Genomic DNA, 57671 nt, shown 5'->3' with positions numbered 1-57671 from the left:
CCCAACAAATTTTATTAGATAATTCTGATAATACTCTGAAATTCCTTTTATAACAAAAGTTACAGTAAGCACTATAGGCATTATTATAAGCATTTTCTTATCATGCGTTAAAAAAACCTTATCAATAATAGGTCTAGCCGCATGTACGATCACTGCCGTACAAAGTGCTGCAACAACCATACAAAATATCGAAAAATATATTTTATTTGCGTAAGGTTTAACATGATCTTTTATCAGCCTTTTTATAACATCTGCGGCTGTGTATTTATCATTTAAATTATTGTTATTCATTCTCATTAAAAATATTAAATTGATGATGTGATTGATTCGGTACAGGCATTTTCAAATGCTCAAAAGCGGCAATCGTGATTACCCTACCTCTAGGAGTTCTTTGTAGTAAACCTATCTGTATAAGATAAGGCTCTATGGTTTCTTCAAGTGCGTCACGTTGTTCAGACAAAGCAGCTGCAATCGTTTCAATTCCGACAGGACCACCGTTATAATTATCCGCTATGAATTTTAGATAACGATAATCATTGCTATCAAGTCCTATGCGATCAACTTCCAAACGATTTAACCCAAAATCAGAGATGTCCTTATCTACTCTTGATTTACCGTCAACTGCTGCAAAATCTCTTATACGACGAAGCAATCTTAATGCAATTCTTGGCGTTCCTCTACTTCTTTTAGCTATTTCTTCAGAACCTGAATCGGTCAAATCAATATCAAGTAGTTTACTTGCTCTATTTAGAACTTTCCTCAATTCCTCGGTATTATAAAAATTTAGCCGCATAGGAATACCGAACCTATCACGCAAAGGATTACTAAGCAGCCCGAGGCGTGTGGTAGCACCGATTAAGGTAAATTTTGGCAAGGTTATTTTCACTGACCTTGCGGCAGATCCTTCACCGATAATTATATCCAGCTCAAAATCTTCCATAGCAGGATATAAAACCTCTTCAACCGCAGTATTTAAGCGGTGGATTTCATCAATAAATAATACATCATTCTTTTCAAGATTGGTAAGAATAGCAGCAAGATCAGCTACCTTAAGTATAGCAGGACCGGAGGTGGATTTAAAATTACCGCCGATTTCATTAGAGATAATTTTAGCAAGCGTAGTTTTACCAAGCCCGGGCGGACCGTAAAATAAAGTATGATCAAGATGCTCATTTCGAGATTTTGCAGCCTTAATAAATACCGAAAGATTTTCTTTAATCTGCTGTTGACCGACAAATTCTTGCAAATATGACGGCCTTATCGGCAATTCTTGATCATTTTCACTTTTTTCAGGTGATAATATATTAGTCATTATTTTAAATCGAATATAATGACTAATAATAGCTAAAAAATAGTTTTATGCTATAAATTATTTTAGACTTTTATATTATCTCTCTTTACAGAAACTAGTTACCCCTTCTCTAAGTTTATCTACGGTTTCAAAAAATTTTTCTGTATCAGTGACACCTAAGTTTTGTAATTCTTCTTTAAGGTAATTTTTATTTAATCCTTTATATAACTTGAAATAATAACCAAATATCTCATTTGATAATATTATATTAGGATTTTCATAATAATTTTTCAAAACTTCTGCTACATCTTTTATAGTAAGGTTATTTTCATCAGTTATTTCTGTAATTTGTGCGTCCAATTCTTGTCTATCTTGAGATTTCATTCCTATCTTATAACCTAAAATATTACATCCAATTAAGCTTTTATTCTCTTTTATAGCATCCGATAAGGCTTTCTTTGATTCCTCGCTTACTTCTGTACTTAATGAAAAATTCAATCCGGCAAGTTTAGTATTTTTAACAAATAAGGATCAGGCAGGAACATTATTATTATCAAAAAATATCCCACTTATATCTAAATCGCTTATTTTTGTTTCGTTTATATCTTCGAGTAATTTTATTAAATTTTCTTGTACTATAGGATTTGATGAAATATCAAGAGCTTCAATATTAGATTCTTTAAGAAATTTAATAAAATTATTTATTATTCCATTGTCTAATCTTATATTTGTATTTTGCACTTCTAAAGTTTTTATAGATTTCTTAAATAAATTATTTATTAATCTATCTAATCCCTTATCTCTTAAATAATTATGAGCTAGTTTAATATTTTCTATAGTTCCATTTACTCTTAAGGTATCTAAAAGAACATCTATCTTATTAACATTATTCAAAGCATTTATAAAACTAATGTCGGTAATTCGGCATAGCGGATCTTTAAAAAATTCAGCAAATAACTTTATTGATTTTAAACTCCACGAAAAACTATCAGTGCTTAAGTACTTTATAGTAGCGTCTCCTTGTAAAGCATTAAATAACCCATTTAAAGCATCTTCAGGAATTTTAGAGTATCCAGCAGCTACAAATACCGGTGATTGTGGTACAAAATTAACCTCGGTAATACTTAAAGTAGCAGGGTCTTTCTCTAGCTCTTTTAATATTTCTTCAGCCTATATTGTTTTTAAATATTCTATTAACTTGGACATATATTTTACCTATTAATTTTAGTAATTAATAGGTAAAATAACTTCTAATCTATCAACTAAAGATAGAATTTCGATTTTTCAGGGCTGTTTTGATTAATTCATCAATAGAGATTTCGGGATTTTGGGTAATGATGCCTTGAACAGCATTTTGAGCTTCAAATCTAGAAAATCCTAGATTTACTAGGGCTTTTATTACTTCATTACTTGCAACGGGTGTGATATTCTTAATATTTAAGCTCTCTTTAATAATAGCTGAACCGCTTGATATTTTCGCTACTTTACCTTTCAGCTCTAGCATTATACGTTCAGCAAGTTTAGCCCCTACTCCGGATATTGCTTTAAATATATTTTTATTTTCATTATTTACAGCAATTTGAATATCTGAAGGCGTAAGGCTTGATAAGATAGATAAAGCCATTCTTGTACCTATACCGTTTACTGATTGTAGCAAATTAAAAAAATGCTTCTCTTCTAGAGTCAAAAAACCGTAAAGATGAATATGTTCTTCTCTAACATGGGTTTCGATAAATAGTTTATAAAACTCCCCTTCAGCAAGTTTACCTAAAGTTTTACCTGAAGCATAGACTAAGTACCCTACCCCGTTTACGTCAATTATAACGTAATCATCGCCTTGGAAATCAACTTTACCGCTTAATTTACCGATCATATATTTACTTTTTCTTTTTACTATATATTAAAATTAGTGTCGGTAAAGCGGTAATAATTGCTGCTAAGATGTAATGAATAACAAGCGGTCTATCCATCATATGACACTGCCCATCATTAGGAATAGTTTGAGCCAAAACCATATAAGCAACTATTATCGTCACTACTATATATAGACCGGTAAAAAACAAATATTTTATAAAATTTTTCATGTTAATCTCTTTTTGAATCAGTGATATGATGTTACTCCTGCGAAAGCAGAAATCTAGGGGTAAAGCAAGATAAATTGAGCTTTTAAAAAGCTTTAAAGTACTGGATTCCCGCTTTCGCGGGAATGGCATCAGAGGTTTTTTCTTCTCTTAAGTTAACACTCTCATACACAAAAGCAGGAATGAGATTAAAAACTACACAAACTTATAATAAGTTTGATTCTTATCCCCTTTACTTATTAAAAGTTTACGCTCTAAACCATATAACAAATCTCTACTAGCCGTTGCCGTAGAAATATTTTTATGTACAGTAATATAATCTTTTCTAGAAAACCATTGATCTATTAAATGAACCTTAGCAAATGCTATTCTAGATAAAGGCGTATTTGCCTCATATATAATATTATTACTATATAATCTTAATGCTGCAACTATTTTATCAAGCATAAACTCGATAAATAAGGTTGATTCACCAAGCTTATCACACTTACTTAAAACACTATAATATTCACTTTGATTATTCCTTATCAAACTTTCAACGGAAATATACTCAAAAATTTTATTAGCTTGCATTAGTAATAATTGTTGCCATAATCTACCGATTCGTCCGTTACCGTCTGAAAAAGGATGGATAAATTCAAGCTCATAATGAAATATACAAGCTTTAACTATTCCAGAAATTTTCTTATCTTGTGCTATAAACTCAAATAAATCCTGCATTAATAAAGATACACGGCTTGCCGTAGGGGCAAAATGTATAATCTCTGTACCTTTAAATATAGCGGCATTACCTTTACGCCACTTTCCGTTATCTTCTACTAATCCTTGCATTAATATCGCATGTGCTTTTAATAATGATTCAATTTTGAAGGGATTAAATATAGTCAGATTATTGTATAGTTTTATAGCATTTTTTACTTCTACAATATCTTTTTCAGGTGCGAGTACACGCTTGCCGTTTATTATATCGGTTATCTGCTCTACACTTAAACTATTTCCTTCAATTGCTAAAGAAGAATGGATGGTTTTAATTTGATTATTTTTTCTAAGTTTTATAGGTTGAGAGTAAAGCTTGCTACCGGCTAAAATACCAAGCTCATAAGAAATATCTTGTGATAACTCCAAGATTTTATTAGTTATTTGAAAAGACGGTTTACTATTCATTATATGATAGTATCATATGATACTATCATTGTCTACGAAGAATATTTTTTCTATATCATTCCCATAGGGTATTAGCCTTATTGCATGACTCCAAAATCGTCATTGCGAACAGCCGTAGACTGCGTGGCAATCTCATGAAATAATAACAAACTCCTGAGATTGCCTCATCAATTACTATGCAATTTCCTCGTAATGACTTATATCTCTTTATTTTACAATACATTCATTAGACTACCTACCTCAATGTCTTCTATAACACCACTTTTACGATCTTTTAATTCAACAATATTATTTGCGGCTTTTTTAGGACCAATTATAATTTGATGAGGTGAGCCTATAAGATCATGCGTTGCAAATTTACTGCCTGGACGTGCTTCGGTATCGTCATATAACACTTCTATATTTTTATCTGATAGCTCTTTATAAGCCATTTCCGCAAGCTCTACGCATTTACTATCATGAATATTTAAATTAATTAGAGAAACTTTGAAAGGAGCAACGCTAGAAGGCCATATGATACCTTTCTCATCGCAATTTGCTTCTATGATAGCCGCAACTAACCTTGAAATGCCTATGCCATAAGAACTCATTTCTATAGGAGTTAGTTTACCATGCTCATCATTAATAAGTGCATTCATATTAACCGAATATTTTGAGCCTATATAAAAAATATGCCCTACTTCTATTCCTTTACTGCTGGTTATTTCTTGTTCAGATATAGGTAATTTATTTACTTCATGTTTTTCTTCAGCTGCCGCATACCAACTTTTAATTTCCTCTACATCGATATCAGGATTATCTTTTAATGTCTTAAACTTTTTATCGTAATAAATAGTACTTTCACCAGTTTCAGCGATTATATGAAACTCATGGCTTAAATTGCCACCGATCGGACCGTTATCGGCAATAACAGGGATAGTAAACACGCCTAAATCTTTGAAAGCATTGATATAAGCCTTATACATTTGATTATAGGTTTTAACGGCATTTTCTTCATTTATATCAAAAGAATAAGCATCTTTCATTAAAAACTCTCGCCCTCTCATAACACCAAAACGAGGTCTAATCTCATCACGAAATTTCCATTGGATATGATAAAGATTTTTCGGCAAATCCTTATATGACTTAATATTATGACGAAAAATATCCGTAATCATATCTTCGTTAGTAGGACCGAAGAGTAAAGTATTATCGTGGCGATCTTGAAATTTCAGCATTTCTTTACCGTAATTATCAAAACGTCCCGATTCCATCCATAAATGTGCCGGCTGAATGCAAGGCATTAGAACTTCCAAAGCTCCCGCTTTATTCATATTTAAGCGTACTATATTCTCGATATTCTTCAATACTTTTAAGCCAAGCGGAAGCCAAGTATAAATCCCTGCTGCTTGCTGCCTAATCATTCCGCTTCTAAGCATTAATTTATGCGAAGTTACTTGAGCTTCACTTGGCTCTTCCTTTAACACAGGTAAAAAATATTTTGATAATAACATATTTTATTTACTTTTTTGCTATATTTATAATCATTTATTTTGTCATCCCGTGGCTTGACCACAGGATCCAGTTTTTTTAAAATTTTTTCTGGATACCGCGATCAAGTCGCGGTATGACAAAATTACTGGATTCCTGCTTCCGCAGAAATAACATTAATAACGTATCACCTTTTAGCAGTAAGGTTTAAAAACTCATGACGATATTTCTGCTGTTCGGCAAATATACCCGTATAATGCATGGTATTCATAACGCTATTATCTTGCATTACGCCACGCATTGACATACAACTATGTACGGCAGAAATCTTAACGGCAACACCAAGCGGCTTTAAATTCTCCTGCACGCTTTCTGCTATCTGTACCGTCATTTTTTCTTGGATTTGTAGTCTTCTAGCAAAAATATTTACTATTCGTGCTAGCTTACTTATGCCGACAATACAATTATCAGGAACATAGGCTATATCTACTGTACCGTTAAAAGGTAATATATGATGTTCACAGAAAGAGGTAAATTTTATATTCAGTAAGATAAAATCTTGAAAATTACAAGTTTCATAAAACTTGGTATTTAATATTTCTGCTACATCCTTCCCATAACCGGAAAATATTTCTGCGTAGCTATTAATTACTCTATCAGGCGTTTTAAGCAGCCCTTCTCTGCTTGGATCTTCACCAATGAATTTTAGTAACGTTCTTACTGCCTCTTTAGCTTCTTCTCTAGTTGGTTTACTCATGTGCTAGTTTTATACCTTTAAAAAACATTACTTTAACACAAATATATACAAACATCAAGCCGCCTACTATAGCAATAAACCCTCCTCCGCCCATCATTCCCATTAATAGCTTAGCTGACATCGGCATTACACTATTTGGGTCTTTCCGCATAACACCGTAACCACCGGCGAATGCTAGACCTAGTATATGCAGAATCTGCCCGAATGTTAGGAGGTAAAATGTAAAATTAATAATATTGTCATTGCGAGGAGGCACGAAGTACCGACGCGGCAATCTAGGGAGTTTTTGTATTACCTCATGAGATTGCCACGCTCTTTTTAGTCGCTCACAATGACGTTGATACTTCCCAATACCCAAATAACTACACCCCATACAAGCAATGCTAATCCCTACTATAGACCCATGATAATGAGCAGGAATTGCTACATTTATACCTGTGATATTCATTGCTATAAGCCCGCCAAGTAAGAATAAAGTAATAGAGCAAAGTAAGATGGTTTTGATTACTCTGTCATTTATTGTAACCGTGTCATCCCGCGGCTTAACCGCGAGATCTATAACATTATTCTGATATTTTGTTTGGATCTCGCGGTTAAGCCGCGGGATGACAAATACCCACACCAACTCAACCCCCATACCTATTAAACATAAAACAGGAGCAATGCCGCCTAGATATTTCATATGATTTGTATAGAATACTTTGAAGGCTCCATCGATAATATCATAAAATATATGACCGAAAAGTGTAAGAATTCCGAAAATAAAATTTAAATAAAGTAAGAAAAAATAGAATTTTTGAAATTTCAATTCTCTAGCTATTAACTCTCTAAATAAACTAACCCAAATAAATATTAATATTTGAGTATATATAAATTGCAGTAAATGACCTCCGCTCCAAAAAAGTAATTCATAATAAAATTCTATCTCGATTGGAATAATTTGAATGATGTTTTGCAAGCTATTATAAGACCATCCAAAACAAATAAAGCTTAAAATAAACATTATAATAGTCGATAATACGGTAAAATTAACTAGACTATTTAAGTTCATCCAATCAAAGAAATATAAAATATTTATAGCGTACAATAGCAACGTAACACCAAATAAGCTTAACCCCAAAATAAATACGATATTTTCAAGCATCGGTATATAATTATTCATCACCGGATTATGCCCGGCTATTGGGGAGATGGCGATTAGAAAAGTAGCTAGAAAAGCAAGTTTGGGGTAAAGGCGAAACACGTCATTACGAGCGAATTTAGAGAGCGTGGCAATCTCAGGAATTTTGTATTGTTTCACGAGATTGCCGTGTCGAGGCTTTGCCTCTCCTCGCAATGACGTTTCACCCCCCCAAACACTAGCCGTAACGGACAATAACCAAATCAATACCGATAAATTAACATGAATAATTAAAGCAGATTTGAAAATATGCGGATTTGGGAAAAAGCTTGATAATTGCGGGGTACGTAGTACCACCAAAATAATTGAATATAAACCCGCAAATCCCAAGGATAAAATACCAAGCTTAAGCCAAGAATTAGTTAAGCTATTATTTTGTAATTGATTGGTAGAATTCATAACTACAGGTAAATATTAAATATAATCTACAAATAGCTCACGGTATTTAAATAAGCAATATTTTTTTATTTGCTTTAGAAGCTAACATACGATATTAATAAGTCAATCCAGAGTTAATAGTTAGATATGACTAACCACCTACGCATCGGTATCGGTATTTTAATCTTTAATAATAGGAATGAAATTTTATTAGGTAAACGTATTAGTTCCCATGGTGAGTCTAGTTATGCTCCTGTCGGTGGACATTTAGAATTTGGAGAAACATTTGAAGAATGTGTTACCCGTGAAGTTTTAGAAGAAACAAATCTGATCATTGAAAACCCACAATTGATAGCGGTGACTAACGATATTTTTGAAAAAGAACAAAAGCATTACGTCTTGATTTTCCTTAAAGCTCATTGTTTAAATGAGCATGAATTACAGAATCTTGAGCCTCATAAAGTAGAAAGCTGGTAGTGGTTTGCTCTTGATAATTTACCCTCTAACCTTTTTCTACCTCTAAAAGACTCATTGAGAAAAAATGTTATTTATATAAAAAAAGTATTGATTAACTAAGCTTATCTAATTTTAAATATCCGGACACGTATTTGTGTAAAACACTAGCAATAAGAGTTTGATAAGACATTCTTTCTTGTGCTGCAATTCTTTTTATATGATTTAAATCGTATAACGACAATCTAATATTAATTCTTTCCGATTTTTTAAAAAAATTAGCTGCGGCAATTTTAGCTATATTTTTTTTGGCTCTCTAGTTCTTTTTTAGATAACTCTCAAAGCTCATCTTGTTCAAAATAATCTAGTATTTCTTGTTCTTTTTCAGTAAATTTGTATTTTTTCATAATCTAAACCTTAGCTTGACAATATCATCCTAACTTAGCAATATTAATAAATGATCACCTTGATTTATAATTATGATAATACAGATTTTATTGTTGTAGCGGATTGAATGGTGGGTTTGAGAAGACTTGAACTTCCGACCTCACGCTTATCAGGCGTGTGCTCTAACCAGCTGAGCTACAAACCCACAGTGTAGAAGTATGGCGAGCTCGCCGGGATTCGAACCCGGGACCCTTTGATTAAAAGTCAAATGCTCTACCGACTGAGCTACGAGCTCTTAAATATATTGCATATATTCAAAAATTATGTTTTACTTTATCGTCGAAAAAAGCTAGTCTGTCAACAATTATTTTTTAATTTAAATGTAGGAAGTTTATGCAGCATCAGGACGTGGCTATAATTATCCCCTCAAGGCTAAGTTCAACTAGGCTTAAACAAAAACCGCTGCAGCTTATCGGCTCTATAACTTTAATCGAGCGGGTATTCAAACAAGTAAATCAAGCGGGCCTTGAGCATACATATGTTGCGACCGACTCGGAAGAGATAGCAAGCGTTATTAAAAAAGTCGGAGGAAAAGTAATATTCACGGATAGCGCTATCCCAACCGGTACTGATCGTACTTATGAAGCTTTTAAATTAATTCCAAATAATCAAAACATTAATTACATAGTTAATGTACAGGGAGATATGCCTTTCATTGAACCTAGCTCTATTTTGAAAATTATAGAATATTTAAAAAACAGCGAATACGATATTGTTACACCGATAGTAAAAGCAGATAGAGAATCAGTGGAAGCTAGTAGTAATGTTACCGTAGCGGTTGATTCGGCGGGGACAGCATTGTATTTTTCGCGTAGTCTTATTCCAAACGGTGCAGAAGAATTTTTATATCATGTAGGCATGTATGGTTTTCGCAAAAACGCTTTAGAAAAATTTGTATCTCTTAAGCCAACTTTTTTAGAAAAAACAGAACGTTTAGAACAATTACGTGTCCTTGAAAACGGCATGACTATAGGTACATGTTTAGTTGAGAATGTTCCTATTTCCGTAGATACGGAAGAAGACTTAAAAAAAGCAGTAAAATTTTACGAAAATATTAGTAAACTAGGTTTATAATAATGGTACATTTCATTTTTGTTACCGGCGGCGTTGTTTCATCACTCGGTAAAGGTCTAACGGCAGCATCTCTTGCTATGCTATTGCAAGCGAAAGGTTTTAGAGTAAGTGTACGAAAACTAGACCCTTATCTTAACATTGACCCGGGAACTATGAATCCTCACGAACATGGTGAGGTATATGTAACCGATGATGGAGCAGAAACCGATCTAGATCTTGGACATTATGAACGTTTTACTGGAGTTTCTGCATGCAAATTTGATAGCATCACAACGGGTGCGATATACTCAAAATTACTTAAAGATGAACGTTTAGGAAATTACGCCGGCGTTACTGTTCAAATCATCCCGCATGTTACAAATATAATAAAAGATTTTATACTTTCAAACACCAAGGGTTTTGATTTTATTATTTGTGAAATAGGCGGTACAGTCGGTGATATTGAAGGTCTACCGTTTTTTGAAGCTATAAGGCAAATTGGTAACGAATTAAAAAGCGAAAATTGTTTATTTATTCATTTAACATTATTACCTTATGTTAAAACCGTCCGTGAATTAAAAATAAAACCTACCCAACACTCAGTTAAAGCATTACGCGCTATAGGTATTTCACCTAATATACTAGTGTGTCGTGCAGAACGTAACATTTCAAAAGGCGAAATAGATAAAATAGCTTTATTGTGTAATATAGAATCTGAGTATGTTGTTCCGGCAATAGATCAAAAAAATATATATTTAGTACCGATTGCATATCATAATTCAGGTCTTGACAATAAAGTATTAAAATTTTTTAATATTAATGTCATGCCGTCTAAATTAGATAAATGGTATGATATAATTAATAGGCTAAAAGATTCTAATTCAAAAGTAAGAATCGCTATAATAGCTAAATATCATAAATTAAAAGATGCTTATAAATCAGTAATCGAAGCACTTGATCATGCAGGTATTTATTACAAATACAAAATTGATTTAGTATGGATAAATGCTGAAAATCTAACTGAAGAGAATATTAATAAAAAATTATTAGATATAGATGGGATTTTAGTACCAGGCGGATTTGGAGAACGGGCAACTAAAGGAAAAATTATAGCAATAAAATATGCCCGTACTAATAATATACCTTTTTTTGGAATATGTTTCGGTATGCAACTTGCGACGATCGAAATAGCTCAGAATTTAATCGGTATTAAAGATGCAGTAACGGAAGAATTTAAAGTAGACGGTATAAAAATTATTGAGAAAATAAATAAAAACTGTGAAGACTCAAAAATAATAATTGAAAATGTAAAAAAGACTATGAGACTCGGCTCTTATCCTTGTAGTTTGGTCGCAAGTACCATTGCAGCTAATGCTTATAAAAGCCTTGAAATAAATGAGAGACATCGTCATAGATATAAATTTAATAATGAATTTCAAAATATTTTTGAAAAACACGGAATAGTATTTAGCGGTTTTTCAAAAGATGAAGAGATTGTAGAAATAATTGAACTACCTCTACTGCGTTGGTTCGTAGGAGTACAATTTCATCCGGAATTTAAATCTAAACCTTTTGAAGCTCATCCGTTATTTATTCAGTTTATTAAAGCAGCGATTGAGTATAACAAGTGTAATTAACAACAATATATGAGACTATTTTAAAAAATCTTGACATAGTTTTTATTATAGTCTAGGGTGCATAAAAAATAATATAGCCAGACAGTTTCTGAAAAGCGTTTGAGGTCATGCCCGCATATGCGGGCATGACCTATAAAGCTCTAAGCCTTGCAAAAACATAACATTTTTAAAAACTATCCGGTACTAAAAAAATAAGCTCATAGTAAATCAATGGATAGCGTAGATTCTAATTTCACAATTTGGAATAAAGCCAGAAACAGTAAATTTAGGCATATAGTATGGCCGATTAGATCGTATGAATTAACCAAGTTCATCCCGATGGCTTTACTAATGTTTTTTATTCTACTTAATCAAAACTTAGTTCGTAGTATTAAAGATAGTTTTGTTGTTACCTTAATTAGCTCGGAAGTATTGAGTTTTATCAAACTTTGGGGCGAAATGCCGATGGGAATTTTATTTGTTATTTTTTATTCTAAACTCTGTAATATTATGACAACAGAGCAAGTTTTTAGGATAATTACCGGTACTTTTTTATTTTTCTTCGCAATTTTTGGTTTTATTTTATTTCCGTACAGAGAGTTTTTTCATCCCGATCCCGAATTAATTAAGCACTATATCACTGTTCTTCCTCACTTAAAATGGTTTTTAATAATTTGGGGACAGTGGAGTTTGGTATTATTTTATATTATGGGAGAGTTATGGCCGGTTATAGTCTTTACTCTTTTATATTGGCAGCTTGCAAATAAAATTACTAAAGTCGAAGAAGCACCAAGATTTTACTCATTTTTTACTTTATTCGGACAAACTAATTTACTCATCTCAGGAACCATAATTATTTATTTTGCTAAAAGTAAGCATTTCTTATTACCTTTATTTTCTCATCTAAACGATACAAATGAAATTCTTTTAAAATCATTTATTACGGTTATTTTAATATCCGGATTAATTTGTCTAGCTCTTCATAAACTTATTGATAAATCAGTCGTAGAAGCTGACAAAAATATTAAATTTAAAAACCAAAGAACGGATATATTAAAATTAAGCTTGGTCGAAAGTGCAAAAGTAATATTAACTTCTAGATATCTCGGTTTTATTTGTCTTCTTGTAATGTCTTATTCTATGAGTATTAGCCTAATAGAAGGATTATGGATGTCCAAAGTAAAGCAACTCTATCCCGCTACAAAGGATTTTATAGCCTATCACGGTAAAGTGTTTTTTTGGACGGGAGTACTCACGTTAGTTAGTGCGTTTTTAGGCAGTAGTTTAATTAGAATATGCGGCTGGTTTTGGGGAGCTATTATAACACCGATTATGATGTTTGGAGCAGGTGTTATGTTCTTTTCATTCACGGTTTTTGAAAATCACCTAGGAAATATCGTAAACACTCTCGGCCATAGTGCGCCGCTTGTCGTTATAGTTTTTATCGGCGGACTTTGGCATATACTTTCTAAATCTGTAAAATATTCACTTTTTGATGCTACTAAAGAAATGGTATATATTCCGCTCGATAGTGAAATGAAGACCAAAGGTAAAGCTGCAGTTGATGTTATGGGTACTAAAATCGGTAAATCAATAGGTGCTATTATTCAATTCATATCCTTTAGTATTTTCCCGAACGCCGTACATAACGACATAGCCGGTTTATTAATGTTTAGTTTTATTATCGTATGTCTATTATGGCTATATGGCGTGAAAGTTTTATCGAAATATTATAATAAGATGATACAACATTGATAAGGATATCCATTCCTGCGAAGGCTTGCTTGCGTTGATAACCTAATCTTCATGAGCTACGTAGGCGTTGTTGCATGACTCAGAAAAGGCGTACGATGTTATTCCTAGCTTAGCATTATTGTGTGGATCTAGCAAAATAACTTCAAATATCGATATAGAAGTTATTTATTAAAAAAATAAACCTAAAAAAAACAAATTTTTTATAGGTTTTACTAGATTTCCGCCTACGCGGGAATGACATAAAACGATCCATGCATACAATGCTGAACAGGAATGACCAGTGCTTTTCAAAAATTGCTTGATGCTATGAATCAAACTACTGTATTTTGAACATCCTCTCCTATTAATCCTTGATCAAGCAAATCAAAAGCCTCATCCAAGCACTTATATACTGCATTTTCTTGAGCTACTTCCGAATAATCTTCGCTTAACCCTAGATTTTGACAAGTAATAACTAAGTTGAGCTTTTAAACCATCACTCTATTGATTTTTAATATAATCTAATATTATTTTTAAAACAGCTTGGCTACTATCCTTTGCTTTTTCATATTTATTTTTTAAGCTCTGTAATCTGTCAACATATACTCTTAACGTCTCTACTGCTTTACTTTGATATATTAAGCCCTCTATTTTTTCAATTTGTTTTATTAACCGCTCTGCCTCTTCATACGGTTCTTTACATTGTCTTACTAAATTTACTTTTGTAAAATTAGTATTAGCATTGTTATGCCTTAATAGTGAAAGAATAATTTTGTTTTCTACTGAGTTACGACCACAGTAATGTAATACTTCACCCATCTGTTTATAGTCATTCACCGTAGCACCATATTCAAGTAACATTTTGGCTTTTTTAAAATTACCTGTAACCTCTAAAGCAGTATCACCATTCCCATCTTGTATATTAGGATCAATACCTTTTTGCAGTAACTCTTTAAGGTCTGCTAAGTCAGTTACATAATGTAGGGTACTTTTGTTTTCTGGGCTATCTACCGTATCAAAACTAACATCTTTACTGTTTTACTATTAAGACTATTGTTAATACTAATGCGTAAATCATGAAACATTTCTGGAGCGGTTTTACATTCTTTTGCATTACTCCCCTTTCCTATACAAGATTTAAAAATATTTATTAACTTAGAAATTTTAGGCATAATTATTTTTTTTAGTTATTTTATTAAAATTCCATGTTTCATGGTATTTTCGACTCAGCATTATATTAATCTATTTTAATAAAGTTAATGTGAATGGTTAATTTTTATGAATTAACCAATTAACAATATAATTTAAAAATTCTTTTTTCTTGAATCTATTTGTAATATAGTAATAGACATATTTAATATTTGTAGAGGGAGTAATGAAACAAAATCCAAAAATCTCATTAATAGGTAGCGGTAACATAGGTGGTACGCTTGCTCACTTAATTAGCCTTAGAGAACTCGGCGATATCGTGTTATTTGATGTGACTGAAGGAGTACCACAAGGAAAAGCATTGGATCTCATGCAAGCCGGTACAATAGCTGGGTCTGATATCAAAATAAAAGGCACAAACGACTATAAAGATATTGAAGGATCTGATGCCATAATTATTACTGCCGGTTTACCAAGAAAACCAGGGATGAGTAGAGACGATTTAATTAGCATTAACACCGGTATTATGAAAACGGTTGCAGCAAATGTTAAAAAATACGCTCCTGATGCCTTTGTAATAGTAATTACCAATCCACTTGATGTTATGGTATATGTCATGCTTAAAGAAAGCGGATTGCCTCACAATAAAGTAATCGGTATGGCAGGAGTACTTGACTCATCAAGATTTAATCTTTTTCTTGCTGAAGAGTTTAAAGTATCGGTTAGCAATGTTAATAGCACGGTTCTCGGCGGTCACGGCGATGCTATGGTACCTCTTGCAAGATATTCTACAATATCAGGCGTACCGATACCTGACTTGATAAAAATGGGCTTATCAAGTAATGAAAATATTAAAAAAATAATCGATCGTACTAGAAACGGCGGTGGTGAGATTGTTGCATTACTTAAAACAGGTTCTGCTTATTATGCTCCTGCAGCCTCAGCAATAGAAATGCTTGAGTCATATTTAAAAGATAAACGTCAGATTCTAACTTGTGCCGCTCATTTACAAGGTGAGTACGGCGTACATGATTTATATGTCGGAGTGCCTATTATGATCGGTAAAGAAGGTGTTCTAAAAGTAATAGAACTACAGTTAACCGCAGAGGAAAAAGCACTATTTGATAAATCAGTCGAGGGAGTTAAAAAACTCATTGAGACGATAAAATAAATGATAAAATTATATTATTGAAGCACAAATGCAACAAGATTTAAAATATTGAATTAATACTAATTATTAGTATTGTTAATTAAACATAAATTGGTATTACATTTTGGTTTATTTTTATTAATAGAGGGAAATTATGAAACATAAGAATGAATTAGACCGGCTAATAAGAAATCTTTATTTAATAAAAAATACTAATTTAAATAATATTTTAGAAACAGATAAACTAGCTATAACACGTACAACTAATTTTATAGAAGCTCTAATAAACAAAATAGACCCTAGGGGACCGTATGTTTCTCAGCAACAAGCTAACTTCAAAGTAGCAAATGATAAAAATATACAGGGTGCTAGTAAAGAAATTTATTTAAAAAATCTACCTATTAGTATTGGTAAAGTTGAAGGCTTTAAGGAAGACGGAAAAGGTAGAAACACAAAGGCTCAACTTGATGTCCTAATATCCCCTTCAGATTTTTCAGCATTATTAAGACTAAGTAATTCATTACCGATCACTAATGAGCAAGAACTAGAAATAAAGGACAATATTAATCTATTGCAATTGATGGAAGAAGTTGTTCAGAAAGTAGGGAAAAAGAGCTTAAATATACAGCAAGATAAAAAAGTACTTACCTCACAAAAAAACGAACAAGCTATAACACACGGTCAACAAAAAGTAGAGCTTAACCTTAAAGAAGAAATAATCAAGTTAAGGGAAGCAGTTCAAGAAACAATCAAAAATCCAACTAATAATGAAGAATTTAATAAGACATCAAAAGAAATTTTAGATTTGATTAATAATATCAACTCTCATCAACCATCTAGATTACAGGCAACTAGAAATAAAATCCTGAGTAGCGGAGAAAGCCCTAATACTAAAAATACAAAAATAGAAGGATTTTTTCTTGAACAACATGAATGGGATAAATTTCAAGAATTAAGAGAGAGATTACAAAAAATAAAAGAGCCTAGAGAAAAATTAGATGAAATGAAAAATTTTTATGATGTGATTAATTCATTAGATAAAAATATCATTCTAGGAGTAATACAAGAGAAACAAAAAGTGCAACAAGCTTCCAATCAAAAAGCACAAGAGATTATAAGAAGTAAATTTTTATACCTTGATAATGCCAGGGATTTTTCAGATGGTTTACAAAATTTATTTGAGAAGTTAAAAAATAAAGAAGAGACCGGGGAAAAAGAACTTATAGAAGCGTCTAAAAATATACTCAGCAAAAGTATATCAGTAAATAAAAATTACTTCTGTAATACTAATAATTCAAGCGAATTAGATTTACAATATAAGATGTTGTTAATAGATCATGCAGATAATATCTCGCAAAATATAAAGGAGGCTCTAGTCTTATATGCCGGAAGTAATAACAATAACAAGATTGATATATTATCTGAAGAATTAGCAAATAAATTTAAAAATATATCAAATTCAAATACAGCAAAAGATAAGTTAACGGCAACAAAAGAACTACAAAAATCTATCCAACAAAAAGAAGTAAGCAATGAAAGACTTACTCAAGAAAAAATAGATAATATTTATAAGACACTAGGTATATTTGAAGAAATTAAGGAATATGAAAAGAGCGACAATTCACGTGTTCCTCGTTTATTAAATAAAAATTACTATAAGCTAACTGATCCTTGTGAGGAGCGTAGAAGCGATAATATCGCTTTAGAGCGGGATGATACTGGAGTGCTAACTACTGATACTGATTTAGAGTGGGATGACACCGGAATGCTGCCTCCTTCCCAAAATAGTGCTGTTTTAGATAAATTAAAAGAAGCAGTAGATGATTATATATCTGAGCTACAAAATGAAAAGCTATCTAAAGATACATTCCCGAAACAAGTTGAGGCAATAACTCATCCAATGCAGGAAGCAATACCGACTCCTCCTGCTCTTTCCTGGAATACTCATCCTATATTCGATGATACAATAAAGTTCTTAAAGAGGTTTAACGAAGAGATCGATAAATTTCCACAAGATTATACTAAAGCCTCTACCATACCTCTATATTGAAGTAATGTTAATAGAAATTTAGGAAGAAGTGAATTTTTAGCAAGTATGGTATCGACTTCTCAACAAGATGAGAGAATTAATGATATATTAGATAAACTTCAAAAAATTTCTACTAATTGTAGTAAGATAAGTAATAATGATGATAAATTTAATAAAGAGATTAAAGAATCTTTTGTAGAAATTAATACCACATTAAAAAATATAATAGAATATAAAGGACCCGAAATAGAATATTTAAATTCCAATATAGAAAAAGTTCAAAAGAATTTATCTAATTCAGAATCTTTGACTCATGAATTATCTAAAAATACATCTCCGAAACATATTAAGCAATCAACCCAAGATCAACCTAAAATATCTATAGGAGCAGTGACCGGTATAAAAGATAGAATAGCAAAATTTGAAGCAGACTCTGACAGCAAAATCAAAAAATACTGGACAGAAGAAAAGAAACAGACTGTAGAAAAACAACATGAAAATACTCAATCTGACTATATAACTCCTAAGAAAAATTTTGAGTTTGAAAATCGAGGTAAAGAAATTAAAAAGAATAGCACCAAAAATTTAATAAACAAATTTGAAAAAGGCTTTGATAGTAAAATAACAAGATACTGGACATCACCGGCGGAATGGGATAAATGGGAGGAAGAAAAACAGAAAGGTACAGGGAAAGAGAATGAGCTAATAAGACCTCGTACAAATAGCAAAAAAAGCGAAGCAAATTGGAACACAAGCACAGCAAAGCTCCAAATCTTCAAGTAGTCCTAGCATAAAACCTACAGGTTGCAGTAAAGACGGAAGAAATATCTAAGGCAATTGATGTTATTCTTGTTTTTGGGTCTTGTTGCATGGCTCGTTTATGTCATTCCCGCGGGGGCAGGAATCCAGTAAAACACATAAAAAACAAGTTTTTTATGTGTTTATTTTGTCAAATATGTAAATTCTGTATCAATATTGAAGTTATTTTTCTAGATCCCCGCTTTCGCGGGGACGACATTGAGTAGGTTTTTCGAGCCATGCAACAAGGCTTTACTTTTGTGAGGATGACATCCTACGTAAAACCAACACTGTACTCATTAATATTATAAGCAAAAATATGAAAAAGCTTAAAGTTAGAGATAGTGACTTAAAATTTTGCCATAACAACATACTAAAGAAAGGAGTAGTTGAGGATAGAATAATACATCCAAAAGAATGTGATAGACTATAAAGCCTCATTTTAACATTAGTCTTAAATAAGGATTGAACAATAATTTGTAGCGGTACTGTATAAAATGCTGCAAGTCCTATTAATATAACGGGACAGAGAATATTAAATATTTGTTTGTATAACATTATTTGCATTCCTAAAGTAACAATAATGCTGGCAAATAAAGCCCATGTAATCTGTCTTAAAGGGTTTATTTTATCGGCAAACAGCCCTGCAAAAACAGCTGATATTCCATAGGTAGTAGTAAGAGCTATATTCATAAATCTTATTTCAGGATGATTTATCAAAGCTATTTTTGTTAAAAAAACTCCTAAGAAAATTACTAAAAAGTGATACACTCCTCCAATAGCACCGTTTATTAGTAATGCTATTATAACGGATAGTTTATTATTCCATATAATTTGCCGCAAGGTACTTTTTGATGACGTTCTTAAAAATTCGCTACTTTCTTTAAAAAAATTTCTCATCAAAATAGCAAATAAACCAAATATTGCACCAATAAAGAAATTAAAACGCCATAAATATTGGATATCGGAATTACTAGCGTAATAATAAGCTATAGCCGCAAGTAATGCACCTATTTGGCTACAGCATGAAACTATTCCTATATTTAAATTTTTCCGATTATTTCCTGTTTTTTCAGCTACATAAACCTTTATTCCGTCAACTTCTCCGGCAAGGCTTGCTAAAAAAACCATTCGACATAATGTTAGTATTACCGTAGCAAAAATACCTATTATCTCAAAGGAAGGAGTAATAGTAATTAATCCGGTAGAAATGCTACTCATGCACATTGATATCTTGATAGATTTAGTACGCCCGTATTTATCTCCGATAAATCCAAAAATTAAGGACCCTAAAGGTCGTACTATAACGGCTGCACTAAGAATAGCAAAAAAACCGAGTAGTTGTTTATCCTGCTCTATATTAGGTAAGAAATTTTGTGCAAGAATACTAGCCGATAAACCGAATAGAGCATAATCATAATAACGGATAATCGTTGTAAAAAATGCAACTAAAAAAGCTGAATTAGACATATAATATTTTCTTTTTGTGGCAACATCATATGATATCAACTATTTAGGCTGTGTGAAAGAAAATTAATTTAATCTATTTTTACTCTTTTTGTCTACAAATTATAAGACTTTTTTGAAATAGGAACAACTACAGCATAATTTCAATATAGAAATCTTTTATATTTATTTTACTATTGTAGTTTTAATTATAATATTTTATATTTGGTATATATTCAATTTTTAACCGTTTTAAAAATATGCACTTAGAATATAAAGTTACTATATCTGAAAATGGCAGAATAAATATTCCTGCAAAAATTCGTAATCAATTACATCTTGCTTCAGGAGATCAGTTAATGCTAATACTTGATAAAGAATTAACATTGATTCCTCTAAAAAATAAAATTAAAGAATTTCAAGCATTAGTAAAATCTAGAAATAAAGATAACATATCATTAGTTGACTCTTTAATTGAATCAAGAAGAAAGGAATTTAATAATGAATAAATATATTTTAGATTCATCTGCTTTACTTGCATTATTTAACTCAGAAACTGGTAGTGACAAGGTCGAAGAAGTATTACCGTTATCTATTATGTCTACAGTAAATATAGCAGAAGTAGTAGCTGAACTAGATAAAAAATTGAACATATCTTTTATTCAAAGTAAAGAAATGATCTCAGCTTCAATAAATAAAATTGTAGCCTTAGATTTTGATCAAGCTATAGAAATTGGACGCTTAAAGAAAGAAACAGAACAATTTGGCCTATCTCTTGGTGACAGAGCTTGCATTAGCCTAGGATTAATTACAGGCTATCCTATATATACTGCAGATAAAATTTGGACTAAACTGCAATTAAATTGTAAAATCGTTCTAATTCGCTAGGCTCTATGAAGATTTCCAATTGATTTGCTATTTTGAGGTATTTTTTAGCGAAAATTAATAAGATTTTTGAAAGAATAGCTACTCCTATTTCAAAAAAACCTTATAATTTGCAGCAAAAAATAACCAAAATTAAATCTTCTTAGAAATCTTCATAGAGCCTAACAGCTCATTTTATGATAAAATTTGAAAAAAGAGCCATTATGATACTATAATAATTACCTTCCTCTTCCTGAGTTTTGCTTTTCTATTTTTTCTCTTCGTGCTTTCATAGCTTTTGCTAGTTCTTCTTTATGCTTATCTCCTCCTTGAGGCATTTGTTTACCAATATCCTTTGCCTCTTTTTTTATAGTTTTTGGAATTGATATAGGTGGTGGCGGAGGCGATGGAGGAATAGGAATACCGCTTCCAGGCATTAGAGACGGCATCGGTATAGTACCACTAGGCATAGTTGGAGTATTTTTTGAAGATTGATTAACAGCTTCTGCTTGCTGCTGCTGTATCTTCTCTTCTTTCATACGTTTTATAGCTGCTAATGCTCCTTGTTGCTGTAAATCTGCAGCTGTCGGCTCTCTTTTTGTAGAAGTTAAGTGTTTATTTTTATTATCAAACTTTTTTTCTCTATCGGAAGCACTATTAATAGTATTATGTTCTTTTTCTATAGCCTTAAATTGATTATTAATAGCTTCTAATTCTGCAGCGATTTTCCATCTTTCGTCTCTAGTAATATTAGAATTAGCTTTTTTTTCTTCAAGCCCCTTTTTCCTCTCTTCTAGTTCTTTCTGTTTTTGCTTTAATTCTTCTATACGTTTTGCATGATTATCTATTTTTTCTTCTGTACTCTTTGTTTGCTGCTCGAAAGAATCCTTTACTTGTCTGCTTTGAACTTTTTTCTTTAACTCTTCATCAAAAGAAAGCGGTTTATTTCGTACAGGCTTTCCTAAATCAGAATGTATTAGATCTTCAAAATTTTCTCTAGAAGCTAACGGTTTTTTACTGGTATCAGGTATTTGAGGATCATGTTTTCGTAAATTTTTTGTAATTTCTTGTATATTTTGTATATTTTTATGAAGTTCTGTAATCGACACCACTTTACCTCTCACAAGTTAATTGATTTTAAAGATATAGTAATTAAACCTCTTTTATAGCTTCAACGCAAGCAAAAGTTGCTATTTTTAGTATTTCATTAGCTGTTGCTGTAGCTTGAAGTATTTGAACGGGTTTTTCAAAACCGTTTGTTATAGGACCTATAAAGCTGTTTGACGAAAATTCTTGTAACAACTCAGTAGAAATAGCAGCTGAATTTAAACCAGGCATAATTAATACATTTGCAGATCCTGATAATCTACAAAATTTATATAATTTACGTAAATCACTATCTAAAGCCACTTTAACCGACATCTCTCCGTCATATTCAAAATCTACCTTCATGCCGCTCAGCTCTTCTTTGTCTTTGCTAAAATTATCTAGTATATTTACTGCTTCACGAATACGAGCTGTTTTTGCCTTAGAAGAATTACCGAATGTTGAAAAAGAAAGAAGTGCAACACGAGGCGTGATTCCCATATTTTTAGCAATTTCTGCAGTTTGGGTTGCTATTTGTGCAAGTTCCCAGCTGTTTGGATATTCTGTAATACAATTATCGGCAATAATAATATTATTATCTTTAGCAATCATAATTGAATAGCCAAGAATGCTACGATTAGTTTTTGGTGAAATGACTTTCATGATATCTTCTAAACTATCGATATAACTTTTCGTAACACTGGTTAAAAGAGCATCACCGTCACCGCATGCTAACATACAAGCAGCGAAAATATTCTTATCAGTTTTAACAAGCTTTGCACAATCACGGTATAAATAACCTTTTCTCTGAAGTCTTTTATATAAATAATCAGTATATTTCTCTAAACTATCGCTTAAGGCCGCATTCATTATTTGAATTCCGTCTAAGCTAATATCTTGACCTATCTTTTTTAACATAGCCTCAATTCGTTCAACACGACCAATTATAATCGGATGACCGTATTTCTTGTCTCGCATCATAAGAGCGGCAGAAATTACTTCTTCTTCTTCACCTTCAGCAAAAACAATCCGTTTAAGCGGTGCATTATGAATTTTTTCAGCTAAGAAATTCATATAGTTAGCAGTAGGATTTAATCTGCTACCTAATTCTTTCTTATATTTACCTATACTAAAATCTTTAACCCTAGCAACGCCGCTTTCTATTGCAGCAACGGCAACCGCCGCTGCTACTACGGTAATTAAACGAGGATCAAACGGTACAGGAATGATATATTCCTTACCAAAAACCATCTTACGCCCTGAGTAAGCTTTATACACCTCTTCCGGTACAGGTCTACGGGCTAAATCTGCAATGGCTTTTGCTGCAGCCATTTTCATTTCCGTATTAATAGTCTTAGCTCTTACATCTAATGCTCCTCTAAAAATATAAGGAAATCCCATAACATTATTAATCTGATTATTATAATCAGATCGCCCTGTTGCTATAATCGCATCATCGCGCACAAGTTTTATATCTTCCGGAGTAATTTCTGGATCAGGGTTAGCCATAGCAAAAATAATCGGATTACTTGCCATTCTACTCACCATATCTTTAGTTACTGCCCCTTTTACCGATAACCCTATAAATACATCAGCGTTATTTAAGCTTTCCGCTAAAGTTCTAAACTTGGTATCACTTGCATATAGCTCTTTCCATTTATTCATACCTTCTAGGCGTCCTTTGTAAACAACGCCTTTAGTATCACATACAATAATCTTTGATTTATTGGCTCCAAGAGCAATTAATAAATCAATGCAAGCAATAGCTGCTGCACCTGCTCCGTTAACTACGATTTTTAAATCTTCAAGCTTGCGATTAGTAAGATACGCAGCATTTATTAGCCCTGCGGCGGTAATAATCGCCGTTCCATGCTGATCATCATGAAAGACCGGTATATCCATTAAAGATTTTAATTTTTCTTCTATAATAAAACATTCCGGAGCTTTAATATCTTCAAGATTAATACCCCCAAAACTATAACTGAGATACTTCACAGCATTAATAAATTCTTCAGGGTCTTCCGTATTTACTTCCAAGTCAATTGCATCAATATCAGCAAATTTTTTGAATAGTACCGCTTTACCTTCCATCACCGGTTTTGAAGCGGCAGCTCCTAAATTACCAAGCCCAAGTACGGCAGTACCGTTAGAGATTACGGCAACTAAATTACCGCGAGCAGTATATTTATATACATCCTCTAAATTTTTAGCAATTTCAAGGCAAGGCGCTGCAACCCCTGGGGAATAAGCCAGTGATAAATCTTGCTGAGTAACTAAAGACTTTGTTGCAGAAATAGCGATCTTACCAGGCTTATCTTTTTCATGATATTCAAGGGCCTCAGCATAATTTATTTTATTCATTTCATCCATTTTAGAAATTCCTGTTTTATTTGTTTGTTTTGGTTTTTCATCATTGCGAGTAGACTCAATAGGCGTCGACGAAGCAATCTCAGGCAACATTCCTGAGATTGCCACGCTCCTTTCAGTCGCTTGCAATGACGTGGTAAATTCACCTCATTATATACATAATAATTGATATAGTAACTACCGAAAAAAAAGTAGTAAATGTTATAATCGACGCCATAGAATCAGGATCACCATCAAGTTGACGAGATAAAACATAAGCCGTACTCGCACATGGAAGGCAGCTATATAATATTCCTACCGATCTATCTAATCCGTCAATAGACATTAACCATAGTACTACTACACTAACTAGAGGAAATGCAACTAATTTAACAAAGCTTGTAAACATTACATTATGTAAAAGCTCTTGTCTAATAGTAAAATTAAGCCCTGCCCCAACATTTAGCATACCGATAGCTAAAGCGGCATTAGAAAGGCTATCTAACGTTTTCTTAAGCCCTAAATGTAATTCAAGATTTGAGTAATTAAAAACGAATCCTACTAAACTTGCAATAATTAACGGATTACGCACAATTAATTTCATCATTAAAACAAAACTAGTTCTAATAGTATTAGTAACGGATTTATTAGGGATATAATAAGCGAAAATCATTACCGATAAAATATTGGTAAAAATAATCATATAAGAAGAAATAACAGCAACGATTGAAAGCCCGCTAGAACCAAGCAAGGGGCTACTTACCCCAAAAAAAATGTAGCTATTATAACGAATCGATCCTTGAAAAATGGAAGTAAATTGGACTTTATCTATGTTATATTTTTTTTGGTAAATTATAAGACCGATTGATACAAGAATAGTGGATATAATAAGAGCAACTACTAATTTAATTATGGATGCAACACTTAAATCGGCAGTAGATACGTAATTAAACAGCATGGCAGGAAATAGTACAAAATACGATAATTTCTCAATACCACGCCAAAATTCTTCTGAAGTTAACCATTTATTTTTGATAATACTACCAAGCAGCGTAATTAAAAAAATAGGTAACGTACTACAAAAAATTTCATTCATTTGTTAATAGTTTTTATTTTAACGTCATTGCGAGGAGCGAAGCGACGTGGCAATCTCGTCAAACTTCCTGAGATTGCCACACTCACTTCGTTCGTTCGCAATGACGCTTAGATACCCATTCGGGAATGATATATAGGCTACAACTGCTCTTCAACCAGCTTTTTCATTTCCTGCACCCCGTAAAACTTTATAAAAGTCCCAAGTCTTGGACCTTCATTCTGTCCAAGCAATATTTGATATAAATCTTTGAAGTAATCACGCAGATTTTCATATCCTGCTTTCATTCCTATATCATATATCGCTTTCTGAATTGCTTCAGCTTCGGTTTGATCAGCTATATCAGATAACATATCTAATATATCCTGCAAAATAACCTTATGCTTTTCAGAAGGAGATAAATATGATTTATGTGCTTTAATAAAGTCATTATAATATCTTATAGCAAATTCTGCTAAATGGTCAAGATAAGGGTTAGTATTTATAGTTGCTTTTGGCTCATATTTGCTAATAAATCCCCAAAGCACCGATTTATCCGAAGGATTACACACAGAAGTAAGATTTAACAACAACGAATAGGTAATTCCAAAAGTCTCAATTTTCGGTACATTTCCGTGATGGATGTGATAAACGGGATTTGCAAAACGCTTTGCCCTATCCTCTTCTAAATGATATTTCTGGTTAAAAGTAATATATTCATCAACATTTTTAGGAATTACATCAAAAAACAAACGCTTAGCTCTAGTCGGATTTTGATACATAAATAATGCCATACTTTCAACAGGAGCATATTTAAGCCAATCATCAACGCTAATACTATTACCTTTTGATTTTGATATTTTCTCACCGTTTTCATCTAAGAATAACTCATAACATAACTGCACCGGCGGCTTTCCTCCTAGGATTCGGCAAATTTCCGAATAAAGACGAGCATTTGCCAAATGGTCTTTGCCGTACATCTCATAATCGACTTTAAGCGCAGCCCAACGCATACCAAAATCCGGCTTCCACTGTAATTTGCAATGCCCTCCCGTTACCGGTACTTCTATATAATTACCGGCTTCGTCTTTATACGTTACAGTGCCTGCTTTAGCATTCCATTTCTCTATAGGTACTTGCAGTACCTTACCTGTTTTCGGACATATAGGCATGAAAGGTGAATAGGTAGCCTTGCGCTCTTCTCTAAAAGTCGGTAGCATTAGCTCCATTATCTCGTCATATTTCTCAAGCACCATTATCAGCATCTCATCAAACATACCAGCTTTATAACAGTTAGTACTGCTATAAAATTCATACTCAAAGCCGAATTTATCAAGGAATGAGCGAAGCTTTGCATTCATATAATGCCCATAACTTTCACATTCACCGAATGTATCAGGGATAGAAGTAAGCGGCATATCCATATACTGTGCCACCATTTCAGGATTTGGGATATTGCTAGGTACTTTACGAAGCCCGTCCATATCATCGGAAAAGCAAATTAGTTTAGTCGGAATATCGGATAATTGCTCAAATGCTTTCTGTACCATCACCATACGGGCATTTTCACCAAAAGTACCGATATGAGGTAAACCTGAAGGACCGTAACCCGTTTCAAATAATACATACCCCTTCTCAGGAATTTTACCGTTTAAGCTGTCTAATATCTTCTTAGCCTCAACAAAAGGCCACGCGTTTGACTTAATAGCATCTTCCCAAATTTCTGACATTGATTTTTCTTGCACTTTAATTAATAATCAGTGACAATATACTAAATTTATTTATTTGTAAAATATCAAATTAAACGCCGTCATTGCGAGGAGCGAAGCGACTTGGCAATCTCATAAAACTTCCTGAGATTGCCACGCTCCTGGCAATCGCTTGCAATGACATTAAGAACAAAAAAACCATGCCATTTAATACTATTATAAATTACATCAGAAAAGATAGCTATAAAGTTCTACATTTAGGACTGATTGCAATTTCTATAATAGCACTTACTACCGCTTATATTGCTGAATATATATTCCATTATACACCCTGTCCTTTATGCGTTTACGAACGATTTCCCTATTTAACCCTAATCAAAATTTGCTTAACTGCTTTAATCATCCGACAGTTAAGTAAGTATACTTTAATATTCATTCTCCTAACTATCCTTAGCTCTTGCATATTATCAACCTATCATAGCTTCGTAGAAAGAGGCATAGTACAACCAAGTGCTCTTTGTTCATCAATGATTCGTATCCCGAAAGGCTTGTCTATACAACACATCAAACAAATGTTCTACTCGCAGCCAATCACGTCCTGCACGAAACCCGCTATCAAAATCTTTGGTATTTCTATGACAGAGTATAATCTACTCTTAAATATCGGTCTTCTAATCTGTTTACTCCTCGTTTGGTTTTATCCAAAATCTAATAAATAGTTAAGAATTAACTATTATGCAAAAATTAAAAATATTGTGTATAATGACAATTCCAATATTTTTATATATTTCAATTTTTTAAGAATTAGTTAGGAATTGTATAAAAATAATAATTTCAACTAATTTAAAAAAGAGAAAAAGCTATGATGAATGATCATGAAAACAATCTATTCGCAACACTCGCTTTTGGTGAGCTTAGCGAAGTTCAAGCTTTATTAAAAAAAGGTGTTAATCTTGACGAACACAAAAACGCACGTGGAGAAACAGCATCACACCATACATTATTTACAGGATATATGGACAGAGCTAAATTATTACTTGAACATAATGCTAGTCCTAATATTAAGGATAATTACAGACAAACGATTTTACATAAACTCATATCATTTAATTCTATAGATAAAATGGAATTTTTACTTCAAAATGCTACTAATATTGATTTAGAAATAAAAAATCATTACGGCTTTACTCCTTTATATTCTTCAGTATTTGATGCAAATATTAAGGCTGCCGAGCTTTTACTTAAAAATGGTGCTGATGCTAATTTTGACTCCTTTAACAAGCATAATGCAAAGTCAAACCATCACACCAATTGAAAAGCAAGAATTAATTGAGATTTTACTTCAACATAGTGCAGAAATAATAGTAAATAACAATAACCCTCCTGAAAAAGTTTGGACATTTGAGCATTTAAATGTAAATAAAGAGATTATACTTAAATCTTTATTAACTTATAATAAACCACTAACCTTTAATAATATCTCTAATAATTTTTTAACTATTAATAATGTTAATATTGATGAGGTAAGACCTAAAGCCATATTTGCACTCAAATATTCAAATGATATTCATCATAAAGTAGTAAATAACTTTCTTAAAGATGCGATAGTTAACTCAGACAATAAAACAGGAAATAAAAATTTTATAGACAGTTACAACAAATACAAAGGTTTTTTAAAAAAGAATTATGATGAATATAAATATCACATGGATAATAACCTTCTATATTTTCACTCCCCAATTACTTCATTAGGAACATTTGAAGATCCTACTTTTACAAAAAAGATTGAAAGTATTGCTGCATTTTTTAACAACGATACACAATCCTTAGAGTATAAAGCATTCAAGACACTTTTATCTTTACATCCTAGTTTTAAAATCACGGGTAGTGATATTATATTAAAGGAAGTAGCAACAAGTAAAGAAACAGAGGAAAAACTAAATACCACATTTGATATGAAAAGTATCAAAACAACCTCTTATTGGACTGAAACTGCAGAGCAAATAATTTATGATTCAGCTAATCTTTTTGAAACTGAACTAACAGGCGATATTGCTTAATTCTTATACCATTCCTGCGAAAGCAGGAATCCATTAACCTCTAATATCATCCCACGACTTGATCGCGGGATCCAATTTAAAATACTAAAAATTTAGTATTTTTAAGTTACTTTTATGTATACCGTGGTCAAGCCACGGTATGACACCAAATGCATTTTTCGATCCACGCAACAATGTTATGTGGGGATGACATCGAGTAGGTTTTTTGTAGCCGTGCAACAACTTTATGCAATAATAATGTTTCGCAAAAGCGGTCATGACATCGAAGTATAGGCTATCTCAAGTAATTCTTTTAGGCAATACTATTTATTGGTTATTGACATAATCTTAAAATGGTGCTAAATATTAAAAATTAAGAGGCTATCTGTAAATAAGTTTTAATTGGTAATTAAAGAGCTTTTTTAGTGAAAATTGATAAGATTTTTGAAAGAATATTACTTTATATTTCAAAAAAGTCTTACAATTTGCAGTAAAAAATAATTTAATTAGCCTTAAAATTTATTTACAGATAGCCTCTAAGGTAGAGCTTTCTTGACTATTTAGCTTCTAGTCAAAGAAAGATAAGTTTTTTATCTTTATTTTATATTTCTACAGTTAAAAATATTTATGATATCTTTAAAGGTTATATAGTTTAATACAAAATTAGCGTTGGCGTAGATAATGTTTTGCGTTTATGTGTTTGCTATATGCAAATTTAAGTTTTGATTATTAAATTATAATTTATAACAGGATATTAAAATGTTTATCTCTAATAATTTTTCAAAAATTTTTTTCTTTTCTTTTTGTTTTATTCATCACAGCTGCAGTTTATGCGGATCACAAAAAAGTAGTAGTCATTGTTCCACTTGAACATGCCGCAATGACTGAGATTATATCAGGAATTAAAGAGTCGCTAAAAGATATAGATGCAGAAATTATAGTTAAAAATGCTCATGCTGATTCTAATATTTTACTTGCCATTATAAAGCAAATAACAGATCAGGATATTGATGTAATTAATTCCAATAGGCACGACAGCCAGCCAAACTGTTATTTCTCATATAACAAATAAACCGATTGTTTGTGCTGCTGCTATGATTAATAGTAAAAACCTACCTTTAGTTACCGGTGTTAACGATGAGATAAAAATCACTGACACCATTAGTAAATTACCTTTTTTATAGAATATCACTTTAATTTATAGCAGTGGCGAGAAAGTTATACCTGAAGTAGAAATGTTAAAATTATATGCTGGAAAAAACAATATTTCTTTGCACACGGTAATGATACAAAATTTCAATGATATGCCTGTGGCTGTAAAAAATGCTCCTGAAAATACGCAGAGTTTTATAATTTTGAAAGATCATTTAATAGTCAGTGGGATTAATATTTTAAAGCAAGAAGCATTTAAACGCCGTATTCCGATAATTGCTGCTAATGAAGGTTCGGTAATTAGCGGTGCAACTATTGCGGTAGGAGTACAAGAGAAGCAAATAGGCGTAGAAGCCGGTTTAATGGCAAAAAAAAATCTTACAAGGAATAGAACCGAAAGATATTCCATTTGGGGATATGAAAGACTTAACTTTATTTATTAACCTTAAATCATTTGTTAAACAAGATATTCTTACTAAAAATTTATCCGTACTTCCTTTCACGCGTAAAGAACTTGAAGAGTAGTAACATGAACATTTTAGTTACTGCTCTTGAGCAATCCTTAATAATGCTGCCGCTTATTTTAGGGATGTATATAAGTTATCGGATTCTCAAAATTACCGATCTTACCGTAGACGGTACTTATGTACTTGGTGCGGCAGTGTTTGCCCCTTTCATTTGGGTTATTTCCTGCATTAATATTTGCCGTAATAGCAGGCGGAATTATAGGCAGTATAGTTAGTTTATGCAGAAGAATAACCGCATTAACAGACTTGTAGCCGGAATACTTGCAAGTTTGATGCTTTATTCGGTTAACTTACAAATTATGCAGCGTCCTAATATATCGGTTCTTGGTACGCCGACTCTATTATCTATATTAGATCTCGAAAATTGGTTAATACCTTTAGTAATAATCAATTGTCTTATTATATGTTCAGTTATAATTTTATTAAAAGGTAAGCTCGGTTTATTTCTTCGTGCTTTTGGTTTTAATAAAGATTTATTGATTAATTTAGGAAAATCTGCCGAGCTTTACCGTACTGTCGGTTTTAGCATAAGTAATTGTTTGGCTGCTTTAACCGGTACTTATATCTGCACAAGTAAATGGTTTTGCCGATATTAATATGGGTTTCGGGGTGGCACTAGTCGGTATCGGTGCGATTGTTATAGGGCGTCATATTTTAATCCATGCTAATAATTTTAATGCGTTTAAAGAGATATTTTCTTGTTTGATAGGTATTATTATTTTACTTTATTGCTCTGGGCGTTTTACTCCGAATTGGCATCGATCCCATAAATCTTAAGCTTATTTTAGGGGTAGTATTGTTTATTTCGTTGAGTTCTGTAAAAAGAGAGGCTTTATGAAATCTTATTTATATGCAGAAAATATACAGTTCAAAGTTAAAGAAAGAACCGAACCTATAATTGCTGAAACTACTTTAAATATTGCTAAAGAAGAGTTTGTTGTAATATTGGGTCATAACGGTAGCGGTAAGTCTACTTTAGCTAAAATACTTGCCGGCTATTTAAAACCTACTAGCGGGAAAGTGTGTCTAGATCAAGTCAGAATCGATAAAATACCTAAAGGACAAAAAGCTTCTACATTAGTTACATTAACACAAAAAACTGAAGAGAGGCTATTTACCGAGCTAACCCTTGAAGAAAATATCATTTTGTGGGAAAGTAGATTCTCTAGTAATGAACGGTTAACAATTAGCGAGTTGTTAGAGCTTACAGGTTCGCCTAAACGCTTTTTGCCTTTACTTTCACAGCCATTAGGTAAATTTTCCGGTGGAGAAAAGCAGATTATACTGCTGGCACTTAGCATAGCCCATCCACCTAAAATATTATTTCTAGACGAACATATGGCAAATTTAGATTCGAAAGCTTCTTTGGAAGTGATGAAAAAAACAGCAGAGATTATAGAGAAACATAAGATAACTTCCGTTATGATCACGCATAATTTAGAAGATGTCGTAAATTACGGCAAAAGGCTTATAGTCTTAGATAGTGGTAAGGTAGTACTAGACTACCTAAAACCACCAGGTTTTTCTTTAAAAGAACTTAAAGAGATTTTAAATTAGAATTGAATATCTGCACCTATCTGTCCAGCTAGTCCGGCTAATTCAGTACCGAAAGAATATTCACAAATATAATCTATTAACTCACTTTTTACAATTCTCGTTAGTAGTCTAATAAAGAAGCGCGAAATTAATAATATCATCCTTATTTTCCCTATTGTAAAGGCGTGTCTTCGCTTCAGCCGATAACTTGTATTCTGTTGAAGTTGATGGAGCCGTTACTACTATAGGGGTTGCTACAGGAGTAACTAATGCTGGAGCTGCTACAGGATTATTAGCATTAACATTATAATTTAAAACTTTTTCTATTAACTTTGCTCTTGTATCTTCATTAATACTAATCTCAATTAATGTATTAATAATGCTATCTTTATCTTCACCGTTTTTAAGACGTTGCATAACATCTTTTAATAATTTTTCGTGTATATTTTTTGCAAACCCTTCTTCATTCGGTAAATCATAATTATAATCATTAATATCCATGTCTTTATAATTGTTGGCTGATTTTGTATCCAAGTATTTTTGTATGGTGTTAATTTTTAATTGCTCATTAATATAAGAATTATATTTTTTAATGCATAAACTATCTTTTCTTTATCAACACCTATCTTTACAAGTTCTGCTATACTGTGATCGAATGGATTACGCAATAGAACGCCTTGTCCTATATCAGCACCTTTAGATATTAATTGTTCAAGTAACCATTTATCTCTTGATGTTAGTGCGTGATTAAAAATTGACTCACCACACGCATTAATGTTAAGATTAACGTTATTATTTAAAAAGAAGTCCAGTAACGTTTTATTTTGACCTGATTCATGCTTTAGTAGCAAATAGAAAAAAGGTGCGCTGCCATAATTGTCTACTGTATAAATTTCACTGTCGGGTTGTAATAAAATTTGAGTTATTTTGTGCTGTTTAGAATAAGTTGCCTAATGTATAGGTATACGTCCCTTTCCATCTTTAGTATTAACATCCACATTTTTTTTAAGTAAAAAGCTCCTTATTTCCTATTGTTGCCGTATAATGTATAGGTGAGTATAGATATTCATGCTCAACTTCAAAACTTATCCCTTTGTCTAATAAAATTTTAGCTATTTCTTTAGAAGTAGTGGTTGTTACTGGTGCTGCTACCAGAACTATTACTGGATTATTATCGTTAATATTATAATTAAAAAGTTTTTCTATTAATTTCTCTCTTGTAACATCATCTATATCAGAATAAAATTCAGGATTCATAATTAATCCGTTGATAATGTTATTTTTATCATCCTCATTTTTAATATTTTTCTTCATCTCAGCAAGCTTTTGTTCTGCTTTGAATTCAAGCAGTGTTGAGCGTGCATTAGCGGAATCAGTTAGTATTTCTTTAATTTCTGGTTTAGATGCCTAATCTATAGGTTTTTTTCCTTTAGCATCTAAAGCATTAACATAGGCACCTTGTGAAAGTAAAAGTCTAACATTATTTACATTCCCTATACGTGCTATATTATGTAAAACCGTACTACTGTCTGGAAGTCTGTAATTAGCATTATTTGTTGGTTGATTCAACATATAAATATTCCTTTATGTTTAAATATTATTTTGTCGTGCGAGCATTATACATAATATTTTGAATTTCTGCAAGCTAATAGTTAATTTTTTAATTATTAATTAACAAAATTTAATATTTGTAGTGATGTTATTCTTGCGGAAGCGGGAATCTAGAAAAAAAGCGAAATTATTTGAACTTTTAATTTTAAAAATTTAGTATGTTTATACTTTTTAGTGACTGAATTCCCGCCTCCGTGCATGGGTGTCAAATTAAGAGCGGTCTTACTCAATGTCATACCCACGAAAGCGGGTATCCATAAAATGACTGTCACCCCGTGGCTTGGCCACGGGGTCCAGAAAAAAATTAAAAAAGACCGGATCCCGCGATCAAGTCGCGGGATGACAGGGGTGGAATCGATCCACGCAGGAATGACTTAAACAAGCCATTCATCCTCTTAATGACGATTCAGTACCCATGCAGCAAGGCTTGCAAAATGAAAAAGGAATTCATTTCTTAAACTATGCATTTTCTGTTTGTTCTAATACCGTTTGCCCTAGTAATTGCGATAGAACATCTTGACCTGCTTCAGTCCAACTTACAGGTGGCTCTTCGTTTGGTAAACCTGTACCATAACGATCATTAAATACTCTAACTGCTTGCTGAGTAAATTGATCAAATGTACTTGTGGATTCTACTCCATAGCCATATTCTTTTAAATTTTCCTGTAAAGTATTAACTTTTTCTCCAGTACTATCAAGACTTAATAATAATTCACTCTTTTGCTCTTGCGTAGTCTCAAAATATCTACCAAAACCAGCTTCAGCTAATTCTTTCCAAGGAAATTTTGATCCAGGAGCTATATGAGCATTTCCTTCTCGGTTTACAGTTACTTCACCAAGACCGACTAAATCATGTTTTAAATCTAAATTTGGATATCTTGCTGCTACATCCTTAAGAAATTCTTTTAATTTCCCTATTTGCTCTTCAGGAAAATCACTTTTTGCATTATTAATAAGCATGACTCCAATACCAAACTTATTAACACCTACTTCTCCTTTCCAACTACTCTTGCCCGCATAAAAAGCTTGATCTGTTAAATCATTATGATATTCTTTTTGAGTCCCATCCTTATCAATTATGTAATGAACACTTGTACCTTGCTCATCCAATACTTCACGAGCAGCCTTAATATCCTTGCTTACAGAATAAGTAATTACTACACAGGTAGGTTTTACTCCTTCCGGTCTTGGAACCATATATTTACCGTTTGGACTATTGGTATTACTAATACCGTTATTTTCGATAGCCTTACTTTTACTCATAAACTTCCTCCAATATCTTCAATAATTGTTAACAGTTCAGAATTTACTCAACCTTAACACAAATTAATACTTTGGTAATGCTAAGTCAATGAAAATTTAAATATTATTCACAAGGTATCGATACTGATCTGACAAGTTCAATGATTATTTTTCTAATATTTGGATTTTGTACTCTAGTAAATGCTCTAGTTAACGATAAAAGTGCTCTTTCCATAGCCCTTGATAATTCTTTATAATCAAAAGAGGCGTCATGTTCATATTGCTCTTCTTCTTCAGCAATATTATTTAAGAAATCACTTGCTATTTCTTTGAATAGATATTCAATTTTATTATTAGGAGTATTTTCATCGTCAGCTTTTAACTTTTCTTCTTCAGAACTATTAAAGAAATATTTTAAAGGCATTTTAAAACTTTTGCAAAAACATATAACCTACTTATAGGTATATTACTTAAACCTTCTTCATATTTTTTAACTTGGAGGAGCACTAATATCTAAAGCTTGCCCTAATTCTTTTTGGCTAATACCTACAGCAAGACGTCGTTCTTTTAAACGTTCACTTGCGAGTTTGTCTGGATGTTTTATTGAATCATTCATTTTAACAATAAGCTTTAATTATTAATAAAGGCTATTCAACTTTAAATGTAGTATATATTACTTTATATTTAATCAAGCAACTTTATTAAAAATTAAATATAATAATGCTCAAACCCTTTGGTTATCAAGAATCAAGGCTAATAAATAATTAATTAAAAGTATAAAAACGATGAGTAATAGAATAGTCAAATTACCGAATTGCGAAAATATAGTGGGAGAGATTAGTTTTGTAGGAATTAAACCTTGAGTATAATTTATTTCATTTAGATTTAGTTTTTTTATTGTTCTGCCAAAAGGATCTACTATAGCTGAAATACCGTTATTCGCTACTCTAATCATAGGTAAACCGTTCTCTACGGCTCTACTTCTACTAATATGAAAATGCTGATATGGACCGCTTGATTTACCATACCATGCATCATTTGTAATATTAATTATTACATCGGCTATTTCATTATTCGTCCGTACAAAATGAGGAAAAATAGATTCATAACAAATCAAAGGTTTAATCTTAAGATTATATTTTTCAAGATAAACAAGCCCTCCATTTCCTTCTTTATAATCAATGAAACCATGAGTTAATTTTTTAAACGGTAGTATCTTTTTAAGGGGCATATACTCACCGAAAGGTACTAAATGTGATTTATGGTATTCAAATAATTTATGATTATTTTTATCAAGAGCATACATAGCTGAGTAAAGTTCAAACTCATCACCTTGTTTTTTATTATCCGAAATTCCTCCTGTTATCAAAATAGCATTTGTAGAATTTAGCATTTTTAATAATTTTGATTTAACTTGCGGTATATCATCAGGTACTACTACTAATGCTGCCTCAGACCAAATAATTAAATCGGTAGGTTCCAAATTTTCCGATAAATTAATATGTAGCATTAAATTATGCCAAAATTCTTCTTCATTCCATTTTTCGGTTTGAGGTATTGAAGGCTGTACTAATCGTACTTTTATATCAGTGAAATTTGTATGGTTATTACTTAGCCTAACTGCTCCGTAAATGACAATTATGGTTAATACTAGGACTGAACTAGCTAGTAATATTTTTAACTGAGTAAATTGCTTGCTAAATAAAGGATAAGCTGATGTAGAAATATATATAACTATAAAACTAAGCCCATATATCCCTATTATACTTAAAGGCTGTATTAAAATATCTGAAAACGAAAAAGCATAACCGATCAAATTCCAAGGAAGACCGGTAAAAATCCACGAACGTACCCACTCAAATAATACCCAACATAAACAGAATATAAATTGGTAATATTTATTATTTTTAGCAAAAAAACTAAGCGTGCAGCTTGCTGATATAAAGCAAGCTAAAACTATAGGTAGTCCAAATAACGCAAAAGGAATTGCCCACCAAAAATCTGCAATATAAACGCTAACACCGATACTTATCCAATATATTCCACTTAAAAAATGCCCAAAACCGAATAAATAACCAAATTTTGTGGCTTCTTGCCAATTTTCGGATTTTTGAACTATATAACATAAGTAAGATAACGTTAATAATGCCGGTATAAAGAAAGTCGGAGCAAAAACTAAACCGCTTAATATCCCTAACAGTAAACATATGATTTTAGGTTTATACATTTTTATCGATTATTTGTTTACAAAATAATACATCATGCTATCATTTCAGCAAGTTTTAATATAATGAGTAAATATAATGACTACAGGATTACTACAAGGAAAAAAAGGCTTAATTACAGGTATTGCAAATAATATGTCAATATCGTGGGCGATTGCACAGCTTGCTAAAAAACACGGAGCAGAACTATGGTTTACTTATCAATCGGAAGTACTAGAAAAACGAGTTAAACCACTCGCTGAGGAAATAGGTTGTAATTTTGTTAGCGAACTTGATGTTACGAATCCAAAATCAATTAGTAATTTATTTTATGATATAAAAGAGAAATGGGGTAGCTTCGATTTCTTACTTCACGGTATGGCTTTTGCCGATAAAAATGAATTAAAAGGACGTTATGTTGATACTAGCTTAGAAAATTTTCATAATTCTTTACATATATCATGTTACTCTCTTTTAGAACTCTCAAGGTCCGCAGAAGCCTTAATGCATGACGGCGGAAGCATTGTGACATTAACTTACTACGGCGCTGAAAAAGTTATACCTAATTATAACGTTATGGGAGTAGCCAAAGCTGCACTTGAGGCTAGTATAAAATATCTAGCAAACGATATGGGAGAAAATAATATTAGGGTAAATGCTATTTCGGCAGGACCTATCAAAACTTTAGCATCTAGTGCAATAGGTGATTTTAGTGCTATGCTTAAATCTCACGCTGCAACCGCACCGTTAAAACGTAATACTACCCAAGAAGATGTAGGAGGAGCAGCAGTATATTTATTTAGTGAATTATCTAAAGGTGTTACCGGTGAAATCCATTATGTAGATTGCGGTTATAATATTATGGGAAGTAATAAATTATAAATTATTGTAGGGATTAATATCATTCCCACAAAAGGCTTGCTTGTGTGGACCAATAAAATCCACTGTGTCACCCCATGGCTTGACCACGGGGTCCATAAAAACAATAAGAAATACTAATAATATTAGTATTTTAAGCTAGATCCCGTGAATAAATCACGGGATGACAACTGTATTTTTCAAGTCACACAACAAAATCATCACAATCCACGATTTCTTTTTTTGAGGTGTTCAGGTTTTGGAGGAACAGGCGGTTTTTTAGATTTTGCCTGAACCTTTTTAGCCTCTAACGACAATGCCGGATTATTTAATCTATTTAACTCTTTTGAGATTTGTTTTAACTGTTTTTGTAATTTTATCTTTAAAGGAGTATGAGAATTTTTCATTTCACTATTTATTATTGTGCCTATTTTCTCAAGATTTTCTTTAGAAATGGAATATGATTTTATACCTATATAATTAACAATCTTTGACCACCAAGTTTGTCTTTTAGCTAATCCTTGATATATTACATCTACTAAATCATTTTTTTTGAATGTTAATATATAATCAGAAGCGCCTTCTAAGGATTTAGATAAATGCCTTTTTATTTCTCCTTGTCTCTTATCTTCAATATTTACTTTTTTGTCTTTCTCGAGTTTTGTTATTGCTTTTTCAATTATTGAAGATATCTTAGTTTCTTTTCCTTCATGTGCTTTATTTTCTAAATTTTCTTTGGTATTAAAATTTATATTAGTTCCTATTTTAGCATCTACTAATTGTTTAGCATACTTACCGTTAGGATCTTGTATTGCTCGCTCTATCTCAGCAGATTTTAAACCTAATTTTGTGTATATATCTGATTCTCGGAAAAGTGGAGCATATAATAAAAAATTAATACTTTGAGCTATTCTACTATCTATCAAATCTTTAGAATCTCTTTTGGGATAAAATGTTTCTTGTAAAATACAATAGTGCTCTAATATTTCCTGTGTTATATCTTTTACATCAAGAGATTGTAATTCTCCTTTATCATTAAATTTTGCTTTCATACCTGAGCGTTTGGCTTCCAATAATAATATTTCTTGAAAAACTTTATTATTAGGAGTACGACAAACAAAATTAGGATCATTATCCGGCATTAATTCATTTGCATTTTCCATTATTGCTTGATTAAGTTTATGTAATTGCTCTTTATTAAGCTTTTTATCTAACAAACTTATAAAAGCTTCTCTTTGTTTTTGCTTACTTGCAGTACTAAAAGCCTGCTGCATCTTTTGCAAAACACCAAAATCAAAATTTTTGTTACCTATTTCTTGGATAACTAAATTTGCTAAATTTTTTGTTTCAGTATTCACTGTTTCTTTTTTATTTTTTGTAACCATATTTAGTATTAATCTCACTTATAATTATTTAAATATTAATGATAGATTAAATTAATTTCTAGATGTTTTTACTATATTTATAATCAAAACTTTAAAACAGTATCTAGCAAGTCATACTGGTCCTTAGCTATTACCCAAAATTTCTATTGATTCTATTGTTTCATTATTCGATTGACTATGCATTACTAAATCTAAAATATTTGAAGATGCTAAATTGCTAATATAAATACCTTGTACATCATTTAATACATAATCAACCACTAATAATTTAGAATCAGCAGAAGTTCCATATAATGACATTTTTGCCTCAAATAATTTTTTAAATGTATCTAATTCAAGTAATTCTTCACATACAGCATGTTCTTTAATATCTCTACTTACAAATAAACCCATTATGCTTCGTGCTAAACTATTTTTAATATAAAATTCTTTTAAGCATTCAATAAAATTTTCAAAAAAATTTAGTTCTTCAAAAGGAATTGTGAAATTAGGTAATAATTCTTGATATAATTTTTTCTGCAATTCCTTTTTTTCAATTAGTTCTTCAAAAGGAATTTTGAAATCAGGTAATAATTCTTGATATAATTTTTTCTGCAATTCCTTTTTTTCAAATTTTTTCAAATAGAAATTATCAATTAATAGCTTGTAAAGCTCAAGTACCCCACTAGGAAAGTTAATTTTCAAAGTTCCTTTTTTATCAATTTCTACAGTAAACCTGTTTTCTTTTGCTTCTAAATATATTAGATCTCGAAATATACTATCCTCTTTTGTTCTACGAAGTAAAAAAGCTGCATCTTTAGAATCAACTAAATCTAAAGCATGTTTCATTATTTTTGCATTAAGCTCATGTAACCTATTGTTAGATATCATCTCTTCTGCACCTGCTAGAAAAGATTTTTTATCATCTATTTTTAATCTCCTTAAATTTTCTAGAACTTCTAAAGTTATTGCTCCTTGTTGAATTTTTTTAAGTAACTCATAATAGTTGCTAAATTCTACTTCTTGATTTTTGCATCCTAACCTGACATAAACATTGCATCCTGATTCTTTCTTTTGAGCTAATCTAGAATATTCTTTTTCAATTTTTCTAGGTTTACTAATACAAGAGATTATAATTTCTTTTAGCTTCATATAATTTATTCCTTACATTAAATAAGGAGTATTATATTTAGTTAAGAAATATTAACAAGTACTTTATAGAAGATTAAGATAAATTAATTTTTATTGAGAGGATGATGCAACAATGCTTTTTTGAGATGATTAGTTTGAAGATGAGTATATATTTGGGTAGTAGATATATCAGCATGACCAAGCAGCTCTTGAATTACTCTTAAGTCTGCTCCGCCCTCAAGCAAATGACTTGCAAAACTGTGACGTAATATATGCGGAGAAATATACTCAGGGTTAAGTCCTGCATAAAGGGCAGCAGATTTTAACAGAATAGCAAAATTTTGCCTAGTCATATAACCCGCTAAAGCTGATGAGGGAAATAAATAAATTAGATTTCTTGGTTTAGCTTTATTCACAAAAACATCTCTAATTGCAAGATATTTAGCAATACTGATAACTGCCTGTTCATTTATTACTATGACTCTTTCCTTATTACCTTTACCAAGTACCGAAAATATTTTTCTTACTTCTCCTTTAGACGTTTTATTAGTCAGAATATCAGCAAGCTTAAGACTAACAAGTTCCGAGACTCTAAGACCGCTAGCATAAAGCAAATGAATCATAGCATTAAGTCTGATACCTTCAGGAGAATTATCTTGAGAGCAATGTTCAAGTAACGATTTAATTTGATCTATAGATAATATTTCGGGAAGTTTATTTTGATATTTGGGCAAATCTACGTTAAGAACCGGATTAAAAGCGGTATGGTTTTCGCTAATTAAAAATTCATAATAACTTTTTATAGTTGAGATTTTTCTGTTGATTGAGCGTGCTTGCAAATCATTACTTACTAGATACTCAATCCAGTCTCTAATATTCTCAGTAGTAATATTTAATTCGGATAATTTTTGTTTAGCAAGATAATTTTGAAAATCAAATAAGTCACGTTTATAGCTAAGTATGGAATTTTTTGACAATGCTCTCTCGGCTAAAAGCATTTCTAGGAATTGCGCAATAAATTCCATAAGATGTTTTAATTTCTATAATGGAGGCCAGGGTCGGAATCGAACCGACGAATAGAGGATTTGCAGTCCACGGCATTACCACTTTGCTACCCAGCCTAATCAGTGTCATACCACAATCCTATGTCATTCCCACGAAAGCAGGAATCCATAAACGGATAATTGTATTTTTACTGGATTCCCACTTTCGCGAGAATGACATGAATACTACCAATATCCATACAAAAAAGCAACTATTTTTATATTAAACTCCTAATCCTTGCAGGATATTTAAATGATTTATCCTTCATAAAATTCAAGAACTGGCTAACTGAATCTACTATATCGTCATTTTTAATATGGGGAAAATTCAGTAATTCCTTTAAAATTATGCTTGATTGTTTAGGTATTAGAACACTAGCTGATTGAAATAAAGGAACTACCGAGACGAATCTTGTAACTTTATCAAAGCTTGGCTTAATCCCTATCACTCTAATATTACCACCTAAAATCCTATATCTTGAATCAATTGTTACCACTTGCTTTATCTTCGATTAATATAAATTTTGGCTGATATTCTCTAGCTAATTTTTCCGTCAAATTCTTAAGCTCAGGATAATTAATTTTTTTCCGTATTAATGATACTAGATAATATTTCTGTTCAAGAATCCCCCATATAGTACAAACACTATAATCGGAATCTTCGGAAATCTTAATTGCCGTATCCCAGCTTTGCACAAAATAATCAAATCTTGAAGGTAGATTTTCATAAAAGCTAATATCTTCCATATTCAGTAACGATGACCTTTGTGCTATCGGTTCTTTTGTAAATATTGAGCATTATCACTATAGCTACCTATTTCCTGCTCTAATTTCATTAAACAATCAGGAGGTTCTTTATAGCTATCTAATACTTTACCACTAAGATATTGATATTCTTTATTCATTAATTTAAAGGAGTAATCTTGAATGCTAATCGCCGGAATTTTTAAATGATGCCATGAATTGCTATTATTAAGTAAATAACTGGATAAATTATCCGTATGCAGACGCTGCATAACTAAAACTATCGCTCCCTTATTACGATTATTTAGTCTGCTAACAAAAGTTTGTTCAAACCAATCTATAACTTTCTTACGTATTTTATAAGAATGAATTTGCGTGGAGTTATGAGGATCATCGATAATTAAGATATCACCGCCCTCACCTGTTGCCGATCCTCCAACCGATGTTGCAAATCTAAAGCCATTAGCTGCCGTTAAAAACTTACTTTTTTGATTATGGGTTTTACTAAGGATAGTACTTGGGAAAAGTTCTTTATACCAATCAGAATTTAAAATGAACCGACAATCTAGTGAGTGTTTAATTCTAAGTATTTGAGAATAGCTAGCAACCATAATCCTTTTGGTAGGATTAACCCCCAATAAATAAGCAGGCCAAGCAACGCTAACACAAATAGATTGTAAACTCCTTGGCGGTATATTAATTATTAAACGATTAATATTACCGCTTTACACGGCATTTAAATAATCGGTAATTATTCTTATATGCTTACTTGGATAATACTCCGCTCCCAGGATTAATAGTATTAAATACCTTAATTATAAAACTATGAAAATCCTGTCGTAAAATAGAATTTAAGAGTCCTTTAGAGTGGAGCATATTGTACCTACATCGTCATTGCGAGGAAAAATTGTAAATTTTGACGAAGTAATCTCAGGCAAGATTCCTGAAATTACCACGCTCCTTGAAATCGCTTGCAATGACCTTAAAACCTTATCATAAATTATCATTGCCATTAATCCCCTATAGTATATAATTTTGAAAAATAATATATTTATCTATGAAATTACTAAAAATTATTTTTATCATTACTATATGCATTAATTTTCCTATATTCGCAGAAAATTTAGAGTCGGTTACTACAACCGAAGATATTGAAAATGACGTATTTATCTCTCTTGATGAAAATCATCCTATTTTAAATCCAAACGATAATATTAATGATAGTTCTGAGTTTAAGAATTATACAAATGGCAAAATTATTGCTCTAAATAACATTACTGCTACTTCTGAAGAGATAGATTTTAAAGTCGGGGAAGAAAAATATTTCGGTAATATAAAAATCAAATTGCACAAATGTATAAAAAACCTTGATCCATATAATGAAGATAATTATTTGTTGATGACCATAACGGAATATAAAATAGACGAAGATCCTAATTTACTCTTTCAAGGATGGATGATTTCTTCAAGCATTTCACTTTCAACGTTTGAACACCCAATCTACGAAATTTTTGCTAAAGATTGTTTTTAGATGCAATATTTAATTTCAAGTTTAATATTTTTAATTCCAAGCCTTGGGATGCTGGCGGGCTTATCAGCTGCAGCTACTGTTACAACTTTTTTGCTTATATCATTCCTGCAAGGTATTAATCGTCATTGCGAGCGACTGAAAGGAGCGTGGCAATCCAGTAACAATGTCATACCGTGGCTTGACCACGGTATCCAAAAAATAAAAAAAGACTGGATCCCGCTACAAGCTCACGGGATGACAATGTTATTCACCGCTTGGTGCTTTATATCTTGTTTATTCGCAATTCATCTTATTAATAGCTTAGCTACTTTTACTCAAGTTTTTATACTCTTATTTCTTGGCTTTGCAGTTAGTAATTCTGCTCCTTTTCAAAATCGCTTACAGCTTAAAAAAGCCTTAATATTTGGAATTTTCACAGCAATATTATTATTCTTCATCGAATATTTTTCTCATGGATTTTTAACAAGAATATTCAAAGCTAGTTTTGGCTTATATATGCTAGATCGTGGTTGTGCTTTACTTTCAATTACTGCTTGGGTAGCGATTATAATTTTACTTTCTAACGGTAAAAAACGACATGCATTAATGCTATATATATTAGTGCTTTATTTACTAAGTATTTCCGATAGTTTAGCAAGTTTTTTAGGCTTCGGTATAGGAGGAGTAATATTTATTTTAACAAGATTTATGAAGCCGATATTTTGCAAATTAATCGCAATAAGTTTAATTACCGGCTCGGTACTATTTCCTGTGATAGCTAAACAAATAGAACCACGAGATTTATCTGAAAAATATTTAGCTACACAACCTTCCGCTGCTCATCGTTTATTTATTTGGCATTTCGTCACAAACAAAATCATTGAAAAGCCGATTTTAGGCTATGGCTTAGCTTCTTCTAAATATATCGAAGCTGGTGATAGTGAAATAATCGATTACAACGGAGAAAAATGGCATCCTTTGCCGCTTCATCCTCATAATAATATATTACAAATTACTCTTGAACTCGGTATAATAGGTTTAATATTATTTTTATGCTTAGTTTATAAATATCTCAAACAAATTAGTAATCTCGAAAATAAAAATTTCAAGGCAATTTCCTATGCATGTTTTATAAATTACTATATTATCGGCATGATTTCATATAATATTTGGCAAATATGGTGGATATCAAGCGGTATTTGGGTACTAGTTTTAATGAAGCTACTAGTTAAACCTGATATTGTCATTGATAATTGATACTATTTGAGGTAAATATAGAGTTAAGTGTTATTAAACCTACGTCATTGCAAGCAGCCGTAGGCTGCATGGCAATCTCATCAAATATCCTGAGATTGCTTCGTCGAATTACTGCGCAATTCTTCTCGCAATGACGGAAAAATATAATAAAAAACATATGCTACAAAACTCAGAACTTTTACAAGAATATCTACCGATTACTATATTTTTCGGTATTGCGGTATTGGTTTCCGGCTTAATAATGATTCTACCTAACTTATTATCGACAAAAAAATATAATAAAGATAAGCTAGAACCTTATGAGTGCGGTTTTGAGCCTTTTAGCGATGCAAGATCAAAATTTGACATACGTTTTTACTTAGTTGCTATTTTATTTATTATCTTTGATCTTGAAATTGCATTTTTAGTGCCTTGGGCTATTAGTCTTAATACGATAGGTAAAATAGGCTTTTTCTCAATGATGTTTTTCTTATTCGTACTTATTATCGGATTCATATATGAATGGAAGAAAGAAGCTTTAGACTGGTAGTAATATGAAAAATAATTTTTATCAAGAAGACGAATTATTAAGTAATGAGCTTTCTAATAGAGGATTCTTACTCACTAAAGTTGATGACGTTATAGGCTGGGCGAGAGCTAATTCCTTATGGCCTATGACTTTTGGGCTTGCTTGTTGTGCTGTTGAGATGATGCAGGCAGCAGCAAGTAGATATGATATGGATCGCTTCGGTATGTTATTTAGACCAAGTCCAAGACAGTCCGACCTTATGATAGTTGCAGGAACGCTTACTAACAAAATGGCACCGGCTCTACGTAAAGTATATGATCAGATAGCTGAACCTAAATGGGTGCTTTCAATGGGTAGCTGTGCCAATGGCGGCGGCTATTACCACTTTTCCTATTCGGTAGTGCGTGGCTGTGATAGAATCGTACCGGTTGACGTATATGTCCCTGGCTGCCCTCCTACCGCCGAAGCATTAATTTACGGGCTTATGCAGTTACAGAAAAAAATTAAACGCACTACAGGTTTTAAGTATGACGCTAGACAAACTCATTGAAAGACTTGCAGCTAAATCTAGCATTTTAATAACTCCGATCACGGTTAAAGATTACCTAGCTTATAAAATCGAGCCGAATTTTTTATTGCCGTTTTTAAAAGCTTTAAAAGAATCGGAAGAATTACGCTTCACTTTACTTACTGATTTATTTGGGGCTGATTTTCCTCAGAATAACGTAGCCAATTCAGTTGGGCTTGGCTACAAGGAGCAAGACGCGAAGCCTATAACTAATAGGAGAGCGACGAGCAACAATGTAGGCGAGTCCAAATCAATTGACTATAGAAGGTTTGAAGTAGTATATAATTTATTAAGCTTAAAATTAAATAAGCGCCTTATAATAAAAGTATATATATCTGAAAAAGAAACTATACCTTCAGCAATGAATATATTTAGTGCCGCTTGTTGGTATGAGCGTGAAGTTTATGATATGTACGGGATAAATTTCGAGGGTAATGACGATAAAAGACGCATACTAACCGATTACGAATTTGAGGGGCATCCATTACGTAAAGATTTCCCGTTAACAGGCTATACACAAGTTAAATATGATAAGAAGCTAAAGAAAGTAGCTTATGAACCGGTCGATTTAGACATAGAATATCGTGAGTTTGATTTTAGCTCGCACTGGCATAGCCCGAGTTATGTATTGCCAGGTGATGAGAAGGCAACCGATATCATTCCTGCGAAAGCAGGAATCCAGAAATAAAATGAATATCATCCTGTGACTTGAGCGCGGGATCCAGAAAAAATAAAAAAGACTGGACCCCGTGGTCAAGCGAACTAGGTGACAGTAGGAAAAATACTATGACTAACAACACCAAAACTATAACTCTAAACCTTGGTCCACAGCATCCGGCAACTCACGGAGTTTTAAGGTTAATCCTTGAGATGGACGGGGAAGTAGTAAATAATGCTGACCCTCATATTGGGTTACTTCATCGTGGTACGGAAAAACTTATTGAGCATAAAACATATTTGCAGGCTATACCATATTTTGATCGTCTTGATTATGTTTCGCCGATGTGTCAGGAACATGCATTTGCTTTAGCTGTCGAGTCGTTATTAGAATGCGAAGTCCCACGAAGAGCTCAGTTTATCAGGGTACTATTCTCAGAGCTAACAAGAATTTTGAACCATACTTTGAATATTGGCAGCCAAGCTTTAGATATCGGTGCTACTACTCCTTTATTATGGCTCTTTGAAGAACGAGAAAAAATCATGGAATTTTACGAGCATGTTTCCGGCTCTCGTATACATTCAAACTACTTTAGACCGGGCGGGGTTGCAGCAGATTTACCCGAAGGTTTACTTGAGGATATAGATAAGTTTATAGAACAGTTTCCTCCTAAACTTCACGATATTGAAAGTCTACTAAATGAAAATAGATTATGGAAACAACGTTTAGTAGATATCGGCGTTGCGTCTCAAAAAGAGGCAATGGACTGGGGGTTTTCAGGACCAATGCTTAGAGGTTCGGGTATAGCTTGGGATTTACGCAAGTCAAACCCTTATGACGTTTACGATGAAATGGACTTTAAAGTACCAATCGGCAAAAACGGTGATTGTTACGACAGATATTTCGTTCGTATGCTTGAAATGTACGAATCAATCAAGATAATCAAGCAATGTATAGAAAAAATGCCGAAAGGTGCAGTTAAAACCGATGATCCTAAATTAACACCACCGACAAGAGCCAAAATGAAAGAATCTATGGAAGCAATGATTCATCATTTTAAGCTCTATACGGAAGGATATGACGTCCCAGCCGGCGAGACCTATAAAGCTGTAGAAGCCCCTAAAGGCGAATTTGGTGTATATTTATACTCGCAAGGAGGTAATAGACCTTATAGATGTCGTATTAAAGCACCCGGCTTTGCTCATTTGCAAGGACTAGATTTTATGTCTAAAGGTCATTTAATGGCAGATGTTATTACTATTATTGCAACGCTTGATATAGTATTTGGTGAGATAGATAGGTAATATATTTGTCATACCGTGGGCTTGTACTTGCGTTGCTCTGTCATTCCTGCGAAAGCAGGAATCCATAAAATAAAACTAAAAAACAAAAAATGTATTGGGTATATATATTATGCTCTAATAAGCATGGTACTTTATATATTGGTATTACTAATAATATAATACATCGTGCTTATGAACATAAACAAAAAATAATAAAAGGTTTTACCTCAAAATATAATATTATAAAGCTTGTTTATACAGAAGAATTTACTGACATTCAAGAAGCACTTACAAGAGAAAAAAACTTGAAAAAATAGCAACGTAGTTGGAAAATAGAACTGATAAAAAAACTAATCCTGAATGGAAAGATTTAATTGAATAGTTCTATGGATTCCTGCTTTCGCAGGAATGACATAAAACTATACCGTACTAAAAATATATGAATACAAAAATTACAAATTTTACATTTAATAAGAAAAACTTAAATCTAGCAGAAGAGATTATAAAAAAATATACACCGCATGAAAAAAGAAGTGCAATACTTCCGTTGCTTGATCTAGCACAACGTCAAAACGGCGGCTGGCTACCTGTTCCTGCTATCGAATATGTCGCAAATATGTTAGAAATGCCTTATATACGGGCTTATGAGGTTGCAACATTTTATACTATGTTTAACTTAACGCGAGTTGGTAAATATCATATCCAAGTATGTACTACTACTCCTTGCTGGCTGCGTGGTAGTGATGATATAATGAAAATTTGCGAAAAGAAATTAGGTATAAAACTCAAAGAAACTACCGAAGATCAAAAATTTACTTTAAGCGAGATAGAATGTTTGGGAGCATGCGTTAACGCTCCGGTCGTACAGATTAATGACGATTATTATGAAGATCTCACTCAAGAAAAAATGGAAAAAATAATAGACAAGCTTCAAAATGACTAGAATCTTATTATTATTACTTAGATTTTATCAATATTTCATGTCTCCACTACTTGGCAATAATTGCCGGTTTCACCCCACTTGTTCTGAATATGCCAAAGAAGCTATATCAATGTACGGCAGCATAAAAGGCTTGTGGCTTACCTTTAAAAGAATCATCAAATGCCAACCGTTTTGCGACGGCGGATATGATACCGTTCCAATCTCTATAAAAAATTCTAAACCACTTAATAAAAAAATATAAATTATGTTTATTGTAAACCTTAAATATATCTTAGGCTTAGACCTTTCTTCTATTGAAAAATTTATTACGGAACATAGAAAATTTTTAGATACATGTTATGATAAAGGATATTTTATTAAGTCCTATACATCCAAGAATTGGCGGTATTATTTTAGCTAATATAGAAAAACTAAGTCAGCTTAAAGATATATTAAGAGAAGATCCTTTTTATATAAAATATAGCTGAATATAAAATTACTAACTTCACTCCTACAAAATGACATAAGAATTTAAATATTTTTTTCAAAAACATGAATAAACTAATCCCTTTACCTCGTGAATTTTTTGCAAGAAATACTAATGTAGTAAGCACTGAGTTAATCGGTAAAGCTCTGTATTTCCAAGGTAAAACAGCTATCATTACTGAAACTGAAAGCTATATAGGGCAGAACGATCCTGCTTGCCATGCAGCAAGAGGGCGGACAAAAAGAACGGATATAATGTTTGGTCCTGCAGGCTTTAGCTATGTCTATTTAATTTACGGAATGTATTATTGTTTAAATTTCGTAACTGAAGCTAAAGGCTTCCCTGCTGCGACCTTAATAAGAGGCGTACATGTTATTTTACCTGAAAATCTATACCTCAACGGTCCGGGTAAATTATGCAAATATTTAGGAATTAATATTTCTCATAATAAATGCGATCTTATAAATAACAACGAATTTTTTGTCGGCGATATCGGCTTAAAGCTACCCTACTCTACTACTGCTCGTATAGGTATTACTAAAGGCACAGATAAATTATGGCGTTATATTGTTACAGATATCACTAATTTAATCTCTCAATATAATGTATAGCCTTAATAAGGTCATATTGATTTACGGCGAAAGGACCTCAAAAAGGTTTGTCTAATATAAATAATAACAAAAGCATTGATGATGAAGTGATACAAACTAAACCAACCGAAATCTTATGTAAATAAAGCTTGGTGCCAAGCATACAAACAAAAATTAAATTAATAGCAGTCATTATACATACAACTATCCAATATTGAATATTTAAGGAAAAATAGGACATTTTAATCCTGTTATACCTTACGGTATAAAGCTCTTTTATCTCCTCAATGATTTCCTGTTTAGTCAATAGCTGCATTTGCTCGCTTGCTTTATAAGCTTGTAGTCTCTTATTAATATCTTGGAGGAAACTAAGAGCTTCATGACCGATTTGCTTGCCGTCTTTCATTAATTGCCATTCACGCTGCATTACATCTTTGGTATAATTTTTAATATCTAGATAAATTGTAGGTCTCATTTCATGGGGAAGCCAACCTACACTATCTGCAAGCCTTATCAACACTATAGATTCTGCTGCCACCCCTTCTTGTGCTTTATTAAAATTACCGAGTAAATAAATTAATACAAAACCGGTTGATACCGCATACATACTACCGACTACACCCGATAAAAACCCGCCAAGACTTCCAAGCTCTTCTTTTTGAAAATTATTAGGAATAATGTATTTTGTTAAATATAAACATCCTGCACAAAAACTCATCAAAACAATATTAGGAACGGTATAGATAAAGTCAATTATATGATTACATAGGTATTATTAACCATGTCCTGCTGAATATTTATGTAATATAATAGAAATAAGAGTTTGATAAGGTAATCCCTCATAAGCAGCTTTTTGTTTTATTCTCATTAAATCACTACTAGAAATACGAATATTTATTCGAGTATCTTTTTTTAAATAATTAGCTGCTGCCACTTGTGCTATATGTTTCTCTTGTTCAAAATTTTTAATTCTTTGCCATTCATCATCTTCAAAAGACTCCAGCAATACGTTTTCTTCAGCATCTAGTATTATATTTGATATATTCTCTTTATTTCTTATTACTTTTTCCTATTTTTAGATATTTCTGAGTAGCTTTGCAACGTGGAATAATAGTCTTTAAAAAAACTGTTCCTTCACTTCAATAATAAAAGGCACTAAATAGGCGTATTCATTAAATTTAACTATATACATTTTTTGCTCTGAATATTTATTAAGATTTGGATGTTCTATTATATCCAATAAACAATTACTTTCTATAACTGATATTATTTCTTCAAAACTTACCTTGCACTCACTTATTAACTTATAATTTTTTTCAGCAGAAAAGCTATAATTACATTTCTTTGTCATCTTATGATATTAGTACAATGTATACTTTATGTCCACACTACACTTCCGTCTCTTCTAAGACCACTGTAGAATCAGCAAGTTTAGTAATTTTTTCAATTTTTAACCGAGCTTCTTTTAGTTTTTTCTCACAATGATTCTTAAGTAAAATACCTCTTTCAAAGCTATTAACTGCCGTCTCTAGACTCTCTTGTCCGTTATCTATTTTTTTAACAATTTCCTCAAGCTCTTTTAAAGCTTCTTCAAAGCTAATATTTGCTTCTAAAGTTTTAGTATTAGTCATTTATTTTTATTTTTTAATGGTTATCTGTAGTAGTTGTGTCTTCAGTTGTTTGGGGTATAAGTAATTTTTTTAGCTCACTACTATCAAAAGTTTTCTTAGGAGCAAAAACACTCCCTTGCATTTTTATATTAAGATGTGCCAAACTATCTTTATCAGAACTTGTATTTGAGGTATTTAACTTAACAAGCCTTGCCGGTACGTAAAATGATAAAATACTAGATGCATCCATGTCAAAATTATATATATTAACTGCAAAAGAGGCCGCACCGCTACTATATTGTGTTGCAAATTTTACTTTCTTTAAAAGGGCAATACCTTTTTGTAGTTCAATATCACCGCTTATACCTCTAATATTTTCTTGTCCTGTGGTTATAGCACTATTTATATCTTTATCTAAATTTTGTACCTTATAATCAGCTGTATCAATTTTTTCTATAAAAGAATCAATTGCAAAATTATTAACATCTATATTGTTTATAGCAAATTGTGATTTTGCAGTAAGGTTATATAGCTGGCTTTGAAGAGTGTTACCGTTAGTTCCTAAACTACCGCTTATACTTATTTTTCCGCTACTTGCAGTAAATATTTTAGGCATAAGAACCGAAACTTTGTTTAAATCTATTGTATTTAAAGCATATACGAAATTTATAGCATAAGGTTCTAATAAAATATTGCCGTTACCTTGAAGCTTACCGCCTAATAATTCTGCTTCAATATTATTAAATTGTAATAAATTATTATTATTTGCTACATAAAATTTAACATTTTTCAATATTAAATCATTTTGTAATAATGTCGACAATGTACCGGAAACTTGTAAGGTAGCTTTATCTAAACTATAATCATTTATTAATTTATTTCTTAAATTAAGCATTCCCGCCGGTGATAATAAATCAGTAGTAAGATTACCGTCCTTAATTTCTACGGTCAAAGACGGTAATACACTCGATGCATCTAAGTTCCAGCTAGTTGATAAATAGCTGTTAGCAGTTTTAAAATCTAAATTACTAATTTTTATATTAGCCGATACAATTTTAGCAAGCAAATTCATTTTGTCAAATACATGATCGTTATACTTAACGCTATCTATCAGAATATCTAAATTAGCTAAATATCCTATTGTTCTAATAGGGATGAATTTACTTGGATAATCTAGAGCTTTCATATCTTTAGTTAAATTTTTTGTAAATTCGATAAGCGGCGAAATTATTGGATACGTTCTACTGCTTAAGTCAAGCGAAGATATATTAAGCGTAGCGTCTAAACGAGGTGTTTGAGCAATAAATTTACTAGAAAAATTTCCTGATAAATTTAAATTATCTGTTTTGAGTAATAAATTTTTAAAAAATAAATCTATTAAAGTGAGTTTTAAATCCGATGACAAGCTAAAAGGAATAGCTTCTTTAATAGTAACGTCGTTAAATCCTAAAATATTCAGTAACGAATTTATATCGTTATGCTTTAAATATAGCTGTCCATCGAACATACTTCTAACGGCATTCTGTGTTACATTACCTGTAAGCTTAAATTCTCCACCTGATTTAATATTACCTGAAAATTCATTTATCTTTAAAGTACCCTTTGATAAGTTAGAAGAAAAGACTATTTTTTCTAGTTTTTCATTATTACTTAAAATTATTTCGTTAATTGTCACGTCTGCTTTAAGTAATTTATCGGCAAAAATAAATCTAATATTTGAAGAAGAAGTATTAAATGTTACCTCTGCATTTGGAGAAATTAACGAACTTAAATCTATTTTAGGAAAATCTAGTTTTACATTAGTAGTAATATTATCATTTTTAGCAATGTTAACAAATCCATTACCAATAATAAAAGACGATGCTATTACTATGTCTTTTAGCTCTATTTCATCTTCATTATTTAAAATATTAAATTTAACGTTTACTGCCTCATGTTGATTAAATTTATTAAAAAGATGGTTTAAATCCGGTAATATATTATACATTACCGATGCTAAATTTTTAATCTGATATTCACCACTACCGCTAGTAAGCTTAGAATCTTTATAAATTTGCGATAACTTAAAACCATAATCATTATTATCAATATTAAGACTAAAATCTACTATATCGTCACGTTTATTAATTGAACCTGAAATTTTACCTATATAGTTACTTGTAGTTTTAAATATGTAATTAGACGATAAAGCATTTTCTTTTTTTAATATACAATTATTAAAACTTAAAATAGAATAATCTTGTTTATTGATAATACTTAGATTAGTAACATTTAGATTTATATTTTGTAATTTATATTTAAAGAAATTCTTTATTAATTCTTCATGATTATAAATATTTAATACATTAGAATGTGAATAAAATTTAGCATCTAATATATCTATTTTATTAATTTTAGGATTAAATTTTATAAGCGACCACAACGAAAAATGAATTTTAATCTGCTCTAAATCTAACTTTCCTTCTTCTCTTATCGTCTCAATAACTAAATAGGACAAAGGAAATTTATTCATCTTTATTTTTCCAATATTTTCTTTCGCAATTCCTAAATGACTGGTAAAATTATTAATAACCGAATTATAGTTAACAAACGATAATGCACCAAACATTATAAATAACAATAATGAGAAACAAATTATGACGCCGGCAGCTATTTTTTTTATCATGTCTGTAAAAAAGTTTTTAAATATATTATTATATATAATTATCAAAATTTAAAGGCAAATTAATGAATTCTTTAGAAAATTTAATTTTAGTCGGTGTAATAAAATCATGTCACGGAATTAAAGGTCATGTAATGTTAAAATCTTTTACCGACCCTGCTACAAAAATATTTGAAAGAAATTTAGTAAATGAGTCAGGAGCAAATATACATATTAAGCTAATTAGCCAAAATGCCAAAGGAGAATTAATTTGTACATTTAATGATATAGCTACTCGAAATGAAGCTGAAAATTTAAAAGGTTATAAAATATTTTGCTTAAGAGCAAGTTTACCGAAACTAGGAAAAGATGAATTTTATATAGCGGATTTAACTCATTTACCGGTATTAAACCAAGATCATAAAGAAATAGGCAAAATTAAAAATATTCTTAACTTTGGTGCCGGTGACATAATTGAAATAGAATTTTCAGATCAAACAACCGAACTATTACCTTTCAATAAAGAATTTTTTCCTATTATAACTAAAGATTATGTGATTTTAAATTATCAAAGAGAAGCTTGAACAATTTACCTTAGTTTTCAATTTCTTTATAGTACCCTACGATTCTTATTCACCTCTGTCATCCCGTGGCGTGACCACGGGATCCAGTTAAAAATACTAAATTTATTAGTATTTATTGTTTTTATGGACCCCGTGGTCAAGCCACGGGTGATACAGTGGGTTTTACCGGTCCACGCAACAACGCCTCGTGGGAATGACATAGAATATACAATCCTTAATTGAGTAAATTATATAAAATTGACAATTAATCCTTAAATACTATAATTAAATATGTATATAAATAGAAGGTTAAGCTCTATGCCTAAAACTTTAAAATACTCACTTATTATATTTATAAGTATAATATTATTATTAATTGTTATTCCTTTCTTTATTCCTTTAAATAATTATAAAGGAATAGTAATAGATAAAGTTAAAGAAGCTACAAATAGAGATTTAACTATTAACGGCGACATAAAATTATCTTTACTACCGAATCCCGCAATATCACTATCAGAAATTAAATTATCATCAATAAACGGTACAAAAGAACCTCATCTAGTTTCCGTTGAAGGTGCTAAAGCGTCATTGCGACTTTTTCCTCTTTTTAGAGGAGCAATTGAAGTAGCTTCTATAGAACTGCAAAAACCGATTATAAATCTAGAAGTTTTAAGTAATGGACAAAAAAATTGGCAATTTTCTACACCTAATAATGCATCCAAAACAAATGAAATTAGCTCTGTAGAATCTACCGATACTAAAACTGAACTAGCACTTCCTATTTTTATCAATCATTTTAAAATTATAGACGGCAAAGTAATATATATAGAAAAAAACAGTGAGAAAATATTTAACGATATTAACTTAGAGACTAAAATTAAAAGCCTTAAAGGTCCTATAGATTTGACTTTAGCTTTAAAGGCTTTGGAACAGCAAATTAATATAGACGGAAATATTAAAGAAATCGGTAAAATAATCCCGTTAAGTGCCCATATTAATCTTGTCGGTGAAAAAATTAAAATCGAAGGAAAATTTGATAGCGAAAATAATTCTTTCATAGGTAACGCAAATATTAAAGGTAATACTAAAACTTTAGGTATGCCTGCTGATTTACAAAATGACTACGAGCTAACTACGACAATTACTGCCGATAGTAAAAATATAACTATTAAAGATGCTAGACTTAATTATCCAAATATAGAATTACTAGCAAATGCAAATTATGATATAGAGCGTAATAACCTAAAATCAAATATTATTATCAATCCCGGTAACATTATAACCGAGATTAGCTCTAATTTAGATAAGACAAATATTATGCTACAAGCTGATAGTTTAAAACCTATACTTGATGCTCTAAAACTAAAGACCGATAAATTACCGCCTATTATTAACCAAAAATTTATACTTACTTCTAATGTAATTAGTAATTCTCAAGCAATAACATTACAAAATATTAATTTATCGGCTGCAAATAGTAATCTAACGGGAGATATTGAGCTTAAAAATTTAGCACAAGATATAACTATTTCGCACAATCTAAAAATTAATAATTTTAAGTCGTTTATGTCTCTTATGGGAGTAAGTAATTTAAGTAAGATTGGAGTATTGCAGTTAAACGGGGGAGTGCAAAAAATTAAAGATACTTTCCATATTAATAATAAAATATCCGCTTTTAATACTAATATATCTATTAAAGGAGATATTAATTTAGCAACTCAGAAGCCAAATTTTAATCTTAACTTATACAGTCCGTTAGTTAATTTGGATAAAATTCTTACAAGTAATAGTCCTACTCCTGCTACTCAAAACATATCTACAGCTAAAAATCATTCTCCTTGGTCAAATAATCCTATTAATTTAGGGTTTTTAAATGAAATTGAAGGGCAATTATCTGCAAATATTGATAAATTAACTAACGACTCATTAATCATAAATAATTTAAAAGCAAAATTAAATATCACCGGCGGCACGCTGAATATTACTTCAGTTAATGCAAGCATTTACGGTGGCGAACTAAGTAGCACCGGTTATGTGAGTTCAGCCAAAGATCAAAACGCTGCAATTAAAATCGATTTAAAAAATGCCTATCTCAAAAGTTTTACTTCACAATCGGATAAAATAAAAATAACTAATGGGCGACTAAGCTTTAAAGCCGATCTTACTTCTCGCGGTAATAGCGTTTATACATATGTCAATAATCTAAATGGACAATTTAACGTAAATAGTGATAACGGGAAAATAAGCGGATTTGATTTAAACCGAATCGCAGATGCAGTAAATAATGCTAAAAATACCGAAGGAGTATTGCGACTTATTAACAGCTCCTTTAGTGGCGGATCCACATCTT

General features: G+C 31.6%; 60 protein-coding genes, 3 tRNA genes and 6 pseudogenes (1 of these 69 running past the window's edge). 30 read left to right on the top strand and 39 right to left on the bottom strand.

Annotated features, from left to right (window positions below; all coding sequences use genetic code 11):
- From RGRA_RS0103515 to RGRA_RS0103500, 4 genes are all read right to left on the bottom strand, one after another.
- Positions 1-291 carry the start of an ABC transporter ATP-binding protein gene (locus tag RGRA_RS0103515; RefSeq protein WP_024547277.1) on the bottom strand. 1473 nt of this gene lie to the left of the window's left edge, so only the first 291 of its 1764 coding nucleotides appear in the window; it begins with the start codon at positions 289-291; its stop codon lies beyond the left edge, outside the window.
- A complete protein-coding gene (gene ruvB, locus RGRA_RS0103510; protein ID WP_017443002.1) occupies positions 284-1312 on the bottom strand; it encodes a Holliday junction branch migration DNA helicase RuvB in 1029 nt (342 codons plus the stop codon). The genes RGRA_RS0103515 and ruvB overlap by 8 nt, the downstream gene beginning before the upstream one ends.
- Before the next feature lie 75 nt (positions 1313-1387).
- A complete protein-coding gene (locus RGRA_RS0103505) occupies positions 1388-1675 on the bottom strand; it encodes a hypothetical protein (RefSeq protein ID WP_024547276.1) in 288 nt (95 codons plus the stop codon).
- Positions 1676-1822: 147 nt separating this feature from the next.
- Entirely contained in the window at positions 1823-2185 is a 363-nt protein-coding gene (locus tag RGRA_RS0103500; RefSeq protein ID WP_017443000.1) for a leucine-rich repeat domain-containing protein, read from the bottom strand.
- A 16-nt stretch (positions 2186-2201) separates the two neighbouring features.
- Between RGRA_RS0103500 and RGRA_RS0103495 the strand changes: the two genes are divergently transcribed.
- Positions 2202-2513 carry a hypothetical protein gene (locus tag RGRA_RS0103495; protein ID WP_017442999.1) on the top strand — a complete coding sequence of 104 codons (312 nt, stop codon included), beginning with the start codon at positions 2202-2204 and terminating at the stop codon, positions 2511-2513.
- 36 nt (positions 2514-2549) lie between these two features.
- On the opposite strand, the gene ruvA is transcribed toward RGRA_RS0103495, so the two are convergent.
- The 6 genes from ruvA to RGRA_RS0103465 all read right to left on the bottom strand — a co-directional run bounded on the left by ruvA (position 2550) and on the right by RGRA_RS0103465 (position 8342).
- Complete coding sequence (gene ruvA / locus RGRA_RS0103490; protein ID WP_017442998.1) at positions 2550-3164, bottom strand: Holliday junction branch migration protein RuvA; 615 nt, start codon at positions 3162-3164, stop codon at positions 2550-2552.
- A 4-nt stretch (positions 3165-3168) separates the two neighbouring features.
- The gene (locus RGRA_RS0103485) at positions 3169-3375 is read right to left on the bottom strand and encodes a hypothetical protein (protein WP_014408529.1); all 207 of its coding nucleotides are present in this window, start codon (positions 3373-3375) and stop codon (positions 3169-3171) included.
- A 192-nt stretch (positions 3376-3567) separates the two neighbouring features.
- Positions 3568-4536 carry a Fic family protein gene (locus tag RGRA_RS0103480; protein WP_017442997.1) on the bottom strand — a complete coding sequence of 323 codons (969 nt, stop codon included), beginning with the start codon at positions 4534-4536 and terminating at the stop codon, positions 3568-3570.
- Positions 4537-4748: 212 nt separating this feature from the next.
- A complete protein-coding gene (gene proS / locus RGRA_RS0103475) occupies positions 4749-6029 on the bottom strand; it encodes a proline--tRNA ligase (protein WP_017442996.1) in 1281 nt (426 codons plus the stop codon).
- A gap of 164 nt (positions 6030-6193) precedes the next feature.
- Complete coding sequence (gene folE / locus RGRA_RS0103470; protein ID WP_014410203.1) at positions 6194-6763, bottom strand: GTP cyclohydrolase I FolE; 570 nt, start codon at positions 6761-6763, stop codon at positions 6194-6196.
- A complete protein-coding gene (locus tag RGRA_RS0103465) occupies positions 6756-8342 on the bottom strand; it encodes a cbb3-type cytochrome c oxidase subunit I (protein ID WP_017442995.1) in 1587 nt (528 codons plus the stop codon). The genes folE and RGRA_RS0103465 overlap by 8 nt, the downstream gene beginning before the upstream one ends.
- A 126-nt stretch (positions 8343-8468) precedes the next feature.
- On the opposite strand from RGRA_RS0103465, the gene RGRA_RS0103460 reads away from it, so the two are divergent.
- On the top strand, positions 8469-8798 hold the full coding sequence (locus RGRA_RS0103460; RefSeq protein ID WP_017442994.1) for a nucleotide triphosphate diphosphatase NUDT15: 330 nt from the start codon (positions 8469-8471) through the stop codon (positions 8796-8798).
- A gap of 491 nt (positions 8799-9289) precedes the next feature.
- On the opposite strand, the gene RGRA_RS0103455 is transcribed toward RGRA_RS0103460, so the two are convergent.
- Together RGRA_RS0103455 and RGRA_RS0103450 are read right to left on the bottom strand one after the other, a co-directional pair.
- A tRNA-Ile gene (locus tag RGRA_RS0103455) sits at positions 9290-9366 on the bottom strand.
- A 14-nt stretch (positions 9367-9380) separates the two neighbouring features.
- A tRNA-Lys gene (locus RGRA_RS0103450) sits at positions 9381-9456 on the bottom strand.
- A 98-nt stretch (positions 9457-9554) separates the two neighbouring features.
- Between RGRA_RS0103450 and RGRA_RS0103445 the strand changes: the two genes are divergently transcribed.
- The 3 genes from RGRA_RS0103445 to tlc2 all read left to right on the top strand — a co-directional run bounded on the left by RGRA_RS0103445 (position 9555) and on the right by tlc2 (position 13645).
- Positions 9555-10295, top strand: a complete 741-nt coding sequence (locus tag RGRA_RS0103445) for a 3-deoxy-manno-octulosonate cytidylyltransferase (RefSeq protein ID WP_017442993.1) — start codon at positions 9555-9557, stop codon at positions 10293-10295.
- A gap of 2 nt (positions 10296-10297) precedes the next feature.
- Positions 10298-11911, top strand: a complete 1614-nt coding sequence (locus tag RGRA_RS0103440) for a CTP synthase (RefSeq protein WP_017442992.1) — start codon at positions 10298-10300, stop codon at positions 11909-11911.
- A 210-nt stretch (positions 11912-12121) separates the two neighbouring features.
- On the top strand, positions 12122-13645 hold the full coding sequence (tlc2, locus tag RGRA_RS0103435) for a nucleotide exchange transporter Tlc2 (RefSeq protein WP_017442991.1): 1524 nt from the start codon (positions 12122-12124) through the stop codon (positions 13643-13645).
- Between the two features lie 480 nt (positions 13646-14125).
- On the opposite strand, the gene RGRA_RS0103430 is transcribed toward tlc2, so the two are convergent.
- On the bottom strand, positions 14126-14485 hold the full coding sequence (locus RGRA_RS0103430) for a hypothetical protein (protein ID WP_017442990.1): 360 nt from the start codon (positions 14483-14485) through the stop codon (positions 14126-14128).
- A gap of 514 nt (positions 14486-14999) precedes the next feature.
- On the opposite strand from RGRA_RS0103430, the gene mdh reads away from it, so the two are divergent.
- The 3 genes from mdh to RGRA_RS13305 all read left to right on the top strand — a co-directional run bounded on the left by mdh (position 15000) and on the right by RGRA_RS13305 (position 18735).
- Positions 15000-15944: a malate dehydrogenase gene (gene mdh / locus RGRA_RS0103420; RefSeq protein ID WP_017442988.1), complete on the top strand. Its 945-nt coding sequence runs from the start codon at positions 15000-15002 to the stop codon at positions 15942-15944.
- A gap of 133 nt (positions 15945-16077) precedes the next feature.
- Positions 16078-17973, top strand: coding sequence for a hypothetical protein (locus RGRA_RS13310; RefSeq protein WP_017442987.1), 1896 nt, complete (start codon positions 16078-16080; stop codon positions 17971-17973).
- A 45-nt stretch (positions 17974-18018) separates the two neighbouring features.
- A complete protein-coding gene (locus RGRA_RS13305) occupies positions 18019-18735 on the top strand; it encodes a hypothetical protein (protein ID WP_017442986.1) in 717 nt (238 codons plus the stop codon).
- 267 nt (positions 18736-19002) lie between these two features.
- On the opposite strand, the gene RGRA_RS0103400 is transcribed toward RGRA_RS13305, so the two are convergent.
- Positions 19003-20220, bottom strand: a complete 1218-nt coding sequence (locus tag RGRA_RS0103400) for an MFS transporter (RefSeq protein ID WP_017442985.1) — start codon at positions 20218-20220, stop codon at positions 19003-19005.
- Between the two features lie 236 nt (positions 20221-20456).
- Here RGRA_RS0103400 and RGRA_RS0103395 point away from each other — a divergent pair, with 236 nt between their 5' ends.
- Both RGRA_RS0103395 and RGRA_RS0103390 read left to right on the top strand, forming a co-directional pair.
- Positions 20457-20705 carry an AbrB/MazE/SpoVT family DNA-binding domain-containing protein gene (locus tag RGRA_RS0103395; protein ID WP_017443105.1) on the top strand — a complete coding sequence of 83 codons (249 nt, stop codon included), beginning with the start codon at positions 20457-20459 and terminating at the stop codon, positions 20703-20705.
- A complete protein-coding gene (locus RGRA_RS0103390; RefSeq protein WP_017443104.1) occupies positions 20698-21084 on the top strand; it encodes a type II toxin-antitoxin system VapC family toxin in 387 nt (128 codons plus the stop codon). The genes RGRA_RS0103395 and RGRA_RS0103390 overlap by 8 nt, the downstream gene beginning before the upstream one ends.
- A 215-nt stretch (positions 21085-21299) precedes the next feature.
- Here RGRA_RS0103390 and RGRA_RS13300 read toward each other — a convergent pair whose 3' ends face one another.
- The 4 genes from RGRA_RS13300 to RGRA_RS0103365 all read right to left on the bottom strand — a co-directional run bounded on the left by RGRA_RS13300 (position 21300) and on the right by RGRA_RS0103365 (position 27294).
- Positions 21300-22169: a hypothetical protein gene (locus RGRA_RS13300; protein WP_236609780.1), complete on the bottom strand. Its 870-nt coding sequence runs from the start codon at positions 22167-22169 to the stop codon at positions 21300-21302.
- Between the two features lie 43 nt (positions 22170-22212).
- Positions 22213-24516 carry an NADP-dependent malic enzyme gene (locus tag RGRA_RS0103375; protein WP_017443106.1) on the bottom strand — a complete coding sequence of 768 codons (2304 nt, stop codon included), beginning with the start codon at positions 24514-24516 and terminating at the stop codon, positions 22213-22215.
- 139 nt (positions 24517-24655) lie between these two features.
- Positions 24656-25588, bottom strand: coding sequence for an AEC family transporter (locus RGRA_RS0103370; protein WP_017443102.1), 933 nt, complete (start codon positions 25586-25588; stop codon positions 24656-24658).
- Between the two features lie 137 nt (positions 25589-25725).
- Entirely contained in the window at positions 25726-27294 is a 1569-nt protein-coding gene (locus RGRA_RS0103365; protein WP_017443101.1) for a lysine--tRNA ligase, read from the bottom strand.
- Between the two features lie 179 nt (positions 27295-27473).
- Between RGRA_RS0103365 and RGRA_RS10415 the strand changes: the two genes are divergently transcribed.
- The 6 genes and pseudogenes from RGRA_RS10415 to RGRA_RS0103340 all read left to right on the top strand — a co-directional run bounded on the left by RGRA_RS10415 (position 27474) and on the right by RGRA_RS0103340 (position 32548).
- A complete protein-coding gene (locus RGRA_RS10415; RefSeq protein ID WP_017443100.1) occupies positions 27474-27992 on the top strand; it encodes a disulfide bond formation protein B in 519 nt (172 codons plus the stop codon).
- A 143-nt stretch (positions 27993-28135) separates the two neighbouring features.
- Entirely contained in the window at positions 28136-28588 is a 453-nt protein-coding gene (locus RGRA_RS09680) for an ankyrin repeat domain-containing protein (protein WP_157668016.1), read from the top strand.
- Positions 28560-29333 (top strand): hypothetical protein, encoded by a 774-nt coding sequence (locus tag RGRA_RS0103355; protein ID WP_017443098.1) that lies wholly within the window; start codon positions 28560-28562, stop codon positions 29331-29333. The genes RGRA_RS09680 and RGRA_RS0103355 overlap by 29 nt, the downstream gene beginning before the upstream one ends.
- A 738-nt stretch (positions 29334-30071) precedes the next feature.
- A pseudogene (locus RGRA_RS08670) lies at positions 30072-30989 on the top strand (ABC transporter substrate binding protein).
- Positions 30990-30993: 4 nt separating this feature from the next.
- A pseudogene (locus tag RGRA_RS08665) lies at positions 30994-31829 on the top strand (ABC transporter permease).
- On the top strand, positions 31826-32548 hold the full coding sequence (locus RGRA_RS0103340; protein ID WP_017443097.1) for an ATP-binding cassette domain-containing protein: 723 nt from the start codon (positions 31826-31828) through the stop codon (positions 32546-32548). Before RGRA_RS08665 ends, RGRA_RS0103340 begins: the two are co-directional and overlap by 4 nt.
- Positions 32549-32640: 92 nt before the next feature.
- On the opposite strand, the pseudogene RGRA_RS08660 reads toward RGRA_RS0103340, so the two are convergent.
- The 9 genes and pseudogenes from RGRA_RS08660 to lnt form a co-directional block, all read right to left on the bottom strand.
- Positions 32641-33061 (bottom strand): annotated as a pseudogene (locus tag RGRA_RS08660) (hypothetical protein); the annotation flags it as partial.
- Positions 33062-33084: 23 nt separating this feature from the next.
- Entirely contained in the window at positions 33085-33339 is a 255-nt protein-coding gene (locus RGRA_RS14560) for a hypothetical protein (RefSeq protein ID WP_408005774.1), read from the bottom strand.
- Positions 33322-33525, bottom strand: a pseudogene (locus RGRA_RS14300) (ankyrin repeat domain-containing protein); the annotation flags it as partial. The pseudogene RGRA_RS14300 and the gene RGRA_RS14560, both read right to left, overlap by 18 nt.
- A gap of 7 nt (positions 33526-33532) precedes the next feature.
- Positions 33533-33841, bottom strand: coding sequence for a hypothetical protein (locus RGRA_RS08650; RefSeq protein WP_017443094.1), 309 nt, complete (start codon positions 33839-33841; stop codon positions 33533-33535).
- Between the two features lie 93 nt (positions 33842-33934).
- Entirely contained in the window at positions 33935-34099 is a 165-nt protein-coding gene (locus tag RGRA_RS11725) for a hypothetical protein (RefSeq protein ID WP_017443093.1), read from the bottom strand.
- A 498-nt stretch (positions 34100-34597) separates the two neighbouring features.
- A complete protein-coding gene (locus tag RGRA_RS0103305) occupies positions 34598-35401 on the bottom strand; it encodes an N-acetylmuramoyl-L-alanine amidase (RefSeq protein WP_017443090.1) in 804 nt (267 codons plus the stop codon).
- A gap of 103 nt (positions 35402-35504) precedes the next feature.
- The gene (locus RGRA_RS12520; protein WP_029662610.1) at positions 35505-35804 is read right to left on the bottom strand and encodes a hypothetical protein; all 300 of its coding nucleotides are present in this window, start codon (positions 35802-35804) and stop codon (positions 35505-35507) included.
- A gap of 66 nt (positions 35805-35870) precedes the next feature.
- Positions 35871-35996 (bottom strand): helix-turn-helix domain-containing protein, encoded by a 126-nt coding sequence (locus RGRA_RS14095; protein ID WP_269077352.1) that lies wholly within the window; start codon positions 35994-35996, stop codon positions 35871-35873.
- 108 nt (positions 35997-36104) lie between these two features.
- Complete coding sequence (gene lnt, locus RGRA_RS0103290) at positions 36105-37607, bottom strand: apolipoprotein N-acyltransferase (RefSeq protein WP_024547274.1); 1503 nt, start codon at positions 37605-37607, stop codon at positions 36105-36107.
- 76 nt (positions 37608-37683) lie between these two features.
- Between lnt and fabI the strand changes: the two genes are divergently transcribed.
- Complete coding sequence (gene fabI / locus RGRA_RS0103285; RefSeq protein ID WP_017443089.1) at positions 37684-38466, top strand: enoyl-ACP reductase FabI; 783 nt, start codon at positions 37684-37686, stop codon at positions 38464-38466.
- Positions 38467-38663: 197 nt separating this feature from the next.
- Here fabI and RGRA_RS0103280 read toward each other — a convergent pair whose 3' ends face one another.
- From RGRA_RS0103280 to RGRA_RS13285, 7 genes are all read right to left on the bottom strand, one after another.
- Complete coding sequence (locus tag RGRA_RS0103280) at positions 38664-39827, bottom strand: DUF5410 domain-containing protein (RefSeq protein WP_017443088.1); 1164 nt, start codon at positions 39825-39827, stop codon at positions 38664-38666.
- A gap of 123 nt (positions 39828-39950) precedes the next feature.
- Positions 39951-40958 carry a DUF5410 family protein gene (locus RGRA_RS0103275; protein ID WP_017443087.1) on the bottom strand — a complete coding sequence of 336 codons (1008 nt, stop codon included), beginning with the start codon at positions 40956-40958 and terminating at the stop codon, positions 39951-39953.
- 83 nt (positions 40959-41041) lie between these two features.
- Positions 41042-41962 carry a site-specific tyrosine recombinase XerD gene (gene xerD / locus RGRA_RS0103270; protein WP_017443086.1) on the bottom strand — a complete coding sequence of 307 codons (921 nt, stop codon included), beginning with the start codon at positions 41960-41962 and terminating at the stop codon, positions 41042-41044.
- Between the two features lie 21 nt (positions 41963-41983).
- Positions 41984-42058, bottom strand: a tRNA-Cys gene (locus tag RGRA_RS0103265).
- Between the two features lie 140 nt (positions 42059-42198).
- Positions 42199-42477 (bottom strand): hypothetical protein, encoded by a 279-nt coding sequence (locus RGRA_RS13295; protein ID WP_236609779.1) that lies wholly within the window; start codon positions 42475-42477, stop codon positions 42199-42201.
- Positions 42464-42727: a hypothetical protein gene (locus tag RGRA_RS13290; protein ID WP_236609778.1), complete on the bottom strand. Its 264-nt coding sequence runs from the start codon at positions 42725-42727 to the stop codon at positions 42464-42466. The genes RGRA_RS13295 and RGRA_RS13290 overlap by 14 nt, the downstream gene beginning before the upstream one ends.
- A gap of 23 nt (positions 42728-42750) precedes the next feature.
- Positions 42751-43335, bottom strand: coding sequence for a hypothetical protein (locus RGRA_RS13285; protein WP_084520559.1), 585 nt, complete (start codon positions 43333-43335; stop codon positions 42751-42753).
- A gap of 446 nt (positions 43336-43781) precedes the next feature.
- On the opposite strand from RGRA_RS13285, the gene RGRA_RS0103250 reads away from it, so the two are divergent.
- The 11 genes and pseudogenes from RGRA_RS0103250 to RGRA_RS0103200 all read left to right on the top strand — a co-directional run bounded on the left by RGRA_RS0103250 (position 43782) and on the right by RGRA_RS0103200 (position 50528).
- Entirely contained in the window at positions 43782-44255 is a 474-nt protein-coding gene (locus RGRA_RS0103250; protein ID WP_017443084.1) for a DUF2155 domain-containing protein, read from the top strand.
- Positions 44256-45491 (top strand): O-antigen ligase family protein, encoded by a 1236-nt coding sequence (locus RGRA_RS0103245; protein ID WP_017443083.1) that lies wholly within the window; start codon positions 44256-44258, stop codon positions 45489-45491.
- A 157-nt stretch (positions 45492-45648) separates the two neighbouring features.
- Positions 45649-46020: an NADH-quinone oxidoreductase subunit A gene (locus RGRA_RS0103240; RefSeq protein WP_024547273.1), complete on the top strand. Its 372-nt coding sequence runs from the start codon at positions 45649-45651 to the stop codon at positions 46018-46020.
- 4 nt (positions 46021-46024) lie between these two features.
- The gene (locus RGRA_RS0103235; RefSeq protein WP_017443081.1) at positions 46025-46549 is read left to right on the top strand and encodes a NuoB/complex I 20 kDa subunit family protein; all 525 of its coding nucleotides are present in this window, start codon (positions 46025-46027) and stop codon (positions 46547-46549) included.
- Positions 46527-47255, top strand: coding sequence for an NADH-quinone oxidoreductase subunit C (locus tag RGRA_RS0103230; protein ID WP_017443080.1), 729 nt, complete (start codon positions 46527-46529; stop codon positions 47253-47255). Before RGRA_RS0103235 ends, RGRA_RS0103230 begins: the two co-directional genes overlap by 23 nt.
- Before the next feature lie 98 nt (positions 47256-47353).
- The gene (gene nuoD, locus RGRA_RS0103225; protein ID WP_017443079.1) at positions 47354-48529 is read left to right on the top strand and encodes an NADH dehydrogenase (quinone) subunit D; all 1176 of its coding nucleotides are present in this window, start codon (positions 47354-47356) and stop codon (positions 48527-48529) included.
- Between the two features lie 89 nt (positions 48530-48618).
- Positions 48619-48890: pseudogene (locus tag RGRA_RS08625) on the top strand (GIY-YIG nuclease family protein).
- Positions 48891-48947: 57 nt separating this feature from the next.
- Entirely contained in the window at positions 48948-49451 is a 504-nt protein-coding gene (gene nuoE / locus RGRA_RS0103215; RefSeq protein WP_017443078.1) for an NADH-quinone oxidoreductase subunit NuoE, read from the top strand.
- Positions 49444-49692 (top strand): membrane protein insertion efficiency factor YidD, encoded by a 249-nt coding sequence (yidD, locus tag RGRA_RS0103210; RefSeq protein ID WP_017443077.1) that lies wholly within the window; start codon positions 49444-49446, stop codon positions 49690-49692. Before nuoE ends, yidD begins: the two co-directional genes overlap by 8 nt.
- 97 nt (positions 49693-49789) lie before the next feature.
- Positions 49790-49918: a hypothetical protein gene (locus RGRA_RS14090; RefSeq protein ID WP_017443076.1), complete on the top strand. Its 129-nt coding sequence runs from the start codon at positions 49790-49792 to the stop codon at positions 49916-49918.
- Positions 49919-49982: 64 nt separating this feature from the next.
- Complete coding sequence (locus RGRA_RS0103200; protein WP_017443075.1) at positions 49983-50528, top strand: DNA-3-methyladenine glycosylase; 546 nt, start codon at positions 49983-49985, stop codon at positions 50526-50528.
- On the opposite strand, the pseudogene RGRA_RS0103195 reads toward RGRA_RS0103200, so the two are convergent.
- The 5 genes and pseudogenes from RGRA_RS0103195 to RGRA_RS0103175 all read right to left on the bottom strand — a co-directional run bounded on the left by RGRA_RS0103195 (position 50500) and on the right by RGRA_RS0103175 (position 54782).
- A pseudogene (locus RGRA_RS0103195) lies at positions 50500-51225 on the bottom strand (bestrophin-like domain). The gene RGRA_RS0103200 and the pseudogene RGRA_RS0103195 sit on opposite strands and share 29 nt — an antisense overlap.
- A 57-nt stretch (positions 51226-51282) precedes the next feature.
- Positions 51283-51567 carry a CopG family antitoxin gene (locus tag RGRA_RS0103190; RefSeq protein WP_024547272.1) on the bottom strand — a complete coding sequence of 95 codons (285 nt, stop codon included), beginning with the start codon at positions 51565-51567 and terminating at the stop codon, positions 51283-51285.
- A 57-nt stretch (positions 51568-51624) separates the two neighbouring features.
- A complete protein-coding gene (locus tag RGRA_RS08620) occupies positions 51625-51858 on the bottom strand; it encodes a hypothetical protein (protein ID WP_017443072.1) in 234 nt (77 codons plus the stop codon).
- A gap of 37 nt (positions 51859-51895) precedes the next feature.
- Positions 51896-52138 carry an exodeoxyribonuclease VII small subunit gene (locus RGRA_RS0103180; protein WP_014014175.1) on the bottom strand — a complete coding sequence of 81 codons (243 nt, stop codon included), beginning with the start codon at positions 52136-52138 and terminating at the stop codon, positions 51896-51898.
- 13 nt (positions 52139-52151) lie between these two features.
- Positions 52152-54782 carry an AsmA-like C-terminal region-containing protein gene (locus tag RGRA_RS0103175; protein WP_024547271.1) on the bottom strand — a complete coding sequence of 877 codons (2631 nt, stop codon included), beginning with the start codon at positions 54780-54782 and terminating at the stop codon, positions 52152-52154.
- Positions 54783-54844: 62 nt separating this feature from the next.
- Here RGRA_RS0103175 and rimM point away from each other — a divergent pair, with 62 nt between their 5' ends.
- Both rimM and RGRA_RS0103165 read left to right on the top strand, forming a co-directional pair.
- A complete protein-coding gene (gene rimM, locus RGRA_RS0103170; protein WP_017443169.1) occupies positions 54845-55342 on the top strand; it encodes a ribosome maturation factor RimM in 498 nt (165 codons plus the stop codon).
- Between the two features lie 297 nt (positions 55343-55639).
- Positions 55640-57671 (top strand): AsmA family protein (locus RGRA_RS0103165; RefSeq protein ID WP_024547270.1); only part of this gene is annotated, 2032 nt, incomplete at its 3' end.

The sequence above is a fragment of the Rickettsia gravesii BWI-1 genome, assembly GCF_000485845.1.
Taxonomy (GTDB): domain Bacteria; phylum Pseudomonadota; class Alphaproteobacteria; order Rickettsiales; family Rickettsiaceae; genus Rickettsia; species Rickettsia rickettsii.
The sequence above is the reverse complement of the archived record's forward strand: the minus strand, read 5'-3'. Positions and strand labels throughout refer to the sequence as shown.

Excerpts from the sequence above, each read along its gene's own strand:
- RGRA_RS14090 (WP_017443076.1), top strand. The coding sequence starts at position 49,790 with ATGATAAAGGATATTTTATTAAGTCCTATACATCCAAGAATTGGCGGT.
- nuoE (WP_017443078.1), top strand. The coding sequence starts at position 48,948 with ATGAATACAAAAATTACAAATTTTACATTTAATAAGAAAAACTTAAAT.
- RGRA_RS13310 (WP_017442987.1), top strand. The coding sequence starts at position 16,078 with ATGAAACATAAGAATGAATTAGACCGGCTAATAAGAAATCTTTATTTA.
- RGRA_RS0103355 (WP_017443098.1), top strand. The coding sequence starts at position 28,560 with ATGCAAAGTCAAACCATCACACCAATTGAAAAGCAAGAATTAATTGAG.
- RGRA_RS0103275 (WP_017443087.1), bottom strand. The coding sequence starts at position 40,958 with ATGAAGCTAAAAGAAATTATAATCTCTTGTATTAGTAAACCTAGAAAA.
- RGRA_RS0103280 (WP_017443088.1), bottom strand. The coding sequence starts at position 39,827 with ATGGTTACAAAAAATAAAAAAGAAACAGTGAATACTGAAACAAAAAAT.
- RGRA_RS0103230 (WP_017443080.1), top strand. The coding sequence starts at position 46,527 with ATGACGCTAGACAAACTCATTGAAAGACTTGCAGCTAAATCTAGCATT.
- proS (WP_017442996.1), bottom strand. The coding sequence starts at position 6,029 with ATGTTATTATCAAAATATTTTTTACCTGTGTTAAAGGAAGAGCCAAGT.
- RGRA_RS0103235 (WP_017443081.1), top strand. The coding sequence starts at position 46,025 with ATGAAAAATAATTTTTATCAAGAAGACGAATTATTAAGTAATGAGCTT.
- RGRA_RS0103175 (WP_024547271.1), bottom strand. The coding sequence starts at position 54,782 with ATGATAAAAAAAATAGCTGCCGGCGTCATAATTTGTTTCTCATTATTG.
- fabI (WP_017443089.1), top strand. The coding sequence starts at position 37,684 with ATGACTACAGGATTACTACAAGGAAAAAAAGGCTTAATTACAGGTATT.
- nuoD (WP_017443079.1), top strand. The coding sequence starts at position 47,354 with ATGACTAACAACACCAAAACTATAACTCTAAACCTTGGTCCACAGCAT.
- ruvA (WP_017442998.1), bottom strand. The coding sequence starts at position 3,164 with ATGATCGGTAAATTAAGCGGTAAAGTTGATTTCCAAGGCGATGATTAC.
- RGRA_RS0103465 (WP_017442995.1), bottom strand. The coding sequence starts at position 8,342 with ATGAATTCTACCAATCAATTACAAAATAATAGCTTAACTAATTCTTGG.
- RGRA_RS0103245 (WP_017443083.1), top strand. The coding sequence starts at position 44,256 with ATGCAATATTTAATTTCAAGTTTAATATTTTTAATTCCAAGCCTTGGG.
- RGRA_RS0103240 (WP_024547273.1), top strand. The coding sequence starts at position 45,649 with ATGCTACAAAACTCAGAACTTTTACAAGAATATCTACCGATTACTATA.
- RGRA_RS0103375 (WP_017443106.1), bottom strand. The coding sequence starts at position 24,516 with ATGGATGAAATGAATAAAATAAATTATGCTGAGGCCCTTGAATATCAT.
- rimM (WP_017443169.1), top strand. The coding sequence starts at position 54,845 with ATGAATTCTTTAGAAAATTTAATTTTAGTCGGTGTAATAAAATCATGT.
- RGRA_RS0103430 (WP_017442990.1), bottom strand. The coding sequence starts at position 14,485 with ATGTTACTTGAATATGGTGCTACGGTGAATGACTATAAACAGATGGGT.
- RGRA_RS14095 (WP_269077352.1), bottom strand. The coding sequence starts at position 35,996 with ATGAATGATTCAATAAAACATCCAGACAAACTCGCAAGTGAACGTTTA.
- mdh (WP_017442988.1), top strand. The coding sequence starts at position 15,000 with ATGAAACAAAATCCAAAAATCTCATTAATAGGTAGCGGTAACATAGGT.
- RGRA_RS13305 (WP_017442986.1), top strand. The coding sequence starts at position 18,019 with ATGGTATCGACTTCTCAACAAGATGAGAGAATTAATGATATATTAGAT.
- RGRA_RS0103390 (WP_017443104.1), top strand. The coding sequence starts at position 20,698 with ATGAATAAATATATTTTAGATTCATCTGCTTTACTTGCATTATTTAAC.
- RGRA_RS0103250 (WP_017443084.1), top strand. The coding sequence starts at position 43,782 with ATGAAATTACTAAAAATTATTTTTATCATTACTATATGCATTAATTTT.
- RGRA_RS10415 (WP_017443100.1), top strand. The coding sequence starts at position 27,474 with ATGCCATTTAATACTATTATAAATTACATCAGAAAAGATAGCTATAAA.
- tlc2 (WP_017442991.1), top strand. The coding sequence starts at position 12,122 with ATGGATAGCGTAGATTCTAATTTCACAATTTGGAATAAAGCCAGAAAC.
- RGRA_RS11725 (WP_017443093.1), bottom strand. The coding sequence starts at position 34,099 with ATGTTGAATCAACCAACAAATAATGCTAATTACAGACTTCCAGACAGT.
- RGRA_RS0103440 (WP_017442992.1), top strand. The coding sequence starts at position 10,298 with ATGGTACATTTCATTTTTGTTACCGGCGGCGTTGTTTCATCACTCGGT.
- RGRA_RS0103485 (WP_014408529.1), bottom strand. The coding sequence starts at position 3,375 with ATGAAAAATTTTATAAAATATTTGTTTTTTACCGGTCTATATATAGTA.
- RGRA_RS0103370 (WP_017443102.1), bottom strand. The coding sequence starts at position 25,588 with ATGAATGAAATTTTTTGTAGTACGTTACCTATTTTTTTAATTACGCTG.
- RGRA_RS0103305 (WP_017443090.1), bottom strand. The coding sequence starts at position 35,401 with ATGAGTAAAAGTAAGGCTATCGAAAATAACGGTATTAGTAATACCAAT.
- ruvB (WP_017443002.1), bottom strand. The coding sequence starts at position 1,312 with ATGACTAATATATTATCACCTGAAAAAAGTGAAAATGATCAAGAATTG.
- yidD (WP_017443077.1), top strand. The coding sequence starts at position 49,444 with ATGACTAGAATCTTATTATTATTACTTAGATTTTATCAATATTTCATG.
- xerD (WP_017443086.1), bottom strand. The coding sequence starts at position 41,962 with ATGGAATTTATTGCGCAATTCCTAGAAATGCTTTTAGCCGAGAGAGCA.
- RGRA_RS0103445 (WP_017442993.1), top strand. The coding sequence starts at position 9,555 with ATGCAGCATCAGGACGTGGCTATAATTATCCCCTCAAGGCTAAGTTCA.
- RGRA_RS0103340 (WP_017443097.1), top strand. The coding sequence starts at position 31,826 with ATGAAATCTTATTTATATGCAGAAAATATACAGTTCAAAGTTAAAGAA.
- lnt (WP_024547274.1), bottom strand. The coding sequence starts at position 37,607 with ATGTATAAACCTAAAATCATATGTTTACTGTTAGGGATATTAAGCGGT.
- RGRA_RS0103180 (WP_014014175.1), bottom strand. The coding sequence starts at position 52,138 with ATGACTAATACTAAAACTTTAGAAGCAAATATTAGCTTTGAAGAAGCT.
- RGRA_RS08620 (WP_017443072.1), bottom strand. The coding sequence starts at position 51,858 with ATGACAAAGAAATGTAATTATAGCTTTTCTGCTGAAAAAAATTATAAG.
- RGRA_RS12520 (WP_029662610.1), bottom strand. The coding sequence starts at position 35,804 with ATGCCTTTAAAATATTTCTTTAATAGTTCTGAAGAAGAAAAGTTAAAA.
- RGRA_RS0103400 (WP_017442985.1), bottom strand. The coding sequence starts at position 20,220 with ATGTCTAATTCAGCTTTTTTAGTTGCATTTTTTACAACGATTATCCGT.
- folE (WP_014410203.1), bottom strand. The coding sequence starts at position 6,763 with ATGAGTAAACCAACTAGAGAAGAAGCTAAAGAGGCAGTAAGAACGTTA.
- RGRA_RS0103505 (WP_024547276.1), bottom strand. The coding sequence starts at position 1,675 with ATGAAATCTCAAGATAGACAAGAATTGGACGCACAAATTACAGAAATA.
- RGRA_RS0103200 (WP_017443075.1), top strand. The coding sequence starts at position 49,983 with ATGAATAAACTAATCCCTTTACCTCGTGAATTTTTTGCAAGAAATACT.
- RGRA_RS0103365 (WP_017443101.1), bottom strand. The coding sequence starts at position 27,294 with ATGTCAGAAATTTGGGAAGATGCTATTAAGTCAAACGCGTGGCCTTTT.
- RGRA_RS08650 (WP_017443094.1), bottom strand. The coding sequence starts at position 33,841 with ATGAAGAAAAATATTAAAAATGAGGATGATAAAAATAACATTATCAAC.
- RGRA_RS13290 (WP_236609778.1), bottom strand. The coding sequence starts at position 42,727 with ATGGAAGATATTAGCTTTTATGAAAATCTACCTTCAAGATTTGATTAT.
- RGRA_RS13285 (WP_084520559.1), bottom strand. The coding sequence starts at position 43,335 with ATGGTTGCTAGCTATTCTCAAATACTTAGAATTAAACACTCACTAGAT.
- RGRA_RS09680 (WP_157668016.1), top strand. The coding sequence starts at position 28,136 with ATGATGAATGATCATGAAAACAATCTATTCGCAACACTCGCTTTTGGT.
- RGRA_RS0103460 (WP_017442994.1), top strand. The coding sequence starts at position 8,469 with ATGACTAACCACCTACGCATCGGTATCGGTATTTTAATCTTTAATAAT.
- RGRA_RS0103480 (WP_017442997.1), bottom strand. The coding sequence starts at position 4,536 with ATGAATAGTAAACCGTCTTTTCAAATAACTAATAAAATCTTGGAGTTA.
- RGRA_RS0103395 (WP_017443105.1), top strand. The coding sequence starts at position 20,457 with ATGCACTTAGAATATAAAGTTACTATATCTGAAAATGGCAGAATAAAT.
- RGRA_RS0103495 (WP_017442999.1), top strand. The coding sequence starts at position 2,202 with ATGTCGGTAATTCGGCATAGCGGATCTTTAAAAAATTCAGCAAATAAC.